Origin of the sequence: Anaeromyxobacter sp. K, from assembly GCF_000020805.1 — a bacterium.
Classification (GTDB): Bacteria; Myxococcota; Myxococcia; order Myxococcales; family Anaeromyxobacteraceae; genus Anaeromyxobacter; species Anaeromyxobacter dehalogenans.
This window is the reverse complement of the sequence record NC_011145.1, coordinates 2,522,337-2,578,861: the sequence shown is the minus strand read 5'-3', so window position 1 is coordinate 2,578,861 and position 56,525 is coordinate 2,522,337. Positions and strand designations below refer to the sequence as shown.

The window sequence follows — 56,525 nt, the reverse complement described above, 5'->3', positions numbered from 1 at the left end:
GGAGCGCCTGATCATCCCGACCACCTGGAGCGAGAACGGCGTGGGCGTGCACGGCGAGGTGGCCGGGCTCCGCTACAAGGCGTACCTGCTCACCGGGCTCGACCTGTTCCGCGGGGGCGAGGAGACGCCCGAGGCGGACTCGTGGATCCGGCAGTCGCGGAGCGGCGGCGCCGAGTCGCGCGCGGCCACCGGCGCGGGCGTGCTCGCGCTCGACTACGCCGCCGGGCCCGCCACCGTGGGCGGGTCCGTCTACCGCGGGCGCGCCGACCAGCGCGAGCGCACCGCCACCGGCGAGGCCATCCGCGCCGACGTGACCCTGGCCGAGCTGCACGCGCAGGCGGCCTGGCGCGGCGCGAGCGCCCGGGTGCTGGGCGTCGTCGGCCGGCTCGGGGACGCCGCGCAGGTGTCCGAGCAGCTCGGGCTCGCGGGCGAGGAGGTCCTCGGCTCGGGGGTGAAGGGCGGTTACGCCGAGGTCGCCTACGACGTCATGACGCAGGTCGCGCCGGGCGGCGCCGCCTCGCTGTCGCCGTTCGTCCGGGTGGAGCGCTACGACCTGCACGACCGCGTGCCGGCGGGCGGCGTCCGCAACCCCGGCCTCGATCGCACCGCCGTCACCGCGGGCCTCACGTTCAAGCCCATCCCCACGGTGGTGCTGAAGGCGGACTGGCAGCGGCGCGACCCGAAGGCCGGCTCGGCCACCGACCAGGTGAACGTCGGCGCCGGCTTCGTGTTCTAGGGGGCGGTCATGGCGCGCGCGCTGCTCATCGGGCTGGCCACCGCCGCGGCGCTCGCCGCCGGCGGGGCCGCCGCCGATGCCGCGGGATCGGCCCCGGCGAAGGACGAGGCGGTGGTCCGGTCCGCGTTCCCGGGGACCGAGCGGGTGGAGGTCCGCGACGTGCTGCTGACCGACGAGATGGTCCAGCGCATCGAGCGGCTCGCCCGGGCCCGGGTGAAGGAGCGGCTGGTGACGTTCTACACCGCCCGCCGCGGCGCCGAGGTGCTCGGCCACGCGGTGATCCACAGCCACGTGGTCCGGACCAAGCGCGAGACGCTGCTCCTCGCGTTCGAGCCGGACGGGCGCATCCGCAAGGTGACGGTGCTCGCGTTCCTCGAGCCGCAGGAGTACCGGCCGCCGGAGCGCTGGCTGCGGCAGCTCGAGGGCAAGGGCCCCGCGGACCGGCTGGCGGTGGGCGACGACCTCGCGCCCATCACCGGCGCCACGCTCTCGGCGCGCGGCATCGCCGAGCAGTCGCGCTGGCTGCTCCAGGCGCTGCGCGAGGCCGCGGGGGTGCGGCCGTGAGGTTCCTCGTCCAGCCCACCCCCGACGCGCTGGCGCGGGCCCGCCCGCCGGTGCGCGCCTTCCTGGTCTTCGCGGCGCTGGCGCTGGCCGGCGTCGCGGTCCAGCGCGCGGCCGCGGGGGGCTTCACCCCCGCGGGCGTGCTCGACCAGTACCTGGCCGGCGGCGACCCGCTCCCCGCGGCGGCGCTCTGGGAGGAGGTGCACGTCGGCGCGTTCCTCTACGGCTTCGTGCTCCTCATGGCCGGGTCGCTCCTGGCGGTGTGCCCGGTGCCGGCGCGGCTGCGCTCGGCGCTGGTCGGGCTCGCGTTCGCCGCCGCGCTCGCCGACCTGTTCGCGCCGTTCGCGGTCGTCCGGCTCGGGGGCGCCGGCGGGCTGCGGGTCGCGACGTCGGTCGCCGCGCTCGGATCCCTGGGGGCGCTCCTCGCGCTGGTCGCGGCCACCTACGGGCGGCCGGGGAGGCGCGCCGGTGCGTGACCCGCGCCTCGCGCCGTTCCGCGCGCCCGCCCTCGCGTTCGCGGCGCTCCTGCTCGTCTCGGCGGCGAGCGGGGCGGTGCTGTTCGTGCTGAAGCTCGGGACGACGGCGGCGCGGGTGCAGGAGTTCTACCTGGGCTCGGAGGCGCGCTTCGCGCCGCCGCGGACGCTCGGCGGCATCCTCGAGGTGGCGGTCCCGCACCTCGTCGCCGTCCCGCTGGTGCTGTTCGCGGTGGCGCACCTGGTCGCGTTCACCCGCGCGCTCCGCCCGCGCGCCTACGCGGCGCTGGTGCGGCTCTCCTTCGGCTGCGCGCTCGCCGGCGCGCTGGCGGGGCTGGGCGTGCGGTTCGTGGCGCCGTGGCTGGCGTGGGTGAAGATCGGCGCGTTCGTGGGGCTCGAGGCGGCGCTCGTCGCCTGGGCCGTGCTGCTCATGGGCCTGTTCCTGCCGGAGCGGGCCGAGGCGCACCAGCGCCGCGCCGCGGCCGCGGACGGCGCGAGCCCGCAGCGGGTGCCCGGGGCGCCACGGCGGGAATGAGAGCACGTCAGCGCGGCGCGCGCACCAGCCGGTCGGCGAGCGCCGGCGAGACGCGCACCTCGCCGTCGCCGCCAACCAGGATCGCCGCGGCCCCGGCCGCCTCGACGCGCGCCAGCCCGGCCTCGCCGCCCTCCAGGAACGCCGCCTTGCCCAGGATCTCGGCCTCCACCGCGGTGCGGGCCAGCACCGTGACCGCGCGGCTCGCCGGCGAGGGCCGGCAGGTGCGCGGATCGATGAGGTGGTGGTAGCGCTTCCCGCCCGCCTCGAACGCGTGCTCGTAGTCGCCGCTGGTGGAGAAGGCGCGGTCGGAGACGTCGAGCGCGGCCATCGCGTCGAGCGGGCCGCCGCGCGGGTCCCGGATCGCGACGTGCCACGGCGCGCCGCCGCGCCGCCCCGCGGCGTACAGGTCCCCGCCCGCCTGGAGCAGGAAGTTCCGGAGCCCGAGCGCGCGGAGGCGCCGGGCGGCGTGATCCACCGCCCAGCCCTTCGCCAGCCCGCCGAGGCCCACCTTCATCCCGGCGCGCACCAGGCGCGCCTCGCACCCCGCGCCGCCGCGGCGCGCGCGCAGCTCGAGCCCGCGCCAGCCGACGAGCGCACACCGCGCCCGCACCGCCTCGTCGGGCGGGGGCGCCTGCTCGGTGCCGTCGAAGCGCCAGAGGTCCGACACGGCCGCCCAGGTGGGATCGAACAGGCCACCGGTCTCGCGGGCGCCCCGCCGGGCGATCCGGAGCACCTCGCACAGGTCCGCGGGCAGGGCCACCCAGCCGCGCCCGGCGCGGGCGTTGAGCCGGGACAGCGGCGAGTCGGGCCGCCACTCGTTCATCACCCGGTCGACCCGGTCGAACACCGCGAACGCGGCGTCGATGCCGGCGCGGGCGCGCTCGGGTGGCGCCACCACCGCGACCGTGAGCAGGGTTCCCATCCCCGGGCGCGACTCGCGGAGCTCGCCCTCCGGCGGAGGCGCGAGCGCGAGGAGGGCGAGCAGGGCGGGGAGGGCGGGCACGGATGCCAGGGCATATCCGCGCGCCTGGCCGCCTGCCACCGCGCCGGCCTCCGGCCCGCGGTACTTGACCGCGTGCGGCAGGATGTCTACATCGACGTTCACCTGATGAATCGGGATTCAGGAGCATGAACACGCGTTCACAGGACGTCCCCCGCCTGCGCGAGCGGCTCCGCGAGGAGACCGCCCGGGCCATCCTCGCCGCGGCCGAGCGGGTCTTCGGGGAGGAGGGGCTGCACGCGGCGCGGATGGAGCGGATCGCCGCCGCCGCCGGCGTGGCCGTGGGCACGCTGTACAACCACTTCGCCGATCGCGAGGCGCTGGTCGAGGCGCTGTGCCGCGACGGGCGCGAGGCGCTCCTGGCGAGGGTCGACGCGGCGGTCGCGGCCGCGCAGGGCCGCCCCGCGGCCGAGCAGCTCCGCGCGTTCCTGGAGGGCGTGCGCGACCACGCCCGCGCCCGGGGCCCGTTCCTGGCGGTGCTCGCGCAGGCCGGCGAGGGGCCGGCGCGGGCCCGCCCCCCCGCGACGCTGAACGCCGAGCTGACCCGGCGCGCGGAGGCGATCGTCCGGCGCGGCGTGCGCGCGGGCGAGCTCCGCCCGGACGGGCACGGCGTCCACGCGGTCGCGTTCCTGGGGATCACCCGGGCGCTGGTGGTGCGCACGCTGGAACGGCAGGGCAGCTGGGACGGCTTCGTGGACGCGGCGCTCGACGCGTTCCTGCGCGGGGCGGGGCGGTGAGCGCCGCGCGCGCGCCCACCAACAAGTGGCTGGTGACCGTGTCGGTCACCTTCGGCACGCTCATGGGCGCCATCGACGCGTCCATCGTGAACGTGGCCCTGCCGCAGATCCGCGGCGCGGTCGGCGCGACGGTGCAGGAGATCACCTGGATCACCACCGGCTTCGCCATCGCCACCGTGATCGTGATGCCGCTGACCGCGTTCCTGGGCCGCCTGTTCGGCCAGAAGCGCGTCTACATGGCGAGCCTGCTCGTGTTCGTGGTCGGCTCGGCGCTCTGCGGCCTCGCCTCCAGCCTCGGCCAGGTGGTGGCCTTCCGCGCCATCCAGGGGCTCGGCGCCGGCGCGCTGCAGCCCACCGAGCAGGCCATCCTGCGCCAGACCTTCCCGCCCAGGGAGCAGGGCATGGCCATGGCGCTGTTCGCGATGGCGGTGATGGTGGGCCCCGCCGTCGGCCCGACCCTGGGCGGCTACATCGTGGACAACTTCCACTGGTCCTGGATCTTCTTCATCAACCTGCCGGTGGGCGCGCTGGGCCTGTTCATGGTGTGGCGCTTCGTGCACGAGCCGGAGGACATCCGCGCCGCGAACGCGGCCGCGGCGGCCGAGCAGCGCCGGAACATGGACTGGCTCGGCATCGCGCTGCTCGCGGTCGGGCTCGCGACGCTCCAGTACTTCCTCGAGGAGGGGCAGCGGGACGACTGGTTCGAGTCGCGCACCATCACCGCGGTGGCGGCGGTGGCCGCCGTCGCGCTGGCGCTGTTCGTCTGGCGCGAGCTGGTCGCGAAGGTGCCCGCGGTGAACCTGCGGCTGTTCCGCGACGCGGTGTTCACCTCCGGCACGGTCATCGGCGCCGTCATGTTCGCGATCCTGATGGCGAGCATGTTCCTGCTGCCGCTGTTCATGCAGGAGCTGCTCGGCTTCACCGCCATGCAGTCCGGCCTCGCGCTCATGCCGCGCGTGCTGGTGATGATGCTGGTCACGCCCGTCGTCGGACGGCTCTACTCGCGCGTGTCGCCGCGGCTGCTGGTCGCCATCGGCGTGGTGCTGGTGTCGCTCGGCTCGTTCGACGTCTCGCGCATCACGCTGGAGAGCACCTCCTCCGGCATCGTCCACGCCATCCTGATCCAGGGGGTGGGCTTCAGCTTCCTGTTCGTGCCGCTCACCACCGCCGCGCTCTCCAACGTGCCGCGCGCCCGGCTGGCGGACGCGACCGGGCTGAACTCGCTGCTGCGCCAGGTGGGCGCGTCGATGGGCCTCGCCATCTTCGCGACGCTGCTCGACCGCGCCGGCGTCCACGCCCGGGCCGCGGTCGCGAGCCACCTCGGGCCCGAGCGGCCGGAGGTGCAGGACCGGCTCGGACAGCTGGCGGCGTTCTTCGCGCAGCGGGGCTTCGACCCGGTCTCCGCCCGCGAGGCGGCGCTCCGGGCGCTGGACGGCATCGTGCGCAAGCAGTCGATGGTGATCGCCTTCGAGCACGTGCTGTTCGTCACCGGCGTGCTGTTCCTGTGCGTGCTCCCGCTCCTCTACTTCCTCAAGGTGAACCGGCACGGACCGCGCGAGAAGGTCCACGTCGAGATGGAGATGTGACCATGACCGCTCCCGCCGATCCCAGGCTCCACGAGGTCCCGAGCGCCCCCGCGGCGGCGGCCGCCCCGGCGCGTCCGGGCGGCCGCCGCCGCGTGCTCGTGGGCGCCGGCCTGGCCGCGCTGCTCGTCGCGATCGCGCTCGGCGCGCACGCGCTCCTCACGCGCGGCGAGGAGAGCACCGACGACGCGCAGGTGGAGGCGGACGTCGTCGCCGTCGCGCCGCGGGTGGCCGGCCCGGTGGCCGAGGTGCTGGTGGCGGACAACGCCCAGGTGCGACAGGGCCAGCCGCTCGTGCGCGTCGACCCGGCCGACTACCAGGTGCGCGTCCGCCAGGCCGAGGCCGAGCTGGCGACGGCGCAGGCCCAGGCGGCGGCCGCGGAGGCGCAGGTGTCGGTCGCGCGCGCAGGGGTGACGCGCGCCGAGGCCGAGTCGGAGAAGGCGGCGCTCGACCTGCGCCGCGCCGAGGAGCTGAAGGCCGGCGACGCCATCGCGGCCGAGCGCTACGACGCCACGCGCATCGCCGGCGCCACCGCCCGCGCCGGCGCCGGCGCGAACCGGGCGCAGTACGCGGCCGCGCTGGCCAGCGGCGAGCTGGCCACGGCCCGGGTGAAGGCGGCGCAGGCCGCGGTGGACCTGGCGCGCCTGCAGCTCTCCTACACCGAGGTGCGCGCGCCCGCCTCCGGCCGCGTCTCGCGCCTGGCCGCGCGGGTGGGGCAGATCGTGCAGCCGGGCCAGGGCCTCGGTCAGCTCGTGCCCGACCGGACCTACGTGATCGCGAACTTCAAGGAGACGCAGACCGGCGAGATCCGCCCCGGCCAGCCGGTGGACGTGGAGATCGACGCGTACGGCGGGCGCACGCTCCACGGCAAGGTGGAGAGCATCTCCGGCGGGACCGGCGCGCGCTTCGCGCTGCTGCCGCCGGACAACGCGTCCGGGAACTTCGTCAAGGTGGTCGAGCGCGTGCCGGTGCGGATCGCCTGGGACGCGGTGCCGGCCGATCTTCCCCTGCGCGCCGGCCTCTCGGCCTTCGTGACGGTGCATACGAGATAGGACGAGGGCTGCGCCGCGCGCCGCCGGCGCCCCACACCCGCCCACCCGCGCGGCGTCCAGACATCGGCCGATTTCTGGACGGGTCCCCTCCGGCTGCTACGGTCCCGGCGAGGCAGCCGAATGGCCGTGACGCGCGGACGCAGGTGGGGCGTGTACGTGGGGGTCGTCGCCTTGCTGGCGGCCCTCTCCGCCGCCGATCCGTCCGGCCTCCGGAAGCACCTGCGCCTCGCCGGCGAGGTGGACCAGATGCGCGCCGAGAACGAGCGCCTGGCGGCCGAGAACGCCCGACTCGCGCGCGAGGTCCGGGCGCTCCGCTCCGAGCCGGCCGCGCTGGAGCGCGCCGTGCGCGAGGAGCTCCGGTACATCCGCCCGGGCGAGCGGGTCTACTGGCTGGGCGCCGAGCGCGGAGGGGCCCCGTGAGCGAGCCGCTCCCCGCGCTGCCGCCGGTGCGCGCGCCGGTGGGCGCCACGCCCACGGTGCGCCGCCGCCTGGCGCTGCAGCGCTCGCGGCCCCTGCTCATCCGCGCGTACGCGCTGCTGCTCGGCGAGGCGGGGCTGGCCGGCCCCATCGCCCGCCGCCGGGCGGCGCGCTTCGTCCTGCGCAGCCTGCCGGCGCTGGTCACGGTGGCGGTGGGCGCGCTGGTGGCGCTGCGCGGCTTCGAGTCCGCCGCGGGCTGGGCGCAGGTGGGCGCGATGGCGGTGCTGGCGGTGGCGCTCGGCGCGCTGGTGTGGCGCCGGGTCGCGCGCGCGGCCGCGGGGGAGCAGGCGGGCTACCGCGAGCAGCTCGAGCTCGGCTCGCTGTTCGTGGTGGCCGCCTACGCGGTGGCGCAGAGCGCCAGCTTCGGGCACGCGGAGTCGGCGTTCCAGCCGGTGGTGTACCTGGTGATGGCGTTCCTGGTGGCGTTCCTCGCCCCCGGCGTCGGCGCCGGGCTGGTGGCGCTCGCGGTGACGCTCGAGGCGCTGCTGTGGGCCGGGCGCGGCGCGCGCGTGGTGGACCTGCCCGAGGCGGTCGTGCACGCCGGGTTCGTGACCGTGTTCGCGGTGCTCTACTACGCGGTGCTCGCGGGCCAGGTCGCCGCCAGCCGCCGCGACGAGCGTCTCGCCATCGAGCGGCGCATGAAGGAGATCGACCACCTGGCGCGCGCGTTCCGGCTGAGCGTGGCGGCGCCGGACGACGCGCAGGATCCGGCCGAGCGCGAGCGCCGCTGGAGCGAGGGCGCGGTCATCGAGATCGAGGCGGCCGTGGGCGGGGCGCTGGAGGTCGCGGTGGCCGCCCTGCGCTGCCACACCTGCGCGCTGTTCTGGCTGAGCGAGGACGAGAGGACGCTCACGCTGCTCGACTGCCGCTCGCCCAGCGAGGCGGTGGGCCGCGAGCCGCTGCCGGCCGGGGAAGGCCCGCTGGGCGGCGCGGTGCGCCGCCGCTCCCCGGTGCGGCTCCACGGCGACGTGAAGGCCGTCAGCTACTACGCGGACGGCACCCGGCCGAAGGCGCTGCTCGCCGCGCCGCTGGTGGACCCGCGCGGCGGCCACGTGCGCGGCGTGGTGCTGGTGGACCGGATGGAGCCGACGCCGTTCACCGAGGCCGAGGAGAAGCTCCTCGTCACGCTGGCCGCCGAGATCCTGCGGGCGGTCGGCGCCGAGCGGCTGATGAAGGACGTCCGCCAGACGCGCGCGGAGGTGGACCGGTTCTACCGGTCCATCGAGCGGCTGAACCGCACCCGGAAGCTCTCCGAGGTCTACGACGCGCTGGTGGGCGTGGCGTCGGAGATGGTCACCGTGGACTTCGCCGCGGTGGCGCTGCGCGACGAGGTGGATCCGTCCAGGGTGCGCGTGGTCCGCGTGGCGGGCGGGGAGGGCGATCGCACCGGCGCGGCCGGCCTCGACGACCTCGAGTTCGCCATGGGCGACGGCTGCCTGGTGTCCTCGGCCATCAAGATCGACGACGTGCTCCCGGTGAACGCGCTCGATCCCGCGAAGACCCGGGTGTTCGGCGCGGTCTGCCTGCGCGGCCTCGCCTCGCTCAAGATCTTCCCGCTCAAGGTGGGCGAGCGCTCCATCGGCGCGCTCGTGCTGGGCGCCAAGCGCGCCGGCGCCTACGGCCGCGACGCCGTCCAGCAGCTGCTCGTGATCTCGATGCACGCGGCGCAGTCGATAGACCGCGCGCGGCTGTTCGACCAGACGGAGCGGCTCGCCACCACCGACGGCCTCACCGGCCTCACCAACCACCGGACTTTCCAGGAGCGGCTGGACGCGCACCTCGGCCAGGCGCAGCGGTACGGGAAGCGGACGTCGCTGCTGCTGTGCGACATCGACCACTTCAAGTCGGTGAACGACACGTACGGCCACCCGGTGGGCGATCAGGTGCTGCGCGGGGTGGCGAGGACGCTGGCGCGGGCCGCGCGCGGGACCGACGTGGTGGCCCGCTACGGCGGCGAGGAGTTCGCCATCGTCATGCCCGAGACCGACACGGGCGGCGCGATGGTGATCGCCGAGCGCATCCGCGAGAAGGTCGGCCAGCTCGTCTTCGAGACCGAGCAGGGTCCCCTCAAGGTGACCCTGTCGCTCGGCGTCGCCACCTTCCCCGACGACGGGGCGCAGAAGCCGGCGCTGATCGAGCGCGCCGACGCCTGCCTCTACCACGCCAAGCGGCACGGCCGGAACCAGAGCGTCTCGGCGGCCAGCCTCCGCGCCCCTCGCCGCGCCGCGGTGTGAGGGGCGGTCCGCCGCGGCGGTGGCCGTCGCCGCCCGCGCCCTGCTAGACTTCGGTCCGCGCCGTTCGTCCCCCGGACGGCCTCGCCCGGAGCCGCCCAGGCTTGAAAAAGAACTTCGTCCTCGACACCAACGTCCTGCTCCACGACCCGCGCAGCATCTTCGGCTTCGGAGACAACGACGTCGTCATCCCCATCTACGTCATCGAGGAGGTCGACAATTTCAAGCGCGACCTCTCGACGCTCGGCCGCAACGCGCGCCAGGTCTCCCGCTCGCTGGACGAGTTCCGCTCCCGGGGCAAGCTGCGCGAGGGCGTGCCCATCGGCGACGCCCACGGGCACCTCCGCGTGCTGGTGGCGGAGCACAAGCTCCCGCACGGCGTCGGCAACGGCCACACCATCGACGACCAGATCCTGGCGGTGGCCCTGGAGCTCGCGCAGCGCGAGCAGGCCACCCCCACCGTCTTCGTCACCAAGGACACCAACCTCCGCATCCGCGCCGACGCGCTCGGGCTGCACGCCGAGGACTACGACGTCGAGGGCGTGGTGCTCGACGAGCTGTGGAGCGGCAGCTCCGAGCTGGAGGTCTCGCCGGACGACGTGAACGCGTTCTACGCGGGCGGCGCGCTGCCGGCGGCCGAGGGGCGCGACCCGCCGCCGCCGAACGCGTTCGTGGTGCTGCGCGACCGGACCAACCCGCAGCACTCGGCGGTGGGGAAGTACAGCGCCGCGAAGCAGGCGTACGTGCCGCTCATCAAGACGCCGAAGGAGGGCGTCTGGGGGATCCGGCCGCGCAACAAGGAGCAGTCGTTCGCGCTCGACCTGCTCCTCAACGACGAGGTGCGGCTCGTCACCATCGTCGGCAAGGCCGGCACCGGCAAGACGCTGCTCGCCATCGCCGCCGGCCTGCAGAAGACCATGGAGGACGGCGTCTACCAGAAGATGCTCGTCTCCCGGCCCATCTTCCCGCTGGGCCGCGATCTCGGCTACCTGCCGGGCTCGGTGGAGGAGAAGCTCAACCCCTGGATGCAGCCGATCTTCGACAACGTCGAGTACCTCATGAACCTGTCGCGCTCGGAGAAGAAGGCCGGGCGCGGCTACCACGAGCTGCTCGACCTGGGCATCCTCGAGATCGAGCCGCTCACCTACATCCGCGGCCGCTCCATCCCGAACCAGTTCATCATCGTGGACGAGGCGCAGAACCTGACGCCGCACGAGGTGAAGACCATCATCACGCGCGTGGGCGACGGGACGAAGATCGTCCTCACCGGCGACCCGTACCAGATCGACAATCCCTACGTGGACCAGACCAACAACGGCCTCATCCACGTGGTGAACCGCTTCATGCACGAGCGGCTGGCCGGGCACATCACGCTGGAGAAGGGCGAGCGGAGCCCGCTCGCAGAGCTCGCGGCGAATCTCTTGTGACGGGGCTGCGCCCCGCCCCACGGAGCGGAGCTCCGCGGGGCCCCACCTGGCTGCGCGGGTCCCGTGACCTCGCGCGCCCGCTGGCGCGGGTGCGCGCGAGGTCCCCGCGGGCGCGGCTGCGCCGCGCTGACGGGGCTGCGCCCCGCCCCACGGAGCGGAGCTCCGCGGGGCCCCACCTGGCTGCGCGGGTCCCGTGACCTCGCGCGCCCGCTGGCGCGGGTGCGCGCGAGGTCCCCGCGGGCGCGGCTGCGCCGCGCGGGCGTTGCCGCTAGGCTCTGACCGATGACGAACCGGGCCGATCCCACGCCGCCGGCCGCGCCGGCGCTCGACTACCCGCTCCGCTACACCTTCAAGGTGATGGGGCTCGCCGCCGACGACTTCGCCGAGCACGCGCGGCGGCTGGTGGCCCGCGGCGTGGGCGAGGCCCCCGCGATCGACGTCACGGTGCGCGCCTCGTCGGGCGGGAAGTACCACTCGGTGAGCGTGGCGGTGCGGCTGGAGTCGGAGGCGCAGCGGCGCGCCGTCTACCAGTTGCTCTGGCAGGACGAGCGCGTCGTCTACTACCTGTGATCGCGGCTCAGGCCGCGGCGCAGGGGGTGCCGAAGTCGACCAGGTCCACCGGCTGCGGCGCCATCCCGAACGTCAGCTCGTCGCGCCAGCCCTCGGCGTCACCGCCGATCTGCAGCGGCATCGGCTTCTCGAACCGCATCGCCACGCGGTCGGCGTGGAAGTCGAGCAGCCCCCGGTGCGCGAAGCGGCCGGCCCAGATGCTCGGGACGCTGGTGAGCAGGGTGCGGATCGGGATGCTGGTGGCGACCCGGACCTGCATCATGCCCGGCGCCTGCCCGGCGAACGGGAACGCGCGCAGGCCCAGGCCGTAGTAGGGCACGGTGCTCGCGGCGGCCATCATGCACGGGCCGGCGTAGAGCAGCTCGCCGTGGGCGATGGGGCGGCCGACGCGGTTGCCGCGCGCGTCGAGGCGCCAGGCCGGGCGGCCCACGTTCACGATCTCGCAGTAGGTGGGGCGGCGCTCGACCAGGCAGCGCGGGGCGGAGCGCAGCGCGATGGCGAGGCCGTAGCCGCTCGCGCCCAGGCCCAGGCGCCGGAGCGGGGTGCCGGCGAGCTGCGACTTCAGCCAGATGTAGTCGTTCAGCACCGCGGCGTCGATGCCGACGCCGGCGAACGGGGTGAGGCGGTCGCCGCAGGAGACGAGGTCGAGGCGGCGCACGCGGCCGACCTCGCCGCGCACGAAGCGGAGCAGGTCCTGCACGTGCCGCCGGGGGGTCGCGCCCACCACGCCGGCCACCGCGTTGCCGGTGCCGAGGGCGAGCACGCCGAAGCAGGGCGGCCGGGCCGCGCGCCGCTCCGCGCTCTCCAGGATCCGGTTCACCCAGGAGACGAACGTCCCGTCGCCGCCGCCGGTGAACACCGTCCGGTACCGCCGCGCCACCACCTCGTCGGCGATGGCCGCGGCCTCGTCGGCGCAGCGCGACACGAAGAGGTGCTCGTCCGGCAGCACCGAGGAGAGCGCGCGGCGGACGCCGGGCGTCACCTGCTTCGCGTTCGCGTTGAGGAGGACCGCCACGTCGGCGCCTGGCGGGGCGAACGGCTGTTCGAACCCGTGGGACCGCTCGGCGGTGGCGACCATTCGAAGCATGAAGTTCCCTTGTGAGGCCCTGACGCGGATGTCCGGGTTTCCGGAGCAAGCGAGGTGCCACGGCGCGTCACCCTGGCAAAACCGTGGGATGACGGCTGCTTATTCGCCTGTGCGGCGCCCTGTGCGGGGAGCGCGGGACGCGTCGTCCGGGTGGCGGTGCGTCGCGGGCTACGCAGCGCGCCGTCGCCCGCCGGCCGGGGCGGCGGGGGCGCGAGCGCGCCGTTTGACAGGGTTCCGCGCGGACTTACGTTGCCCCCCGTCCAGGAGGACTTTCGAACCATGGCCAAGATCATCGGCATCGACCTCGGCACCACGAACAGCGTGGTTGCGGTGATGGAGGGGAAGGACCCCGTCGTCATCACGAACGAGGAGGGCTCCCGGCTCACCCCGAGCGTGGTCGCCTATACGAAGGAAGGGGAGCGGCTCGTCGGGCAGGTGGCCAAGCGCCAGGCCATCACCAACCCAGAGAAGACCGTCTACTCGATCAAGCGCTTCATGGGCCGGCGCTTCGGCGAGGTGCAGGACGAGATGAAGCGCGTCCCGTACCACGTCGCCGAGGGCCCGAACGGCGACGCGCGCATCGAGATCGACGGCAAGCAGTACTCGCCGCCGGAGATCAGCGCGCAGGTGCTGCTCAAGCTGAAGCGCGCCGCGGAGAACTACCTCGGCGAGAAGGTCACCGACGCGGTCATCACCGTGCCGGCGTACTTCAACGACTCGCAGCGGCAGGCCACCAAGGACGCGGGCGAGATCGCCGGCCTGAACGTGCGGCGCATCGTCAACGAGCCGACCGCGGCCGCGCTCGCCTACGGCCTCGACAAGAAGAAGAACGAGAAGATCGCCGTCTACGACTTCGGCGGCGGCACGTTCGACATCTCGATCCTCGAGGTGGGCGAGAACGTCGTCGAGGTGCTCGCCACGAACGGCGACACGCACCTGGGCGGCGACAACATCGACCAGCAGGTCATCGACTGGCTGATCGCCGAGTTCAAGAAGGACACCGGCATCGACGTGTCGAGGGACAAGATGGTGCTGCAGCGCCTCAAGGAGGCGGCCGAGAAGGCGAAGATCGAGCTCTCCTCGATGATGGAGACCGAGATCAACCTGCCGTTCCTCACCGCCGACCAGACCGGCCCGAAGCACCTGTCGGTCAAGCTCTCGCGCGCCAAGCTCGAGCAGCTCGTCGAGGCGCTGATCGAGCGGTCCATCGAGCCGACCCGGCGCTGCCTGGCGGACGCCAAGCTCCAGCCGTCGCAGATCGACGAGGTGGTGCTGGTCGGCGGCCAGACCCGCATGCCGAAGATCGTCGAGACGGTGAAGCGGTTCTTCGGCAAGGAGCCGAACCGGACCGTCAACCCGGACGAGGTGGTGGCGGTGGGCGCGGCGGTGCAGGCCGGCGTCCTCTCCGGCGAGGTGAAGGACATCCTGCTGCTCGACGTGACGCCGCTCTCGCTGGGCGTCGAGACGCTGGGCGGCGTGATGACCCGGCTCATCGAGCGGAACACGACCATCCCCGCCAAGCGGTCGGAGACGTTCTCCACCGCGTCGGACAGCCAGACGTCGGTGGAGATCCACGTGCTGCAGGGCGAGCGCGAGATGGCGCGCGACAACCGCACGCTGGGGCGCTTCCACCTGGAGGGCATCCCGCCGGCGCCGCGCGGCATGCCGCAGATCGAGGTCACGTTCGACATCGACGCGAACGGCATCCTGAACGTGTCCGCGAAGGACAAGGGGACCGGCAAGGAGCAGAAGATCACCATCAGCCACTCGTCCGGCCTGGCGAAGGACGAGGTCGAGAAGATGGTGGCCGACGCCCAGTCGCACGAGACCGAGGACAAGGCGCGCCGCGAGGAGGTCGAGCAGCGGAACCGGGCGGAGAACCTCGCCTACCAGATGGAGAAGCTGCTCAAGGACAACAAGGAGAAGCTCGCCGCCGCCACCGTGAAGGAGATCGAGGAGGCGGTGCAGGAGGTCCACAAGGTCCGCGAGAAGGGCACCGCGGCCGAGGTGAAGACCGCCATGGAGCGCCTCGAGAAGGCCAGCCACAAGGCGGCCGAGGAGCTCTACAAGACCGCAGCGCCGGGCGGTCCGGGCGAGGGCGCGCCGCCTCCGGGCGGCCCCGCGGCCGAGGAGCAGCCGAAGGACAACGTGGTGGACGCGGAGTTCAAGCAGGTCTAGCGCGTTCACCCGCGTCGAGACGGGCCGCCTGGCGACGCCGGGCGGCCCGTCGTGCGTCCGGCGTCCGCGTCCGGCCCGAGGAGCGCGCCGCGCCCGGCCCCCGCGCGCCTCGCTTTTCGGCCGCCCCCGCCTTAATCTCGCGCCCGTGCACCTCACGGTCCTGTCGCGCTCGAGCGAGATCTACACCACGCGCCGCCTGGTCGAGGCGGCGCGCGCCCGCGGCGTCCGCTCGCGCGTCGTCGATCCGCTCGAGGTGGAGATGGGGCTGTTCGACCAGGCGCCGCAGGCCTACTGGCGCGGCAAGCGCTTCCCCCGCACCGACGTGGTCGTCCCGCGGATCGGCCTGTCCATCCACCAGTACGGCCTCTCGGTGGTGAACCAGCTCGAGCTGCTCGGCATCCCGGCGCTGAACGGCGCCTACGGCATCGCCGCCAGCCGCAACAAGATGCGCAGCCTGCAGATGCTCTCCGCGGCCGGGGTGCCGGTGCCGCGCACCGTGATGGCGAGCGATCCCTCCGGCCTGAAGGACATGGCGCGGCTGGTGGGCGGCGTCCCGGTGCTGGTGAAGCTGCTCTCCACCAGCGAGAAGTCGGGCGTGATGATCTGCGAGACGCTCCAGTCGCTGGAGGCGGCGCTCGAGGCCATCCTGGGGCTCGGCCAGAACATCGTGGTGCAGCAGTACCTGAAGGGCGCGAAGGGGCGGGACCTGCGCGCCCTGGTGGTGGGCGGCGAGGTCGTCGCGGCGATGCGCCGGCGGCCGCCGGTCGGGCGCTTCTCGCGCAACCTGCGGCGCGGCGCGCAGTTCGAGCAGGTGAGCCTGCCGCCCGCGTACGCGCGGGCCGCCGCGCAGGCCGCCCGGGTGCTCCAGCTCGAGGTCTGCGCCGTGGACATGCTCGACGTGAAGGGCACGCCGCGGGTCTTCGAGGTGAACTCCTCGCCCTCGATCCGCGAGGCGGAGAGCGCGTGCGGCGTGGACGCCGCGGGGCGCATCGTGGAGCGCGCCATGGCCCTGGTGCGCGGCGGGCGCGCCCCGGCGGGCGCGGGGCGGCGGCGGCGCGACGGGGCGGCCGCCGCGGCGCGTCCCTGAATGCGTGGCCGCCCCCGGCCGTCCCTGGTATAGAGCCCGACCATGCGCACCCTCGCACTCGCCCTCGCGCTCCTGCTCGCCCCCGCGGCGTCGCGCGCCGACGCGGCCGCCGACGCCGCCGCGAAGAGCTACCGGATCGACACCGACGGCACCACGCGGTCGGTGAAGGCCGGCGCGGCCGGGAAGCTGGTGATCTCGATCGTGCCGGTGGCGGGCACGCACGTGCACCCGCAGGCGCCGCTCAAGATCACGCTCTCGGCGACGCCCGGGCTCACGCTCTCCAAGGACCGGCTCGGCCACAAGGACGCGGTGGATCCGAAGGCCGAGGGACCGCGCTTCGAGGTGCCGTTCACCGCCGCCCAGGCCGGCGCGCAGGAGGCGCGGGCGAAGGTGGACTTCTTCATCTGCTCCGACCAGTGGTGCGTGAAGCAGGCGCGCGACGTGTCGGTCCCGGTCAAGGTCGAGTAGCGCGATGCGCGTCGTCTACGGCGTGAACCCGGTGCGCGAGCTGCTCCGCGCCGGGGGCGGCGACGTCGCCGAGGTGTGGCTGGCCGAGGGCGGCACCCGCGGCGCCGCGTTCGCCGAGCTGGAGCGGCTCGGGCGGGGGGCGGGCGCCAAGGTGCGCGGGGCGCCTCGCGCCAAGCTCGACCGGCTGGCGGGCACCGACCGCCACCAGGGCGTGGTCGCGGTGGTGGCCGACTTCCGCTACGCGGAGCTGGAGGACCTGCTCGCGCGCGCGCAGGCCGGCGGCCGCCCGCCGCTCCTGGTGGTGCTCGACGGCGTGGAGGACCCGCACAACCTCGGCGCCATCATCCGCTCGGCGCACGCGCTCGGCGCGCACGGCGTCGTCATCCCGCGAGACCGCGCCGTGGGCGTCACGCCCGCGGTCGCGAAGGCGTCGGCCGGCGCGGTGGAGCGCTGCCCGGTGGCGCGCGTCACCAACGTGGCGAAGACCCTCGAGCGGCTGAAGGAGGCGGGCATCTGGTCGGTCGCGCTGGCGGCGGACGGCGAACGCCCCCTCGGCGAGGCCGATCTCAAGGGGCCCACGGCGCTCGTCCTCGGCAGCGAGGGGGAGGGGATCCGGCCGCTGGTGCGCCGCACCTGCGACCTCTCCGCGCGGATCCCCATGTCGGGTGATCTCGACAGCTTGTCGGTGTCCGCGTCGGCCGCCGTCGCCCTGTACGAGGCCGCGCGGCAGCGCGCGGGGACGCCGTCGAAATCAGCGGTCGAAATGCGTCCTTGACAAGATGGGGCCACTCATTTTAAAGACCGCCCTCCACAACGGACGGCGGTGGGTTCGCCCGAGCCGTGCCCGAGGGACGACGGCGGTGGATTCGGGAAGGATTTTGCTGGCGTAGCTCAGCTGGTAGAGCAGCTGCCTTGTAAGCAGCAGGTCGCGGGTTCGAATCCCACCGCCAGCTCAGCGCGCCGTGGGGTTCACGCAGCGTCATCGAGGTGAAGACATCAGGAGGGGTTCCCGAGCGGCCAAAGGGAGCAGACTGTAAATCTGCCGGCTTACGCCTTCGGTGGTTCGAATCCACCCCCCTCCACTGCGCAGCACCGGTAGCAGCAGCTCGCTGGGCGAGAAGCGAAGAAGAGGTTCGGGAAAACTTGCGGGAATAGCTCAGTTGGTAGAGCGTCAGCCTTCCAAGCTGAATGTCGCGGGTTCGAATCCCGTTTCCCGCTCCAGTGAGGTCGGATCAAAGGAATTGCCCTCGTAGCTCAGTCGGTAGAGCGCGTCCTTGGTAAGGACGAGGTCTCCAGTTCAATCCTGGACGAGGGCTCTCAGTCACTCCGTCGCGGTAGCCGAGTCATCCGGCGCACGCGCCAACAGCAGGGAGCGTACCCAATGGCCAAGGAGAAGTTCGAGCGCAGCAAGCCGCACGTGAACGTCGGGACGATCGGGCACGTGGACCACGGCAAGACGACGCTGACGGCGGCGATCACGAAGGTGCTGGCGCAGAAGGGCGGGGCGCAGTTCCTGGCGTACGACCAGATCGACAAGGCGCCGGAGGAGCGGGAGCGCGGCATCACGATCGCGACGGCGCACGTGGAGTACCAGACGGAGAAGCGGCACTACGCGCACGTCGACTGCCCGGGCCACGCGGACTACGTGAAGAACATGATCACCGGGGCGGCGCAGATGGACGGCGCGATCCTGGTGGTGTCGGCGGCGGACGGTCCGATGCCGCAGACGCGGGAGCACATCCTGCTGGCCCGCCAGGTGGGCGTGCCGTACATCGTGGTCTTCCTGAACAAGGTGGACATGGTGGACGACAAGGAGCTGCTGGACCTGGTGGAGCTGGAGGTCCGGGAGCTGCTGAGCGAGTACGACTTCCCTGGGAACGAGATCCCGATCGTGAAGGGGTCGGCGCTGAAGGCGCTCGAGGGCGACAAGGGCGAGCTGGGCGAGCAGGCGATCTTCAAGCTGATGGACGCGGTGGACGCGTACATCCCGACGCCGCAGCGCGCGACGGACAAGCCGTTCCTGATGCCGGTCGAGGACGTGTTCTCGATCTCGGGGCGCGGGACGGTGGCGACGGGCCGCGTGGAGCGCGGGATCGTGAAGGTGGGCGAGGAGATCGAGGTCGTCGGCCTGAAGGCGACGGCGAAGACGGTGGTGACCGGCGTCGAGATGTTCCGCAAGCTGCTGGACGAGGGGCGTGCGGGCGACAACATCGGGGCGCTGCTGCGCGGCCTGAAGCGCGAGGAGGTGGAGCGCGGCCAGGTGCTGGCGAAGCCGGGGTCGATCACGCCGCACACGAAGTTCAAGGCCGAGGTGTACGTGCTGACGAAGGAGGAGGGTGGTCGCCACACCCCGTTCTTCAACGGCTACCGGCCGCAGTTCTACTTCCGGACGACGGACGTGACGGGGTCGGTGCAGCTGCCGCAGGGAGTCGAGATGGTGATGCCGGGCGACAACATCGGGATGGAGGTGGAGCTGATCACCCCCATCGCGATGGAGAAGGAGCTCCGCTTCGCCATCCGCGAGGGCGGCCGCACGGTCGGCGCGGGCGTGGTCGCCGAGGTCATCCAGTAAGGAAAGAAGGACGTCATGGCCGGCAATCGCAGCATCATCACGCTCGAGTGCAAGACCTGCAAAGAGCGGAACTACACGACCACCAAGAACAAGAAGAAGACGCAGGACAAGCTCACGCTCTCCAAGTACTGCCCGCGCTGCCGCAAGCACGTGGAGCACAAGGAGACGAAGTAGCCGCGAGCGGCACCTAGGCCAGTAGCTCCAACGGTAGAGCAGCGGTCTCCAAAACCGCGGGTTGGGGGTTCGAATCCCTCCTGGCCTGCCAGACAGAACGGGGCGGGGCCGTCCACGGGCGGTCCCGCCCTCCGAAGCCGAAGGTCGAGGGTCATGGACAACGTCGGCGGGGTCGATCAGCCGAAGCGCGTCGTGGGGATCTTCTACGTGCTCGCGGCCATCGCGCTGGGGATCTTCCTGGAGAAGGTCCTCGAGCTGGCGCTCGGGTACGCGGGCGTCAACGACTTCGCGGTGTTCAGCGACTGGACGCTGTCCACGGTGGCGGGCTTCGCGCTCGCCATCGCGACCGCGGTGGTGGTCTGGCGGATCCCGAAGACGCAGCAGGTGTCGCTGGAGGTGGCGCTCGAGCTCCGGCGAGTCACCTGGCCGAGCATGCGCGAGACGCGCGCCGCCACCGTGGCGGTGATCGTCGCGTCCGCCGTCGCGGCGGTCATCCTCGGTCTCTTCGATCTCGTCTGGAGCTGGCTGAGCTCGAAGATCTACTGAGGTCCCCGCGTTCTTCGCGGCCGGGACGGAGCCGCGGCGGTTGGGGGCCGCCAGCACGGCTCCATCGGCGTTTTCTGGAATCGACGCGCGGGCGACGGAACGGAGCGGTCATGGCGAAGAAGTGGTACGTCGTCCACACCTACTCGGGGTTCGAGAACAAGGTGAAGAAGTCGCTCGACGAGCGCATCCGGCAGCACTCGCTGCAGGACGCGTTCGGCGAGGTGCTCATCCCGATGGAGGTGGTCCAGGAGATGGTGAAGGGGGAGAAGAAGACCTCCAAGCGGAAGTTCTTCCCCGGCTACATCCTGGTGAACATGGAGATGAGCCTGCAGACCTGGCACCTCGTGAAGGGGACGCCCAAGGTCACCGGGTTCGTCGGCAACGCGAAGACGCCGGAGCAGGTCCCGGCGGTGTCCGACGTCGAGGTGCAGCGGCTCACCACGCAGATCTCCGAGGGCTCGCTCAAGCCGAAGCCCAAGGTGCAGTTCGAGGAGGGCGACTCGGTCCGCGTGACCGACGGCCCGTTCTCGAACTTCAACGGCACCGTCGAGGAGGTCAAGCCGGACAAGGGCAAGCTCCGGGTGCTGGTGTCGATCTTCGGCCGCGCCACGCCGGTCGAGCTCGACTTCATGCAGGTGGAGAAGACCTAGCCTTTGCAGGGCCCCGCGGCGTCCGCCGCGGGGGGAACGACGGCGTGGGAGAGCGATGAGCTCGCTTGCACCACGCGAGGAGCGACGATGAAGAAGGTCACGGGACAGATCAAGCTGCAGCTCCCCGCCGGAAAGGCGAACCCGGCCCCGCCCGTGGGCCCGGCGCTCGGCCAGCACGGCGTCAACATCATGGAGTTCTGCAAGCAGTTCAACGCGGCGACGCAGGCCCAGGCGAAGGAAGCCCTCATCATCCCGGTCATCATCACGGTGTACCAGGACCGGTCCTTCACCTTCGTGCTGAAGACCCCGCCCGCCGCGATCCTCCTCAAGAAGGCCGCCGGCCTCCACACGGAGAAGAAGAAGGGCTCCGGCGCGCACAAGCCCGGCAAGGAGAAGGTCGGGCAGGTGACGCGCAAGCAGGTGGAGCAGATCGCGAAGACCAAGATGCAGGACATGACGGCGGGCACCCTGGAGGCCGCGATGCGGACCGTCGAGGGGACCGCCCTGTCCATGGGCATCGAGATCGTCGGCTAGCCGGGAGGACACGCACATGGCTCACGTTGCGAAGAAGTACAAGGCGGCCGCCGAGAAGGTGGATCGCACCAAGCGCTACAAGCTCGACGAGGCGATGAGCCTCGTGAAGCAGACCGCCACCAAGAAGTTCGACGAGACGGTGGACGCGTCCATCAACCTGGGCGTGGACCCGAAGCACGCCGACCAGGTGGTCCGCGGCGCCGTCGTGCTGCCGCACGGCATGGGCAAGACCGTCCGCCTGGCGGTGTTCGCGAAGGGCGACAAGGCCAAGGAGGCCCAGGAGGCCGGCGCGGACATCGTCGGCGCCGAGGACCTGGCCGAGAAGATCCAGGGCGGCTTCATGGACTTCGACAAGCTCATCGCCACCCCGGACATGATGGGCGTGGTCGGCCGCCTCGGTAAGATCCTCGGGCCCCGCGGCCTCATGCCGAACCCGAAGGTCGGCACCGTCACGATGGACCTCGCCCGCGCCGTCAAGGAGCAGAAGGCCGGCAAGGTCGAGTTCCGCGTCGAGAAGGCGGGCATCGTCCACGTGCCGTTCGGGAAGGCCTCCTTCGATCCGGACAAGCTGAAGGCGAACTTCAGCGCGATCATGGAGGTCATCTACAAGGCGAAGCCGCAGACGGCGAAGGGCGTGTACGTCAAGAACGTCACCCTGAGCACGACCATGGGCCCCGGCATCAAGGTGGACCTGGCGGAGCTCGCCGCGCAGCACGCCTAGGCGCTTCAGGAGTTCCCGGCGGCAATCTCGCCGCCGGGGTTCTGGTCCAAGACAGCGGGCCCGCTGCCACCGCTCCGGTGCGAGCGCAGTTCGGAGCGAACAGCGGCCAAGCGGATCCTCGCGGATCCGACCCGCCGAGACGGGAACTGCGATTCACCGCAGCGTCCCCTGCTTGGCCAGGGGGTTTTCGTACCGGACGTCCGGTCCGAGACCCGAACGACGCCGAGCCCGGCGCGACGCGCCGGCCGGCCGGAGAGGTGGTGAGTCAACTTGAACCGGACGGAAAAAGAGCAGGTCATCGGTGAGCTCCACGAGAAGATGGCGAAGGCGAAGGCGGCCATCGTCGCGGAGCCGAAGGGGCTGAACGTCGCGGTGGTCACGGATCTTCGCAAGAAGCTCCGGGACGCGAAGATCGACTACCGCATCGTGAAGAACACCCTCGCCGCGCGCGCCGCCAAGGGCACGCCGGTGGAGCCGGTGGCGGATCGGTTCGTGGGGCCGACGGCCCTCGTCATGTCGTACGACGACGTCGTCACCCCGGCGAAGCTCCTCGCGGACTTCATGAAGGACCGCGAGAACTTCGTCATCAGGACCGCGATCATCGAAGGCAAGGTCATCGACGCGAAGGGCGTTCAGGCCCTCGCGAAGATGCCGGGCCTGAAGGAGCTCCGCGGCCAGATCGCCGCGATGATCGCCCAGCCCGCGACCAAGCTCGCGCGCCTCGTCGGCACCCCTGGCCAGCAGCTGGCCCGGGTGGTCGGCGCCCGCCGCGAGCAGCTCGAGAAGCAGGGTTAAACGGTACGTGAACCGCCCGCGCGCGGTTGCGCGGGCCAAAGAGACGCATCGGGCCGTCAGGGACGGCCCGGCGGAGAGAAGAGGAAAGAAGCAATGGCCGATCTGAATGCGATCGTTGAGCAGCTCTCGGGCCTGACCATCATGGAGGCCGCGGAGCTGGTGAAGCAGCTCGAGGAGAAGTGGGGCGTGTCCGCCGCCGCCGCGCCGGTGATGGTGGCCGCCGGTGGCGGGGCCGCCGCCGCGGCGCCGGTCGAGGAGAAGACCGAGTTCACGGTGGTCCTCGTGGACGCCGGCGCGAACAAGATCAACGTGATCAAGGAGGTCCGCGCGATCACGGGCCTCGGCCTCAAGGAGGCCAAGGACCTGGTGGAGGGCGCGCCGAAGGAGGTCAAGGCCGGCGTGGCCAAGGCCGAGTCCGAGGAGCTCAAGAAGAAGCTCGAGGCCGCTGGCGCCAAGGTCGAGGTCAAGTAGGACCGTTCGCCGTTGCTGGGCACGGCGGGGCGGGGTTGCAAGCCGCCCCGCCGTGGCCCACGTTGGAATCTTTGACGGGCGAGGGTCGAGCCGTTACAAACCCCCATCCCATCAACGATTCCTGGATTTCCGGCCGCTCGGCCGGGCGACGCAGGATAGCCGGCCCGGCGGCCGGCTAGACCCTTTTGTGGCGGGTCTCGTTGGGGAAAGAGGACCGAAATCGATGGCGACGACGATTCAGAACAACTTCCGGATCCGGCGGAACTTCGGGAAGATCAACAAGATCGCCGAGATCCCCAACCTCATCGCCATCCAGAAATTCTCCTACGACAAGTTCTTGCAGGCCGACGTCCCGCCGGAGAAGCGGGACGACACCGGCCTTCAGGGTGTCTTCAAGTCGGTCTTCCCCATCAAGGACTTCAACGAGACCAGCTCGCTCGAGTTCGTGAGCTACCACCTCGAGAAGCCCAAGTACGACGTCGACGAGTGCCACCAGCGCGGGATGACCTACTCCGCGCCCATCAAGGTGGTCGTCCGCCTGGTCGTCTGGGACAAGGACGAGGAGACCGGCGCGCAGTCGATCCGCGACGTCAAGGAGCAGGAGGTCTACTTCGGCGAGATCCCGCTCATGACGGAGAACGGGACCTTCATCATCAACGGCACCGAGCGCGTCGTCGTCAGCCAGCTCCACCGCTCCCCGGGCGCGTTCTTCGACCACGACAAGGGCAAGAGCCACTCGTCCGGCAAGCTGCTCTACAACGCCCGGATCATCCCGTACCGCGGCTCGTGGATCGACTTCGAGTTCGATCACAAGGACATCCTCTACGTCCGCATCGACCGGCGCCGCAAGCTGCCGGCCACGGTGCTGCTGCGCGCGCTCGGCGCGACGCCGGACACGGCCAAGAAGGACCCGGTGGAGTTCCACGGGTCGGCCGAGGAGATCCTCAAGTACTACTACGACACCGAGACGATCCGGATCGAGGGGAAGGGCAAGTACGAGAAGGACCTCGTGCCCGACCTGCTCAAGGGCCAGCGCGCCACGCGCGACATCCGCGATCCCAAGTCGAACGAGGTGATCGTCAAGAAGAACCGCAAGTACACCGAGAGCGCGATCAAGAAGCTGGTCGCGGCGAAGATGAAGTCGCTCCCGGTGGAGCCGGAGGAGGTCTACACGAAGATCTCCGCCGAGGACGTGGTCGACGAGACCACCGGCGAGGTGCTCCTCGAGGTGAACGAGGAGGTCACCGAGGCCAAGGTCGAGGAGCTGCGCAAGCGCAACATCAACGAGTTCAAGGTTCTCTTCATCGACAACCTGAACATCCTGCCCGCGCTCCGCGACACGCTCATGCAGGACAAGATCTCCACGCCCGAGGAGGCGATCATGGAGATCTACCGCCGCCTCCGCCCGGGCGATCCGCCGACGCCGGAGACCGCGACGAACCTCTTCGTGAACCTGTTCTTCAACGCCGAGCGCTACGACCTGTCGAAGGTCGGCCGCCTCAAGCTGAACTACAAGTTCGGCATCGAGGAGCCGCTCGAGAACACGGTCCTCACCAAGCGCGACATCCTCGAGGTCGTCCGCTTCCTCATCGACCTCAAGAACGGCAAGCCGAACAAGGACGTCGACGACATCGACCACCTCGGCAACCGCCGCGTCCGCGCGGTGGGCGAGCTGCTCGAGAACCAGTACCGCATCGGCCTGGTGCGCATGGAGCGGGCGATCAAGGAGCGCATGAGCCTCCAGGAGATCGAGACGCTCATGCCGCACGACCTGATCAACGCGAAGCCGGTGACCGCGGTGATCAAGGAGTTCTTCGGGTCGAGCCAGCTCTCGCAGTTCATGGACCAGACGAACCCGCTCTCCGAGGTCACGCACAAGCGGCGGCTCTCGGCCCTCGGGCCCGGCGGCCTGACCCGCGAGCGCGCCGGCTTCGAGGTGCGCGACGTCCACTCCACGCACTACGGCCGCATCTGCCCCATCGAGACGCCGGAAGGCCCGAACATCGGCCTGATCGCGTCGCTGTCCACCTACGCCCGCGTCAACGAGTACGGCTTCGTCGAGACGCCGTACCGCAAGGTGGAGAAGGGCCGGGTGACCGACGAGGTGACCTTCTACTCCGCGCTCGAGGAGGAGAAGCACATCATCGCCCAGGCGAACGCGCCGGTGGACAAGAAGGGCAACTTCACCGAGGCGAAGGTCTGGTGCCGCAAGGAGGGCGAGTACATCTACGTCCGCCCGGACGAGGTGGACCTGATGGACGTGAGCCCGAACCAGCTCGTGTCCGTGGCCGCCTCCCTGGTGCCGTTCCTCGAGAACGACGACGCGAACCGCGCGCTGATGGGCTCCAACATGCAGCGCCAGGCCGTGCCGCTGCTCCGCACGCAGGCGCCGCTGGTGGGCACCGGGATCGAGGCCATCGTGGCCCGGGACTCCGGCGTGACCACGGTCGCGAAGCGCGACGGCGTGGTCCAGTCGGTGGACGCCTCGCGCATCGTGGTGAAGGCCGACGTGCCGACCTCGGCGACCGACGTCGCCAACGAGGTCGACATCTACAACCTCATCAAGTACCAGCGCTCCAACCAGAACACCTGCATCAACCAGAAGCCCATCGTGAAGCCGGGCGAGCGGGTGAAGAAGGGCGACGTCATCGCCGACGGCCCGGCCACCGAGATGGGCGAGCTCGCGCTCGGCCAGAACGTGGTGGTCGCGTTCATGCCGTGGCAGGGCTACAACTTCGAGGACTCCATCCTCCTCTCCGAGCGCCTCATCAAGGAGGACGTGTTCACGTCGGTGCACATCGAGGAGTTCGAGTGCGTCGCGCGCGATACCAAGCTCGGCAAGGAGGAGATCACCCGGGACATCCCGAACGTCGGCGAGGAGGCCCTCAAGGACCTCGACGAGTCCGGCATCATCCGCATCGGCGCGGAGGTGAAGCCCGGTGACATCCTGGTCGGCAAGATCACGCCGAAGGGCGAGACCCAGCTCTCGCCGGAGGAGAAGCTCCTCCGCGCCATCTTCGGCGAGAAGGCCGGCGACGTCCGCGACAGCTCGCTGCGCGTGCCGCCGGGCGTCTCCGGCACGGTGATCAACGCCAAGGTCTTCAGCCGCAAGGGCGTCGAGAAGGACGAGCGCGCCAAGGCCATCGAGGAGATGGAGGAGGCGAAGCTCCTCAAGGACCAGAACGACGAGATCAAGATCATCCAGGACTCGGCGTTCCAGAAGATCCGCCGCCTGCTCCTCGGCAAGGAGGTCACGGCCCGCCTGGTGGACGACAAGGGCGAGCAGCTCCTGAAGAAGGGCGACGTCCTCGACGACGCGCTGCTCGACACCGTCCCGCAGCGCTACTGGGGCGAGATCGCCGTCGCCGGCGACGTGCAGGACCTGGCGCGGAAGATCATCGAGAACTTCGAGGAGCAGAAGGAGCTCGTGAAGCTGCTCTTCGGCGAGAAGATCGGCCGCCTGAAGAAGGGCGACGAGCTGCCGCCGGGCGTGATCAAGATGGTGAAGGTGTACGTCGCCATCAAGCGCAAGCTGGCCGTCGGCGACAAGATGGCCGGCCGCCACGGCAACAAGGGCGTGGTCTCGCGCGTGCTGCCCGAGGAGGACCTGCCGTACCTCGAGGACGGCACCCCGGTGGACATCGTGCTCAACCCGCTCGGCGTGCCGTCGCGCATGAACGTCGGGCAGATCCTCGAGACGCACCTGGGCTGGGCCGCGCGCAACGTCGGCCTCCGGCTCCAGGAGATGATCGAGAAGGAGTGGGGCGCCGACCCGCTGCGCAAGAAGCTGAAGGCGGCGTTCGCCGGGACCGAGGGCGGCCCCGTCGGCGAGCGGCTCGCCGCGCTCATCGAGGACGTGCCGGAGAAGGAGCTGCCGAAGCTCGTGCAGAAGCTCCGCCGCGGCATGCACGTCGCGACGCCGGTGTTCGACGGCGCTCGCGAGGACGAGATGAAGGCCCTCATGGAGGAGGGCTCCGCGACGCTGCAGTCCATCCTCTTCGACGGCCGCACCGGCGAGCCGTTCGACCAGGACGTCACGGTCGGCGTCATGTACATGCTGAAGCTGCACCACCTCGTGGACGAGAAGATCCACGCCCGGAGCATCGGGCCGTACTCGCTCGTCACGCAGCAGCCGCTGGGCGGCAAGGCCCAGTTCGGCGGCCAGCGCCTGGGCGAGATGGAGGTCTGGGCGATGGAGGCCTACGGCGCGGCCTACTCGCTCCAGGAGTTCCTCACGGTGAAGTCCGACGACGTGGTCGGCCGCACCCGCATGTACGAGGCGATCGTCAAGGGCGAGAACACGCTCGAGTCCGGGCTGCCCGAGTCGTTCAACGTGCTGATCAAGGAGCTCCAGAGCCTCGCGCTCGACGTGGAGCTGCTCGAGACGCCGGAGGCGCAGGCGGCGCGCGAGGCCGCCGAGCGCGACCTCGGCGGCGGCCCGCTGGGCGCGCCGCGCGGCGCGGTCGCGTCGGGGGAGAAGAGCAGCGCGTAGCGCGCGCGTCCGGGGCCGCGCCCTCCCTCTCCCCGCCAGGGCGGGGAGGGGGCCGGCGCGAGGGTGCTGATCAGGTTTCCCAGCTTTCCAGGGAGTCGACGTGAAGGACATCTTCAATTTCTTCGAGAAGCCGAAGGACCCGCTCTCGTTCTCGGCCATCCGGATCTCGCTCGCGAGCCCGGACAAGATCCGGCAGTGGTCGCACGGCGAGGTGAAGAAGCCGGAGACCATCAACTACCGGACGTTCAAGCCGGAGCGGGACGGCCTCTTCTGCGCGAAGATCTTCGGCCCGGTGAAGGACTACGAGTGCAACTGCGGCAAGTACAAGCGCATGAAGCACCGGGGCGTGGTCTGCGAGAAGTGCGGCGTCGAGGTGATCCAGTCCAAGGTGCGCCGTGAGCGGCTCGGCCACATCACGCTGGCCACCCCGGTCGCGCACATCTGGTTCCTCAAGTCGCTGCCCAGCCGCATCGGCAACCTGCTCGACATCACGCTGAAGGACCTGGAGAAGGTCCTCTACTGCGAGTCGTACATCGTCATCGACCCGAAGGAGACGACGTTCCAGCGCGGCGAGCTCCTCTCCGAGGACCGCTACCAGAAGGCGCTCGACGAGTTCGGCGACGACGCGTTCTCCGCCGGCATGGGCGGCGAGGCGGTGCTCGGCCTGCTCCGCGGCGTCGGCCCGGCGAGCAAGGAGCACGGCGAGGGCATCCCCGGCCTCGCGAACGAGCTGCGCGCCGAGATGAAGGAGGCCACCAGCGACGCGAAGCGGAAGAAGATCGCCAAGCGCCTGAAGGTGGTGGAGGCGTTCGTCGCGTCCGGCAACAAGCCGGAGTGGATGATGCTGGAGGTCATCCCGGTGATCCCGCCGGACCTCCGCCCGCTGGTCCCGCTCGACGGCGGCCGCTTCGCGACCTCCGACCTGAACGACCTCTACCGGCGCGTCATCAACCGCAACAACCGCCTGAAGCGGCTCCAGGAGCTGAACGCCCCCGACATCATCATCCGCAACGAGAAGCGGATGCTGCAGGAGGCGGTGGACGCGCTGTTCGACAACGGCCGGCGCGGCAAGACCATCACCGGCCCGAACAAGCGGCCGCTGAAGTCGCTCTCCGACATGCTGAAGGGCAAGCAGGGCCGGTTCCGCCAGAACCTGCTCGGCAAGCGCGTGGACTACTCCGGCCGCTCGGTGATCGTGGTCGGCCCGGAGCTCAAGCTCCACCAGTGCGGCCTGCCCAAGATCATGGCGCTCGAGCTGTTCAAGCCGTTCATCTACAACAAGCTCGAGGAGAAGGGGTACGTCACCACCATCAAGAGCGCGAAGAAGATGGTGGAGAAGGAGCGCCCCGAGGTCTGGGACATCCTCGACGAGGTGATCCGCGAGCACCCGGTGCTCCTGAACCGCGCCCCCACGCTCCACCGCCTGGGCATCCAGGCGTTCGAGCCGGTGCTGATCGAGGGCAAGGCGATCCAGCTCCACCCGCTGGTCTGCACCGCCTTCAACGCCGACTTCGACGGCGACCAGATGGCCGTGCACGTGCCGCTCTCCATCGAGGCGCAGATGGAGGCCCGCGTGCTCATGATGAGCACGAACAACATCCTGTCCCCGGCGCACGGCAAGCCGATCATCGTGCCGTCGCAGGACATCGTGCTCGGCATCTACTACATGACCCGCGAGCGCGCGTTCGCGCGCGGCGAGGGCAAGGTGTTCGCGAGCCCGGAGGAGGTCCGCGCCGCGTACGACCAGGGCGAGGTGGACCTGCAGGCGAAGGTCTGGGTCCGCATGGACGGCAAGCGGGTCGAGACCACCGTCGGCCGCGTGCTGCTCTACGACATCGTCCCGCGCCGGCTGTCCTTCGAGTCCATCAACAAGGTGATGGACAAGAAGCAGCTGCAGGGCCTCATCGACCTGACCTACCGCCTCTGCGGCGAGAAGGAGACCGTCCTCCTCGCCGACCGCGTGCGGTCGATGGGCTACGGGAACGCCACCCGGGCCGGCATCTCGATCGCGCTCGACAACATGGTGATCCCGCGGAAGAAGGTCGATCTGCTCGAGCGCGCCACGCGCGAGGTGGACGACATCCAGGCCCAGTACACCGAGGGCCTCATCACCATCGGCGAGCGGTACAACAAGGTCATCGACATCTGGGCCCAGGTCACCGAGGAGGTGGCGCAGGAGATGATGGGCGAGATCGGGACCGAGACCGCGGTGGGGACGGGCAAGGACGGCAAGCGCGAGGAGCGCCGGCAGCCGTCGTTCAACCCGATCTACATCATGGCCGACTCGGGCGCCCGCGGCTCCGCGCAGCAGATCCGGCAGCTGGCCGGCATGCGCGGCCTGATGGCCAAGCCGTCGGGCGAGATCATCGAGACCCCGATCACGGCGAACTTCCGCGAGGGCCTCAACGTCCTCCAGTACTTCATCTCGACGCACGGCGCCCGCAAGGGCCTCGCCGACACCGCGCTCAAGACCGCGAACTCCGGCTACCTGACCCGCCGCCTGGTGGACGTGGCCCAGGACGCGATCATCACCGAGTACGACTGCGGCGCGATGGACGGCATCACGCTCGGCGCGCTGGTCGAGGGCGGCGAGATCATCGAGCCGATGGGCGAGCGCATCCTCGGCCGCGTCGCGCTCGACGACATGCTCGATCCGTTCTCCGGCAACGTGCTCGTGAAGGCGAACGAGGAGATCGACGAGGGCAAGGTCAAGCTCATCGAGAACGCCGGCATCGACAAGGTGAAGATCCGCTCGGTGCTCACCTGCCAGGCGCGGCGCGGCATCTGCGTCGAGTGCTACGGGCGCGATCTCGCCCGCGGCCGCAAGGTGAACATCGGCGAGGCGGTCGGCGTCATCGCCGCCCAGTCGATCGGCGAGCCGGGCACCCAGCTGACGATGCGGACGTTCCACATCGGCGGCGCGGCGTCGCGGCGGGCCGAGCAGTCCACCATCGAGAACCGCAACGCCGGCCTGATCAAGTTCAACAACGTGAGCGTGGCCAAGAAGCGCGACGGCACGCTCATCGTGATGAACCGGAACGGCGAGATCATCGTCACCGACGACCAGGGCCGCGAGCGCGAGCGCTACGGCGTGGTGTACGGCGCGAAGCTGCTGGTCCGAGAGGGCCAGAAGGTCGAGGCGAACCAGCTGCTGGCCGAGTGGGATCCCTACTCGATGCCGATCATCACCGAGGTGGCCGGCCGCGTGAAGTACGGCGACCTCGTCGACGGCGTCACCATCAGCGAGCAGGTGGACGAGATCACCGGCCTGGCCCGCAAGGCGGTCATCGCCTCCAAGGACCCCGACGCCCGCCCGCGCATCTCGATCAAGGACGAGGAGGGCAGGACCAAGAAGCTCGCCAACTCCGACGCGGACGCCCGCTACATGCTGCCGGAGGGCGCGAACCTGGTGGTGAACGACGGCGACGAGGTCGACGCCGGCGACGTCATCGCCAAGATGCCCCGCGAGACCACCAAGACCAAGGACATCACCGGCGGTCTCCCGCGCGTCGCCGAGCTCTTCGAGGCCCGCAAGCCCAAGGAGCACGCGGTCATCTCCGAGATCGACGGCGTGGTGGCGTTCGGCAAGGACACCAAGGGCAAGCGCAAGGTGGTCATCACGCCCGAGGTGGACAGCAAGCTCCGGCCCGATCTCGCGAAGGAGTACCTGATCGGCAAGGGCAAGCACATCTCCGTCCACACCGGCGACCGCGTCCGCGCGGGCGAGGCGCTCATGGACGGCGCCGCGAACCCGCACGACATCCTGCGGGTGCTCGGTGAGAAGGAGCTCGCGCGCTGGCTGGTGGACGAGGTGCAGGAGGTCTACCGGCTCCAGGGCGTGAAGATCAACGACAAGCACATCGAGACGATCGTGCGGCAGATGCTGCGCCGCGTGCGGATCGTGGACGTGGGCGACACCGAGTTCCTGGCGGACGAGCAGGTCGAGAAGTTCGCGTTCGAGGAGGAGAACGAGCGCGTGCTGAAGGCCGGCGGCCGCGCCGCCCAGGGCGAGCCGCTGCTGCTCGGCATCACCAAGGCGTCGCTCTCGACCGAGTCCTTCATCTCGGCCTCGTCGTTCCAGGAGACCACGAAGGTGCTGACCGAGGCCGCCATCAGCGGCAAGGTCGACTACCTGCGCGGCCTCAAGGAGAACGTCATCATGGGCCGCCTGGTGCCGGCCGGCACCGGCCTCGGGGCGTACAAGCACCTCGACATCGAGGTGGAGACCCCGGTGGACGCGGTCGAGGAGGCGGAGGAGGCCCTGGCCGTCGGGGCGGAGGAGTAGCGAGCCGCCCGGCGAACGCCTCGCCGCGACCAAGGGTCCGGTCCCAGAAGGGGCCGGGCCCTTTCCTTTTTGATCGGGCGCATGAAGTTGTCCGGACCGGTAAGCACCCGCTTATCGGCTGTGGTGGGGTGTCGCGCCTGGGCCGCCCCGATCGGAGTTCGGTTTCGACTTGATCTGCCGCAAGTCCAGTGGTTTGACGTGGGACAGGCGGGCGCTCGCATGGGACCGGAATGCGGATTCCGGGCTCATGTTCATATTGGCGGAATCCGGAGGCGGTGGCGGGTCGGCAGAGGAGTGGACGGCGAAGAAGTCCGTCCTGTCGGTCGGTTCCGGGCTACTTGACTGGTTCGGTCCATTATTTTAACCTGACGTTACGTAACCTCCCCGAGATGGATTGACGCAGGACAGGACAGGTAGAGAGGCAACGGAATGAGGACGGCGAGCACGCAGAGAGGCAGCAAGGAGTTCGATGAGCTGGCCCCCTACCTCAAGGCGGTCCGCGACTTCCCGCCGCTCACCCGCGAGGATGAGCACGCGCTGGCCATCCGGGCGCGCAAGGGCGAGGTGTCGGCGAAGCAGAAGCTGGTTCGCCACAACCTCGCGTTCGTGGTCGCCATCGCGCGCAAGCAGCGCCGCGGCACGGTCCGGCTCGACGATCTGATCCAGGAGGGCAACGTCGGCCTGATGCGCGCCGTCGAGAAGTTCGACCCGCACGCCGGGACGCGCTTCTCGACGTACGCGGTGTGGTGGATCCGCGCCTACATCGGGAAGTACCTCAAGGAGGCGCGCTCCACGGTGCGGCCGCAGAGCGGCACCGTCGCGCAGCCGGACCTGTCGCTCGACAGCGCCATCGACGAGGAGGGGGACGCCACCCACCTCGAGCGCATCGAGGACGATGGTCCCGGGCCGGAGGACACCTACCTCTCCGGCGAGGGCGACCGCGAGGTCCGCGACGCGCTCGGCAAGGTGCGCAAGCGGATCGGCGAGCTGGGCTGGGACATCGTCCACAACCGGCTCGAGCAGGACCAGCCGCGCACGCTGGAGGAGATCGGCAAGCGCTGGGGCGTGTCGCGCGAGCGCGTCCGCCAGGTCGAGCTGAAGACCAAGCAGTTCCTGCACCGCTACCTCCAGCCGGTCGAGCGCGACGCCGCGTAGTCGCGCGAGCGCAACGCACCGCGCCGCCTCCGTCGGCGCACCCCGAGGCCCGCCCCCGCACCGGAGGCGGGCCTCGTCATATCCAGGCGGGGCGGCGGCCCGGCCGTGTGCCGCGGGCGACGGGGCCGCTTCGCGGAGCGTGCGGGTCCGGGCCTTACCCGTAGTAGAATCGCGCCCGGCGCGGAGGGCGCATGTCCAGGGTGCTGAAGGACGGGCCGGGGAGCCGTCGCATCGAGGGCGCGGTCTACGAGGCGGGCGCCCGGGCGCGCGCGCTCCTGGAGGACGCGCGCGCCGAGGCCGCGCGCCTGCTCGAGTCGGCCGCCGCGGAGCGGGAGGCGATCCACGCCGGGGCGGCTCGGGCCGGCCGCGAGGAGGGGCTGGCCCGGGCCGCGGCGGCGCTCGCGACCGCGGGGGAGGCCCGCGCGGCGCGGCTCGCCGGGCTGGAGCGCGAGGTGGCGCGCCTGGCGCTCGACGTGGCCCGCCAGCTGCTCGGGCGCGAGCTGGCGGCGGCCCCGGAGGCCGTGGCCGACCTCGCGGCGCAGGCGCTGGCGCGCGCGCGGGATCGCCGCGAGGTGATCCTGCGGGCGAGCCCGGCGGACGCGGCGCTGCTGCGCGCCGAGCCGGCCCGCTCGCGCCTCGCCGCGCTCCTGGCGCGGCCGGAGGGGCCGGCGCTGCGCGAGGACCCGGCGCTCGCGCGCGGCGCGGTGGTGGTCGAGACCGAGGCCGGGCGCATCGACGCGCGCGTGGAGGCCCAGCTCGCCGCGCTGGAGCGCGCGCTGGAGGAGGCGCCGTGACCGTGGACCTGGGGCGGGTGCGCGCCGCGCTCGGGGAGGCCGCGCCGCTGCCGCTGCGCGGGCGGGTGACCCGCCTGACCGGCCTGGTGCTGGAGGCGGCGGTGGGCGGCGTCCGGCAGGGCGAGGCGGTGGAGATCCGCGCGCCCGGGCGCGAGCCGCTGCAGGCGGAGGTGGTCGGCCTGCGCGACGACCGGGCGGTGCTGGTGCCGTTCGGCGACCTCGGCGGCGTCGGCCTCGACGCGGAGGTCGTCCCGACCGGCCGCCCGCACACCATCCGCGCCGGGCCCGGGCTGCTGGGGCGGGTGCTGGACGGCCTGGGCCGGCCGCTCGACGGCGCGCCGCTGCCGGCCGGGCTGGAGGAGTGGGCGGTGGATCGGCCCGCGCCGAACCCGCTCACGCGCCGCGCCGTGGCCGCGCCGCTCCCGCTCGGCGTCCGGGTGCTGGACGGGCTCCTCACCGCCGGCGAGGGGCAGCGGATCGGGCTGTTCGCCGGCTCCGGCGTGGGGAAGTCCACGCTGCTCGGCCAGCTCGCCCGCGGCGCGCGCGCCGACCTGTGCGTCGTGTGCCTGGTGGGCGAGCGCGGGCGCGAGGTGCGCGAGTTCCTGGAGGGCCCGCTGGGCGCGGAGGGCCTGGCCCGCAGCGTGGTGGTGGCGGCCACCAGCGACGCGCCGGCGCTGGTGCGCCTGAAGGCGGCGCACGTGGCCACCGCGGTGGCGGAGTGGTTCGCGGAGCGCGGCGACCGGGTGCTGCTCCTGGTGGACTCGGTGACCCGCTACGCCCGCGCGCTCCGCGAGGTCGGGCTCGCGGCGGGCGAGCCGCCCGCGCGCCAGGGCTACCCGCCCTCGGTGTTCGCGGCGCTGCCGCGGCTGCTGGAGCGGGCCGGCAACCGCGCCCGCGGCGGGATCACCGCCGTGTACACGGTGCTCGTGGCGGGCGGCGACCTCGAGGAGCCCATCGCCGACGAGGTCCGCGGCATCCTCGACGGCCACGTGGTGCTCGACCGCGCCGTGGCGGCCGGCGGCCGCTTCCCGGCGGTGGACCCGCTGCAGAGCCTCTCGCGCGTCATGCCGGCGGTGGCGGCCCCGGCGCACCTGGCGGCGGCGGGCCGCGTGCGGGCGCTGCTCGCGGCGCACGCCCGGGTGCGCGACCTGGTGGCGCTCGGCGCCTACCGGGCCGGCGCCGATCCCGAGGCGGACCTGGCCCTGGCCCGGCTGCCGGCGATCGAGGCGTTCCTCCGGCAGCCGCTCGGCGAGGCGGCGCCGCTCGAGGAGACGCTCGGGCGGCTCGAGGCGCTGGCCGGGTGAGCGGCGACGCCTTCCCGCTCGCGGCGCTGGAGGCGCTCCGCCGCCGCGAGGAGGACGCGGCGGGCGCGGCGGTCGCCGCGGCGCAGCGGGAGCTCGAGGCGGCGCAGGCGGAGCGCGCGCGGCGCGCGGCCGCGCTCCAGGTGGCGCGGGGTGAGGCGGCGGCGCGCGGGCGGGAGCTGCCGGCCCGCGCCTCCGCGGCCGCGCTCGCCGCCACGGTCCGTCACGCCGCGCGGCTGCGGGACGAGGCGGAGGCGCTCGCGGCCGCGCTCCGCGGCGCGGAGGTGGAGGTGGCCGCCCGGGGCGAGGCGCTCGACGGCGCGCTCGCCGCGCTGAGGGCGGCGTCGCGCGCCCGCGAGGTGCTCGGGCGGCGCCGCGCCGAGTGGGAGTCCGAGCGCCGGCGCCGGGCCGACCGGGCCGCGGAGGCCGAGCAGGACGACCGCGGCGGCGCCGGGCCGCCCGACCGCGAGCCGTGACGCGCGCGGCTCAGGCGGCGGCGAGCAGGCCGCGCAGGCAGGCGATCAGCTCGGCGTTGTCGAACGGCTTGCGGACGAAGCCGCTCGCGCCCGCCTCGACCGCCTTGCGCGGCAGGTCCGGGCCGGGCCGCGCCGAGACGACCAGGATCGGCCCGCCGAAGCCGGCCGCGCGCATGCGCCGGCACAGCTCCAGGCCGTCCATCCCCGGCATGGCCACGTCGAGGAGCACCGCGTCCGCGTCGGCGAGCGCGCCGAGCGCCTCCTGCGCACCCGGCGCGACGCGCGGCGCGAGCCCCTCCAGCTCGAGCAGCGTGGCGAGGAACTCGCAGATGGCGGCGTCGTCGTCGACGAGCAGGACGCGGGGCGTGGGCACGCGCGTCACCTCTGCGCCAGGGGGGCGTCCAGCCTGCCCTCGCTGCACTCCACCCGGAGCGACCGCGGCTTCAGGTGCGCCGGGGCGGGCGCGCCGTCCTTCTCGAACCGGCTGGTGGCGAGGACCAGCTTCTGCCCGTCGCGCACCGTGGGCGTGCGGAAGCTCCAGCCGCCCTCCAGCGTGAGCACCACGTCGGTCCAGATCCGGTCCGACGCGTTCCACACCATGATCTGCGTGCCGATGACCTCGTCGCTCATCCGCACCTCGGCGCCGAGCGCGTTGCGCGGACCGGAGGACGGGCACGCCACCCACACCGTGCCGAGCGACAGGAGCGCCCAGGAGGCGACCACCGCGGCGCGCAGCCTGAAGCCGCGCGTGGACTTCCGGTAGCCGTCGGCGACGTCCTGGGCCAGGTCGCGCGCGAGGTGCGTCACCCGCTGCGCGGCGGCCACCGCGTCGGGACGGAGCGTCTCCTTCATGGCGGCCGAGCCTACCGCCCGCCGGCGCGGCGGGACAAGCGGGTAGGCCCGCGTCCGCCCTGTCTCACACGCCCTCCATGCCCACCGTGGCGACCGCCGAGGCCTCGTCGCCGCCCGCGCCGCCGATCCGCCGGTGCAGCGCGATCACCCGCCGGCGCACCTCGGTGAGCAGCGCGGTCTTGTCGGGGAAGTCGGCCGGGCTCACCGGCTCGCCCACCGCGACGCGGATCGGGCCGGGCCAGATGGCGATGATCCGCTTGGGCGTCACCTTCCCGCTGCCCGAGATGGCGACCGGCACCACCGGCACGCCCGCCTCCATCGCGACCACGAACGGGCCCTTCTTGAACGGGTGGACGCGGCCGTCCAGCGAGCGCGTGCCCTCGGGGAACACGATGAGCGAGGTCCCGGCGCGCACCACCTGGCCGGCCTGCCGCAGCGACTGGACCGCCTGGACGTGGTTGCTGCGGTCCACCGGCACGTGGCCGCCGAGCCGCATGTACGCGCCGAACACCGGGAGGCGGAACAGCTCGGCCTTGGCGATGAACCGCACGCTGCGCGGCAGGACCTTGAACAGCACCCAGATGTCGAGCGCGCTCTCGTGGTTCGACGCGAAGATGAGCGGCCCGTCCGGCAGCGACGGCATGGGCTCGAGGTGCACGCGGGAGCCGGCGAGCCACAGGCTCGAGGGGGACCAGGCGAACCGCGCGAACCAGATCGGCAGGTCGCCCGAGCCGGTGAGGAGCATCACCGGCAGGCTCACGAAGAAGAAGAACGCCATCGAGATGGCGCAGTAGACGAGGACGACGAAGCCGCGGGCGCGCGCCAGCATGAGTGCCTCTCGGACCGGGCCGGCCGGGCAGGGCGGCCCGGGGCGGGGCGTATATAGCACGCGCCCGGGCGGCGCCCGGGGCGCTAGACTGTTCCGGTGAACCCTCCCGTCAGGCTGGCCGAGGAGGTCCGCGCGGCGCTCGCCGCCGGCGGTCCGGTGGTGGCGCTGGAGACGAGCGTGGTGGCCCAGGGCCTCCCGCCCCCGCACAACCTGGAGGCGGCGCGCCGCTGCGCCGCCGCGGTGCGGGCCGCCGGGGCGGTGCCGGCGGCGGTGGCGGTGGTCGCGGGGGCGGTCGTGGTCGGCGCCGACGACGCGGCGCTGGAGCGCCTCGCGGATCCGGCGCGGCGGCCGGCCAAGGCGTCGCCGCGGGACCTCGCCGCGCTCTGCGCCGCCGGCCGGGACGCCGGCACCACCGTGGCCGCGACCGCCGCGGTGGCCGCGCTCGCCGGGATCCGCGTCTTCGCCACCGGCGGCATCGGCGGCGTGCACCGCCTCGCGCCCGGGGAGCCCGCGGCGGGCGCCGCCGACGTGTCCGCCGACCTGGCCGAGCTGGCGCGGGCGCCGGTCTGCGTGGTCTCGGCCGGGCCGAAGGCCATCCTGGACCTGGCCGCCACCGCCGAGGCGCTGGAGACGCTCGGCGTGCCGGTGCTGGGCTGGCGCACCTCGGAGCTGCCCGCGTTCTACTCGGACGGGAGCGGCATCGCGCTCGAGCACCGGGTGGAGGACGCCGCCGCGGCCGCGCGGGTGCTGCGGCTGCACTGGGACGCGCTGGGCCGGCGCGAGGGCGTGCTGCTCGCGGTCCCGCCGCCCGAGGCGGTGCCGCGCGAGGTGGTGGAGGCGGCCATCGCCGCGGCGCTGGAGGACGCGCGCGGGCGCGGGATCCGCGGCAAGGCGGTGACCCCGTTCCTGCTGGAGGCCGTCTCCCGGGCCACCCGCGGGCGCGCCCGCACCGCGAACCTGGCGCTGCTGGAGCGGAACGCCTCGGTCGCCGGCGAGGTGGCGGTGGCGCTCGCCGCCGCGGCGCGCTGAGAGCACGTGAAACAATCCCCTCCCGTCGCCGCGGCGGCCGATCCGCGTCGCATCGCGTCGTTGCTCCTCCCTCACATGCCGACGGGCATGCTCGGTCGTCGCGCCTCGCGCTGCTCGCGTCTCGACCGCCTGGCTCGGTCCGGGGATTGATTCACGCGCTCTGAGCGCCGGGGCGGGCGCGCGGCGGATTCCGGGGCGAATCGTGAGCCGCGCGGCGCGGTCTCCTCTAGAATGCCGCGTCCGATGTCCGCCGCTCCGCGCCCCAGCCCCGTCTTCGTCTCCGATCCCGACGCGCTCTCCCGGCTGCTCGACGCGCTGGCGGGCGAGCGCGTCCTGGCGCTCGACACCGAGTCCAACAGCTTCCACGTCTACCGCGAGCGGGTGTGCCTGCTGCAGCTCTCCACCCGGGCGCAGGACTTCGTGGTGGACCCCATCTCGGTGGACGTCCGCCCGCTCGGGGAGATCCTGTGCGACGGGCGTGAGGTGGTGCTGCACGGCGCGGACTACGACGTCCGCTGCCTGCACCGCGAGTACGGCTGGCGCATCCCCCGCCTGTTCGACACGATGATCGCGGCGCGGCGGCTGGGGCGGCCCGGCCTCGGCCTCTCGGCGCTGGTGGAGGCGCACTTCGGCGTGCGGCTCTCGAAGGCATTCCAGCGATCCGACTGGGGCCGGCGCCCGCTCACCCCCGATCAGCTCGCCTACGCCGCGCTCGACACGCACTTCCTGCTGCCGCTGTTCGACCTGCTCACCGGCGAGCTGGCCACCCGCGGCGCGCTCGAGGAGGCGTGGAAGGAGTCGCAGCGCATCGCCTCGGTCGTGGCGCGCGAGCGCGTGTTCGACCCGGAGGGCTGGCGGCGCATCAAGGGGTCCCGCGAGCTCGACGCGCCCGGCAAGGCGGTGCTGCGCGCGCTGTGGATCGCCCGCGAGGACCGGGCCCGCGCGTCGGACCGGCCGCCGTTCAAGGTGCTGGGCGAGCCGGCGATGCTCGAGATCGCGCGCCGGCGCCCGGCCACGCGCGAGGCGCTCGCCGCCATCCCGGGCGTCACGCCGTCGGTGCTCGGGCGCATGGGGGAGACGATCGCCGCCGCCCTGAAGGCGGCGGGGTAGGGCGGTCCGCTAGAACCCGACGCCGGGGGCCGGCGCCGCCACCGGCCGCGCGGGGTCGATGGGCGCCGCCGAGCCGCCGGAGAGCCGGCGGTAGACGTCCCAGTCCGACAGCACGACCTTCACGTACTGGCGCGTCTCGCGGTACGGGATGCACTCCACCCAGGCGTCGAGCGGCATGCCGGCCCGCGACCGGGCCCACTCCGAGGCCGGCCCCGGGCCGGCGTTGTAGGCGGCGAGCACCACCGCCGGGTCCGCGAAGCGCGCGCCGAGCAGGCCGAGGTAGTGCGCCCCGAGCGCCACGTTCACCTCGGGCCGATCGAGCCGGTCGCCGACGCCGCCGGGGACGCCCAGCAGCGCCGCCAGCCGCTCGGCCGTGACCGGCCGGAGCTGCAGCAGCCCCTCGGCCCCGGCGCCGCTCCGCACCGCGCGACGGAAGCTCGACTCGCGCCGCATCACCGCCAGCACCAGCGCCGGGTCCACGCCGAACGCGCGCGCGCGGGCCGGGAGCAGCTCCGGGTACGGCTCGGGGTGGGACCAGCGCAGCGTGCGCGCGCTCTGCCCGAGGAAGTCGCGCGCCATGCGGAAGGGCAGCTCCGCGTCGCCGGCGTGGGCCGCGAGCTGCGCCACGAGCGGCGCGGCGGCGCGGGCGGCGCCGCCGCGGGCGAGCTGCCGGAGCTCGTCCAGCCCCTCGTCCTCGAGCCCGAGCCCCATCAGCTCGACCGCGACGGCGAGCTGCCCGGCGGCGGCGGCCGGCGCGGCGTCGGGCAGCGGCCGCGGGGGCGACGCCGCAGGCGGCGCCGCGGCGATCCCGGCCGCCTCGAGCCGGGCGCGCGCCAGCAGCGCGTACCAGGGATCGGCGCCGGCCGCGGCGGCGCGCAGGAACCTGGCGCCGCGGCGCGCGTCCCTCGCCAGGCGGCCCTGCCAGTAGGCGGCGGCGTCGGCGAACGGGCCGCGCGACAGGCGGGCGAACGCGCGCGCGGCGTCGGCGGTGCGGCCGAGCCGGTAGCGCGACCAGGCGGCGAACCAGAGCGCCTCGTCCACGCGCCGCGAGGTGCGGCGGTACGCGCGCGCGAACGCGTCCAGCTCCGCCGCCGCGCGGCGGTAGTCCCCCGCGTCGTAGTGGAGCCAGGCCGCGAGGTACGCCGCCTCGTCGCCCAGGTCGCGCTGGCGCCACTCGGGCAGGCCGGCGATGGGCGCGTCGGAGGCGGCCACCTCTCGGTAGCGCCGGCTGGCCTCGTCCACGCGGCCGGCCCGCGCCGCGGCCCGCGCCAGCGCGAGGCGCGCCGAGCGCTGCACCCCCGGGTCGGGATCGTCCGCGAACGGCGCCGCGACCCGCGCCGCCTCGGCGTGCCGCCCGAGGCCGACCAGCGCCGCGGCGCGCAGCACCTCGACGCGGCCCGCCACCACCTCGGGGTCGGCCTCGCGTGCCGCGGCGAGCTCCTGGAGCGCGTCGTCGGGCCGGGCGGTCGCGACCAGCCGCTCGGCCCTCGCCAGGTGATCGTCGGCGGTGGCGAGCGGCACCGGGCCGCCCGCGGCGCGCCAGGCCGCGAGCAGCTCGCCCGCGCTCCGCGCCTCCGGCAGGTCCGCCTCGAGCCAGAGCGCGCGCCAGGTCTCCGCCGCCCGCGCCTCGTCGCCGGCGGCGCGCAGCGCGCGGCCGAGGGCGAGCCGCGCCGCCGGCGCGGCGGGATCGGAGGGCCAGGCGCGCAGCGCCGCGTCGAGCGTGGCCACCGCCTCGGCGGCGAGCCCCGCCTCGACCAGCGCCTCGCCGGCGAGGAAGCGGGCGCGCCGCGCGACCGCGAGGCGCGGGTCGGCGCCGGCCTGCTCCAGCAGCCGCGCCGCCGCGTGCGGCTCGCCCGACGCGAGCAGCGCCTGGCCGCGCAGGAACGCGAGGTGCGGCCGCGCCGGCGCGATCGCCGGGGCGAGCGCCACCTCCAGCGCCTCGGCCGCCTCGGAGGGCCGGCCGGCCTCCGCGAGCGCGAGGCCCAGCGCCGCCTGCGCGCGCGCGCCCGCCGCCCCCCGCGGCCGCGCCGAGAACGCGCGGCGCGCCGCCGCGGCGGACGCGTCCGCCTGCCCGCCGGCCAGCGCCTGGGCCGCGTCACCGAGGCCGGCGAGCCAGTCGGTGAGCGGCTCCGGGACGGACCGGGCCGCGCACGCGGGCCGGGCCGCCAGCAGCAGGGCGCAGGCGAGGAGCGCGCGGCGGCCGCGCACGCGGGCGAGGTAAGCCCCGGGCCTACGGATGCTTTCCGCCCAGGTGGGAAGGGGGACCCCTAGGGGGGATGTGGGGGCCTTGACGGGCTGCATGCGGGAGCGCGATATAGCGCGCGCAGCCTGGCCGCCTGTCGGCCGGGCGAGAGCTTCGAGTCTTTCAACTTCGGAAGGCGGCGCGCCATGCCTCGGGGAGGGGTCGTGGCGCTGGACGGGCGGCGGCGTCGGCGCCCCGTCGCGCCGCCGAGGGCCGGCCGCCGGGCCGGTCAGAGGAGTCCACGTGCTCGCCAAGCCTTGTCCCACCGAGCTCACCACACCCATCAACCCCGATCGCGGCGTCGAAGGCCACCGGAACCTGTTCTGCAACTTCTACGACAGCTGCCTCGACGAGGCGGTGAAGCGCGGCTGGAACAGCTGGACCTGCACGCGCTGCCAGCTCCACGCCGCCGAGCCGGAGGTCGAGGGCGGCATCGAGAGCTACGCCACCCAGCGTCGCCTCGTCTGATCCGTCAGTCCGTGTAGATCACCGCGACGAACAGCCGCCCCGGCCCGAACCGGCGGCTGTCCCCCTGCACCGCGCCCACGCCCACCCGCGCGAAGCGTCCGTCGCCCACGTTCGCGGAGCGGGCCGCCTCGCCCGGACCGCTCACCACGAACACGTCCACCGCGGCGATCCGGCGCCGGAGCTTCAGCGCGCGCACCTCGACGTCGCCCGGGTCGGTCTCGTCGCGCGCCCGCATGCCCACCGCGGCCTCGCGCGCGAGCGCGTCGAGGCGCAGGTCGGCGGTGAGCGGCGCCCGCCCCAGGCGCGCGCGCTCGGCCCAGATCGCCTCCCGCACCCGCGCGTCGGGCGTGAGCCGCGAGCCGCCGCCGTCGTCCGGCGGCTCGATCAGGATCTCGGTCAGGTAGACGGTGGGGTCGCCGGACGACAGCCGGCCCCGCGCGATCCCGACGCCCACGCTCGACACGCCGGGCTGGAGCAGGTTGCCGAGGTGCGCCGGGCTCTCCTCCGCGGCCTGGTGCGCCTCGAGCGCCGTCGAGGCGCGGGCCACGTTCTCGTAGGCGCGCCGGTAGGCGATGCGCGCGCGGGCGAGGCGCTCGACCAGCTCGCCCGTGCCCGGGAGCACGTGCGCCACCTTGCCCTGCGCGAGCATGTTCGCGCTGTGCGCGCGGGCGGCCTCGGTGAGCCGGGGCGCGGCCGTCACGGCCTGGAGCCCGCGCGCGGCGCGGAGCGCGTTGATGGCGCGCACCACGCCGGCCTCCGCGGCCGCGGCGTCGCCGGGCTCCGGCGCGGGCCGCCGCGCGGGCACCGGCTGCGCCGCGGGGGCCGCGGGCGCGCCGGACTGCACCTCGAGCAGGGCCGCGACCTCGGGCCCGCCGCGGCCGTGCGCGAGCACCTCGACCACGTGCCGCCCGGCGGCGGCGAACGCGACGCGCGCCCGGAAGCCGTCCGGGCCGCCCGAGACCGCCTCCTCGTGGACGGCGCCCGCGGGCGAGGTGACGAAGACGCGCGGGCGCGTGAGGCCGCCGAGCAGCGCGCCGGCGATCGTCGCCGTGGCGCCCTCGGCCACGCGGCGGGGGACCGGCTCGAGGCGGACCTTGCGGTCCGACGCCAGGACCACCACGAACGCCGACCCGTCCGCCTGCGCCGCGCCGGCGCCCACGTGCGTGGCGGTGCCGCGCGGGATGACGTCGGCGAGGGCCGCGGCCGCGCGGTCGGGCGCGGTGCGCACCAGGTAGGCCGCCGGCGCGGGGTCGTAGGCGCCCGCGCGCGCCAGCGCGCCGCGGAGGTGCTCGCGGGCGAGCGGCTCCTCCGCGCCGGTCGCGGCGAGGGCGGCGAGCTCGCGCGCGGCGAGCGAGAGGGCCGCCGAGGTGCGCGGGGCGCCGCGCGCGGCGAGGCGGCCCGCGGCGGCGCCGAGCGCCTCGGTCTCCACCCGGGTGGCCTGGACCGCGGGCTCGCGGCCGTAGGCCGTGCCGGGCGGCTCGGCCGCGGAGGGCGCGGGCGCGGCCGACGAAGGGGCCGGGTGAGGGGACGCGCTCGTCGGCGCGGCCGGCGGCACGGCGGGGGAGGGCGCGCGCGCCGGCCCCGCGCAGGCGCCGGCCACCACCGCCAGCGCGGCCGCGAGCGCGGTGCGCGCGGCGGACCGGCGGGCGGGACGGGATCGCCGCATCCCGATCAGCGCTCCGGCCCGATCCGGATCTCGAGGCCGAGCGCCACCGCCCGCCCCATGCGCGCGTTCACGCGCTCGCACAGCAGCTGGGCCAGCTCGGTCACCTGGGTCGCCCATTCGGGGGAGCTTACCAGCACCAGGAGCCGGCCGTCGCGGAGACGTCCGCGCATCGACACCTCGCGGGAGAGCCGCGGGCCGCAGGCCTCGGCGAAGGCCGCCGCGAGCGCGGCGGACTGCGCCTCCGGGCGCCGCGCGAGCGCTTCGGCCAGGGCGGCGGCGACGGTGCGGCGGCGGCCACGCATCGCCGCGACGTTAGGGGGATGCTTGGGCGCCGTCAAGCCGTGGTGCGACACCGGGCCGCGCCGTGCTCCGGCGGGGCCCCCCTGTGCTAACCTCTCGTCGTTCTCGGGGGATTGCCGTGGCGCAAGGAGAGATGGCAGCGGGGGACCTGGCGGCGGCGGCCGGGACGGCGCCGCACCCGAACCGGTCCCCTGCGCGCAGCGCCGCCGGCGACGAGCGCGGCCGCCTGAACCTGTCGTGGCTCGTCCAGCTTCACTGGTGGGCGATCCTCGGCCAGGCCACCATCGTGGTGGGCGCGCAGTCGTGGACGCACATCGGCCTGCCCATGGGCACGCTGGTGGCGGTGATGGTCCTGGAGGTCATCGGGAACGTCGTGCTGGGCGCCTGGGCGCGCCGCGCGCAGGTGACCGACCGGGACATCGCGCTGGTGATGCTGATCGACGCGGCGGTCCTGACGGTGCTGCTCGACCTGACCGGGGGCGCGTCCAACCCGTTCTCGACGCTCTACCTCGTCAACGTAGCGCTGGCCGCGGTGCTGCTGCCGTCCGCCTGGTCGTGGCTGCTCATGGCGGCCAGCCTGGCGGGCTTCGCGTCGCTGTTCGTGCACGAGCACTTCGCCGGCGTGAGCCACCACATCCGCACCCACATGGACCACGCGCAGACCATGGCCGCGCACCTGCGCGGCATGTGGGTCGCGTTCGCGCTCGCCGCGGTGTTCGTGGTGTTCTTCGTCCAGCGGGTCACGCGCGCGCTCGCCGCACGCGAGGGTGAGCTCCAGGCCGCGCGCTCCCAGGCGCAGCGGCGCGAGAAGCTCGCCTCCCTGGCGACGCTCGCCGCGAGTGCGGCGCACGAGCTCTCCACCCCGCTCTCCACCATCGCGGTGGTCGCGAAGGAGCTGCAGCGCGCCATCCCGGCCGACGCCTCGAGCGAGCTCCACGACGACCTGCAGCTCGTGCGCGACCAGGTGGCGCGCTGCCGCGAGATCCTCGACCGCATGGCGGCGCACGCGGGCGAGAACGTGGGCGAGCCGTTCGCGCAGATGCGCGCGCGCGACTGGGTGGACGCCGCGCTGGACGGGTTCCGCTGGCCGCAGCGCGTGGAGGTGCGGATCGACCCGAGCGCCGAGGCCGCCTCGCTGGTGGGGCCTCAGCGCGGGCTCGCCGAGGCGCTGCGCGGCCTGCTCAAGAACGCGGTCCAGGCGTCGCCCGCCGAGGCGCAGGTCACGCTGCTCGTCACCGCGCCGCCCGGCCGGATCCAGATCACGGTGCGCGACCGGGGCCGCGGCATGACGCCCGAGGTGCTGTCGCGCGTGGGTGAGCCGTTCTTCACGACGAAGGTCCCCGGGGAGGGGATGGGGCTGGGCCTCTTCCTCACCCGGGCGCTCGCCGAGCAGCTCGGCGGCGAGTTCAACATCACCTCCACCCCGGGGGACGGGACGGAGGCGCGTTTCGAGCTGCCGGTGTCGACCGCCGGCGAGAGGAGCAGTCCATGAACACGATGACGCCCGAAGTGACCCGCGAGTCGTTGCCGAGCATCCTGCTGGTGGACGACGACGAGGTGCTGCGCGAGCGGCTCGCCACCGCCATCCGCGCCCGCGGGTACGAGGTCCGGACCGCCGGCTCCGCCGAGGAGGCGATGCGCGAGGCGACCCGCGACTCGCCGGAGATGGCGGTGCTCGACCTGCGCATGCCCGGCGGCTCGGGCCTGGAGATCCTGCGCGAGCTGCGCCGCCAGGATCCCTCCACCCGCGTGCTCATGCTCACCGGCTACGGGAGCATCGCGACGGCGGTCGAGGCGGTGCGCGAGGGCGCGGTGGGCTACCTGCCCAAGCCCGCCGACGCGGACGAGATCCTGGCCGCGCTGAACGGCACCAACACCGCCAAGGAGAAGGGCATCGAGACGCCCTCGCTCGCCCGGGCGGAGTGGGAGCACATCCAGCGCGTGCTCACCGACTGCGGCGGCAACATCTCCGAGGCGGCGCGGCGGCTCGGCATCCACCGCCGCTCGCTGCAGCGGAAGCTGCACAAGTACCCGCCGGCGAGGTAGCGCCCCGCCCGCCGACGCCGGCCCGCCGCGCGCCCTCCCGCCAGGGCGGGGGCGCGCGGCGAACCCTTTTCCCCGCGCCGGGGTCGAACTCCGTGTCAGCGCCCCGGAGGCCGATGGACGGCGGGCGCGGAGAGGCACGGAGACATGGCGCACGCGACGGTCGAGATCACCTCGCAGAACTTCAAGGACGTGGTCGAGAAGGACGGCATCGTCCTCATCGACTGGTGGGCCACCTGGTGCGGCCCGTGCCGGTCGTTCGGCCCCACGTACGAGAAGGTCGCGGGCAAGCACCCGGACCTCACCTTCGGGAAGGTGAACACCGAGGAGCAGCAGGAGCTCGCGGCGGCGTTCGACATCCGGTCGATCCCCACGCTGATGATCCTGCGCGACAAGGTGCTGCTCTTCTCGCAGGCCGGCGCGCTGCCCGAGGCCGCGCTGGAGGACCTCATCCGCCAGGTGCGCGCGCTCGACATGGACAAGGTCCGCGCCGACGTCGCCGCGCAGGAGGCGGAGGCGGCGAAGCGCAGCAGCGCCTCGGCCTGATCCCGTCCCCCGCGGCCGGCGCAAAGAGGAAGGGCGGATGGCCGCGAGGCCACCCGCCCTTCGAGTCTCCGGGCCTCGCGGGGCTACTTCGTCCCGCCGGTGCTCGGAGTGCTGGTGCCCGAGGTCCCGCCGCCGGAGCCGGCCGCGCCGGTGCCGGAGGTGTCGGTCGACGAGCCCGAGCCGGTCGAGCTGCCGGAGCCGCTCGTGCTGCCCGTGTCCGTGCTCGAGCCGGAGCCGCCCATGCTGCCCGACCCGCTGCTGCTGCCGGAGCCGCTCGTGCTGCCGGAGCCGCTGCGGCCCGATGACCCGGCGCTCATCACCTCGAGCGTCTTCACGGTGACGGTGTCACCCGATCCCGAGAAGCTGGCGCGGACCTGATCGCCCTCCTGGATGTCGGTCAGCGTGGCCATCTGGCCGTCCTTCGTGACCGTGGTGTCGTCGCTGATCCGGAGCTTCCTGTCGGAGTTCGCGAGCGTCAGCTCCTTGGTGTCCTTGTCGAACTTCTGGACCGTCCCGGTGAGCTGGTGGGTGCGCATCGTGCTGCCCGTGCTCGACGCCGACGAGCCGGTGCCCATGTCGCTCGAGGACCCGGTGCCGTAGCTCGAGCTGCCGGTGCTGCCCGAGCCGGTGCTGCCCGAGGTGGAGGTGTCGCTCGAGCCGCTGCCGGTGGTGCTCGAGCTGCCCGTCCCCATGCTGCCGCTGCCGGTCGTCGTGCCGGTCCGATCGTCGCGATCCGTCGTCGACGAGCCCGACGTCGTCGAGCCGCCCGTGGCCCCCTGCGCGCTCGCCGGCTGCGCCGCGACGAGCAGCCCGGCCATGCCCAGGCCGGCCACCGTACCCCATCCGAAATACCTCATTGGATCTCCCTCTCTGCTCTGGTTCGGAGCCCGGCGCCTGCCGTGGCTCTCGTGTTGGCTTTCGATAGGGTAGTGCCGGGGCACCTGTGCGGAAGGGTTCCGCCCCGGGGAGAAAGGCGCAGGAAGTGCCGTGCGCACGGGCAGTTGCGCAGGGCTGAGGCCCTCGCTCGCCGCGCCGCGGGCCGCCCGCCGGCCCCCGTGTCAGACCGCCTTGCTACCTGAACATGCGAGCAGCTAAGTTGCGGGCAGGAGCCTCCGGCCATGTCGCAGCCCAGGGAACGTCACCTCGTCCTCGCGCACCTGCGCGACGAGATCCGCCGCATCGAGCGCCGCCCGGCGCGTCGGGAGGGCTGCGTCCCGAGCGGCCTGCCGGAGGTGGACGCGGCGCTGCCGGGCGGCGGGTTCCCGCGCGGTGCCCTGTGCGAGCTCGCGGGCGGGCCGGCCAGCGGCAAGACGGCGGTCGCCCTCTCGCTGGTCGCGGGGCTCGGCCCGGAAGACCTGTCCGCGTGGGTGGACGTCCGGGGGGACCTCTACCCGCCCGCCGCGGCGGCGCGCGGGGTGGATCTCGCGCGGCTGCTCGTGGTGCGGCCCGCGGCCGGCTCGGCGCCGGGCGCAGGGTCGTCGCCGGCGCGCGACGGCGACGCGGCGCGCGCGCCGGCGGTCACGGCCCTGTGGGCCGCCGAGGCGCTGCTCGCCTCGGGCGCGTTCGCGGCGGTGGTGGTGGACGTGCCGGCGGCGCGGCTGGCGCACGGCGCGGACGCGATGGCGCGGCGGCTCCAGGCCGCGGCGGAGAAGGGCGGATCGGTGGGGCTGTGGCTCGCGCCCCGCCGTGCCGCCCTGCGGGTGCCCGCGACGCTCCGGCTCGAGCTCTCGTGCGAGGGCGGGCGCGTGGTGGCCCGCCGGGCGATGGGCGGCGCGGTGGCGGGGAGGGCGAGCCATGCCGCGTGAGCCGGTCGCCCCGCGGGTGGTGGCGCTGCAGCTCCCCGATCTCCCGCTCCAGCGCGTCCTGCGCGGGCGCGAGCGCTCCGCCCGCGGGCTCGCGGCGCTCCTCGCGGTCCTCGAGGAAGGGCGGGTGGTGTGCTGTACCCCGGCCGCACGCGCCGCCGGCGTGCGGCCGGGCCAGTCCGCGGCCGAGGCGCTCGCCGCCTGCGGACGGCTCGAGACGGTGGTGCGCGACGCCGCCGCCGACCTCGCCGCGCTGCGGGCGCTCGCCGAGGTCCTGCTCGGGATCGCCCCCGCCGTCGAGGTGGTGGCGCCCGACGCGCTGCTGCTGGATGCGGGCGCCGCGCGCCTGCTCGCGGCCGGCCCCGGCGCGGGCGCGCCGTCGGCGGCGTTCGGGCCGGGCGAGGAGCGGCTGGCGCGCCGGGCGGTGCAGGCCGCCGTGGACATGGGCTACGCCGCGCGCGCGGTGGTGGCGACCGGGCGAGGGCCGGCGACGGCCCTGGCGCGGCACGGGCGCTTCGACGGCGCGGTCCACGGGGTCGCGCCCGGGGGCGTTGCGGCGGCGGCCGCGCTGGCGGGCCTCCCGCTCGCGGCGCTCGGGCTGGCGCCGGCGGTCGCCGGCCGGCTGGCGGCGGTGGGGGTGGGGGACGCGGGCGCGCTGGCGCGGCTGCCGGAGGGCACGCTCGCGCACCGGTTCGGGCCGGAGGGCGTGCGCGCGGCGCGGCTGGCCCGCGGCGAGGACGTGTCGCCGCTCGTGCCGCACGTGCCGGAGACGCTCCCCCAGGAGTCGCTGGAGCTGGAGGCGCCGGCGGAGAGCGCCGAGCCGCTGCTGTTCGGGCTGAAGCGGCTCGCGGATCGGGTGGCGGCGCGGCTGGCCGGGCGCGGGCTCGGCGCGACGCGCCTGCGCCTCGTGCTCGCGCTCGACCCGCGCGGCGAGGAGCGGATCCAGGTGCCGCTCTCGCAGCCCAGCGCGTCGGCGGCGCGCTGGCTCGTCCCGGTGAAGGAGCACCTGTTCGCGCTGCGGCTGCCCGGCGCGGTGACGGCGCTGCGCCTCGTGGCCGCCGAGGTCGCGCCGGTGGCCGCCGAGCAGCTCGCGTTCGGCGACCGGCCGGAGGCGGTCGCCGCGCTGGAGGGCGTGCTGGCGCGTCTCGCGGTGCGGCTCGGCGACGGCGCGCTGTTCGCGGCCGAGCCGGTGGCGCGCTACCGCCCGGAGGGCGCCTACCGGCCGGTGCCGTTCCGGCCGCGTTCCCCTGCGGGCTCGGGGCAGGCTCGTTCGACGGGTGCGGGGCGGGCTCGCTCGACGGGCGCGGGGGGCGTTCGCCCCTCGACGGGCATGGGGCGATCCTTCGACGGGCTCGGGGAGCGCGGGACCGCGGATCCGCTCGGCGTGAGCCCGTCGAACCCCGAGCGAGGGAGCGACGCGAGCGGACAGGACCCTGCCGGCGCGTTCCGGCCCACCCGCCTGCTCGCCGCGCCGGAGCAGGTGGTCGCCGAGGGCGAGGGCGGCCGGCTCACCGCGCTGCGGGTGGGCGGGCGCGACCGCGCGGTGCTCGCGCTGGAGGGCCCGGAGCGACTGCGCGGCGAGTGGTGGGCCGGCGGGTTCGACCGCGACTACTACCGCGTCCGGCTGGACGGGCTCGGCGACTGCTGGGTGTACCGCGACGGCGCCGACGGGCGGCTGTGGCTGCACGGGTTCTTCGACTGATCGCCGAGGCGCGCCATGTCCCACGCTCCCCGCTACGCCGAGCTCCGCTGCAAGTCCTGCTTCTCCTTCCTGGAGGGCGCGAGCCACCCCGAGGAGCTGGTGGGGCGCGCGGCCGAGCTCGGGCTGTCGGCCCTCGCGCTCGCCGACGTGAACGGGCTGTACGGCATCGTCCGGGCGCACGCCGAGGCGAAGCGCCAGGGGCTCCCGCTCATCGTGGGCGCGGAGCTGGTGGTCGCCGGCCTCGCGCCGGGGCGGCCGGCGCGGCTGGTGCTGCTCGCCCAGGATCGCGAGGGCTACGCGGGGCTGTGCCGGCTGGTGACGCGGGCGCACTGCGGCGAGGGCTGGACCGGCGCGCCGGAGCGCCGCGAGCGGGACGCGGTCGCGGTGCCGTTCGAGGCGGTCGCGGCCGGCGCGCGAGGGCTGTTCGCGCTGTACCCGGGGGCCGACGGCGACGCGGTCGCGCGGCTGAAGGACGCGTTCGGTCGCCGGGCGGCGCTCGCGGTGGCGCGGCACCGGGTGGCCGGCGAGGAGGCGCGCGTGCTCGCCGCCCGGTCCGCGGGGCGGCGGCTCGGGGTGCCGGTGGCGGTGACGAACGACGTCCACACCCACGCGCGCGCCCGGCAGGTGCTGCAGGACGTGCTCACCTGCGTGCGCCACGGCACCACCGTGGACCGGGCCGGGCGGCGGCTGTTCCCGAACGCCGAGCGGACGCTGAAGGGTCCCGAGGAGCTGGCGCGGCTGTGGAGCGACTTCCCCGAGGGGCTCGCGGCCGCGGCCGACATCGCCGACCAGTGCCGCTTCCGCATGGAGGCGATCCGCGGCGAGCACCCGCTGCCGCCGGTGGTGGTGGAGCGCGGCGCGCTCGCCGGCGGCGTCGAGGTCGCGACCTCCAGCCCGGCGCAGGCGGCGCGGGAGGGCGCGCGGACCGCCACGCCGAGCCTCTCGCTCCGGGCCTCGCTCCCGGCGGAGCGCCCGGCCGCGCCCGCGATCGAGGGGTGCGCCGCCTCCGGGCCCGGCCTCCCTGCTGCGGGCGCGGGCGGTGGCGCGGCCGCGGCCGCGGCCACCGACCGGGACGGCGCGCTCGCCGGGATGTCGCTGCTTCGCGAGCTGGTGCGCGAGGGCGCGCGCTGGCGCTACGGCGGCGAGCCGCCGGAGGACGTGGCCCGGCAGCTCGCCCGGGAGCTCGAGCTCGTCGAGTCGCTCGGGTACGCGAGCTACTTCCTCACGGTGTGGGACGTGGTCCGGTTCGCGCGCTCGCGCGGCATCCTCTGCCAGGGGCGCGGCAGCGCGGCCAACTCCGCGGTCTGCTACGTGCTCGGCATCACCTCGATCGACCCGGTGCGCATGGGGCTCCTGTTCGAGCGGTTCATCTCCGCCGAGCGCGGCGAGCCGCCCGACATCGACGTGGACTTCGAGCACGAGCGGCGCGAGGAGGTGCTCCAGTACGTGTACCAGCGCTACGGCCGCGACCGGGCCGGCATGGTGTGCGAGGTGATCACCTACCGCGGCAAGTCGGCGCTCCGCGACGTGGGGAAGGCGCTCGGGCTCTCGCTCGGCCAGGTGGACCGGCTCGCGAAGCTCATCGGCACCTACGAGGACCTGGGGCAGGTGGGGCCCGAGCTCCTCGCCCAGGCCGGCCTCGACGCGGCGGACTCGGAGCGGGTGCGGATGACGCTCGCGCTCGCGCGCGAGCTGCAGGGCTTCCCGCGCCACCTCTCCATCCACGTGGGCGGCTTCGTCATCACGCGGCGGCCGCTCTGCGAGACGGTGCCCATCGAGCCCGCCGCCATGCCCGGCCGCACCATCGTCCAGTGGGACAAGGACGACCTCGCCGAGCTGGACCTGCTCAAGGTGGACCTGCTCGGCCTGGGCATGCTCACCGCGCTCTCCCGGGCGCTGGCGCTGCTCGCGCGCCACCGGCCAGCGCCGGCCTCGCCCACCGCGGTGCCGCACCCCGACGCGCTCGCCACCATCCCGGCCGAGGACCCCGAGGTGTACGAGATGCTCGGGCGCGCCGACTCCATCGGCGTGTTCCAGGTCGAGTCGCGGGCGCAGATGTCGCTCGCCCCCCGCCTGCGCCCGCGCAACTTCTACGACCTCGTCATCTCGGTCGCGATCATCCGGCCCGGGCCGATCCAGGGCGGCATGATCCACCCCTACCTGCGCCGCCGCGACGGCAAGGAGCAGGTCCGCTACCCATACGCGCCGCTCGAGCCGGTGCTGGCCCGCACCCTCGGCGTCCCGCTGTTCCAGGAGCAGGCCATGCGCCTCGCGGTGATCGCGGCGGGGTTCACGCCGGGCGAGGCGGACGAGCTGCGCCGGGTGATGACGCACCGCCGCTCGCACGAGAAGCTCGCCGCCATGAAGGCGCGCCTCGTGGCCGGGATGGCGGAGCGGGGCATCTCCGGCGCGGACGCGGAGGAGATCTTCAAGCAGCTGCTCGGGTTCGCCGGGTACGGCTTCCCGGAGTCGCACGCGGCCTCGTTCGCGCTGCTGGTCTACGCCTCGGCCTGGCTGAAGCGCTACCACCCGGCCGCGTTCGCCTGCGCGCTCCTGAACAGCCAGCCCATGGGGTTCTACGCGCCGCACACGCTGGTGGAGGACGCGAAGCGGCACGGGGTGGAGGTGCGCGGGGTGGACGTCGGCTGCAGCGGCTGGGAGAGCAGCCTGGAGGGCGCGGCGCCGGGGCGGCCGGCCGCGCCGGGGGAGACGGCGGTGCTGCGCGTGGGGCTGCACGCCGTCCGCGGCCTCCCGCGCGCGGTGGGCGAGGCCATCCTCGAGGCGCGGGCGGCCGGGCCGTTCGGCTCGGTGGCGGAGCTGGTCCGCCGCGCCCGGCTCTCCCGCGCCTGGCTGGTGCGGCTGGCGGAGGCGGGCGCGCTCGGCGCGCTCGCGCCCGATCGGCGGGACGCGGTGTGGCGCAGCCTGGCGGTGGAGGCCGACGGCGGCGACCTGTTCGCGGGCCTGGCGCCGCCGGAGCCCGAGGTGGCGCTCCCCGCCGCCTCGGCCGCCGACGAGGTCTCGGCCGACTTCGCCACCACCGGCCTGTCGGTGCGCGGCCACCCCATGGCGCTGGTGCGGCCCGGGCTGGGCGGCGACCGGATCCGCACCGCCCGCGAGCTGGGGCGGCTCCCGGATCGCGCGCCGGTCGAGGTGGCGGGGCTGGTCATCGTCCGGCAGCGGCCGGAGACCGCCCGCGGCATCGTCTTCGTGAGCCTGGAGGACGAGACCGGGATCGCGAACCTGGTGGTGATGCCCGACGTGTACGAGCGCTTCCGGCCGGTGGTCCGCGGGGCGCCGTTCCTGCTGGCGCGCGGGCGGGTGGAGCGGAGCGGGAAGGTGGTGAACGTGCGGGTGGACTCGGTGGCCCCGCTCGCGCTCGCCCCCGCCACGGGCGCGCGCGCCCGGGACTTCCACTGACGCGCCCGACCTCGATCTCGTCCTTCGACGGGCTCGGGACGAGCGGGGGTGACCGAGCGACGCGCAAAAGAGAAGCGCCCGGGACCGAGGTCCCGGGCGCCGTTCAGCGGCAGTGAGGGCAGCCGGCTGGCCCGCATCCGCGCTCATCCCTCGACCCCGCGCCACCACCGCGGCGCGGCGCTCGGGAGGAGCGGGCCGGGAGTCGACGCGCTAGCTGCAGCCCGTGGTCGAGCCGCAGTTCACGCACTTGTAGCAGGCGCCGTTCCGCACCGTGATCGACCCGCAGGTCGGGCAGGGCGGGGCGTCGGTGTCGGTGACGTGGGCGCCGTTCACGCCGTTCGCCCCGTTCATCGCGCCGTTCGTCGCGGGCAGCGACTTCACCACCACGGTCTGCTCCGACGAGCCGTGGCGCGCCGGCGCCTGGCCGGGCGTCATCAGCGGCGGCGGCGACACCACCGAGCCCTCCTCGCTGGGCAGGAACTTCAGCGCCAGCCAGCGGAAGATGTAGTCGGTGACCGACTTCGCGATGGGGATGTCCGGGTTGCCGGTGAAGCCGGACGGCTCGTACCGCGTGTGGCTGAACTTGTCGCAGAGCACCTTCAGCGGCACGCCGTACTGCAGCGCCATCGAGATGCCGGTGGCGAAGCTGTCCATCAGGCCCGAGACCACCGAGCCCTCCTTCGCCATGGTGATGAACACCTCGCCGGGCGCCCCGTCGTCGTACATGCCGACGGTCATGTAGCCCTCGTGGCCGCCGATCGAGAACTTGTGCGTGATCGAGCGGCGCTCGTCCGGCAGGCGCCGGCGGGCGAGGCGCGGCTCCACCGCGTCCTTCTTCTCCTCCTGCTCCTTGCCGGTGTTGAGCGGCTGGCTCCGCTTGCAGCCGTCGCGGTAGATGGCGACCGCCTTCAGCCCCAGCTTCCAGGACTCGAGGTACGCGTTCTCGATGTCCTGCGGCGTCGCGGACGTCGGCATGTTGACCGTCTTCGAGATCGCGCCGGACAGGAACGGCTGGACCGCGCCCATCATGCGGATGTGGCCCATGTAGTGGATGGAGCGGGTGCCGTTGCGCGCCTTGAACGCGCAGTCGAACACCGCCGCGTGCTCGGGGCGGAGCCCGGGGGCGCCCTCGATGGTCTCCACCTCGTCGATGAACTGCAGGACCGAGGTGATCTCCTCGGAGGAGTAGCCGAGCCGCTGCAGCGCGAGCGGGACCGTGTTGTTCACGATCTTCAGCATGCCGCCGCCCACCAGCTTCTTGTACTTCACGAGCGCGATGTCGGGCTCGATGCCGGTGGTGTCGCAGTCCATCATGAAGCCGATGGTGCCGGTGGGCGCGAGCACGGTCACCTGGCCGTTGCGGTAGCCGCTCTCCATGCCCTGGCGGAGCGCGTCGCCCCAGGCGTCGCGCGCGGCCGCGAGCAGGCCGGGCTCGACCAGCGTCGGGTCGACGAGGTCGACGTGCTGCGCGTGCTTGCGGATCACGCCGAGGAACGGGTCGCGGTTCTTCTCGTACCCGGCGAACGGGCCCATCCGGTCGGCGATGCGGGCGCTCATCGCGTACGCCTCGCCGGTCATGAGCGCGGTGATGGCCGCGGCGCAGGCCCGGCCCCCGTCGGAGTCGTAGGGCAGGCCGCTCGCCATGAGGAGCGCGCCGAGGTTCGCGTAGCCGAGCCCGAGCGGCCGGTACTCCTCGCTGTTCTTGCCGATGGCGGGGGTGGGGTACTTGGCGTTCGAGACCAGGATCTCCTGCGCCAGGATGGTGAGGTCCACCGCCCGCTTGAACGACTCGACGTCGAAGCCGCCCTCGATCGAGCGGAAGTGCATCAGGTTCAGCGACGCCAGGTTGCAGGCCGAGTCGTCGAGGAACATGTACTCCGAGCACGGGTTGGACGCGTTGATGCGGTCCGTGTTCGGGCAGGGGTGCCAGGCGTTGATGGTGGTGTCGAACTGCATGCCCGGATCGCCGCACAGCCAGGCGGCCTCGGTGATCTGGCGCATCAGGTCGCGGGCGCGGATCGTCTCGAGCGCCTGCCCGTCGGTGCGGGCGGTGAGCTTCCACTCGCGATCCTCGAGCACCGCGCGCATGAACGCGTCGGTGACGCGGACCGAGTGGTTGGCGTTCTGGAAGAAGACCGAGTCGTAGGCGCCGCCGCGCACGTTGAAGCCGCCGTCGTAGCCGGCCTCGATGAGCGCCCAGGCCTTCTTCTCCTCGTCGGCCTTGCAGTTCACGAACTCGACCACGTCCGGGTGATCGACGTCGAGGATCACCATCTTCGCGGCGCGGCGGGTCTTGCCGCCCGACTTGATGACGCCGGCGAACGCGTCGAAGCCGCGCATGAACGAGACCGGGCCGGACGCCTCGCCGCCGCCGGACAGCCGCTCCTTGGAGGAGCGGATCTTGGACAGGTTGGAGCCGGTGCCGGACCCGTACTTGAAGAGCATGCCCTCGGTGTGGGCGAGCTTCAGGATCGAGTCCATCGAGTCGCCGACGGCGTTGATGAAGCAGGCGGAGCACTGCGGGTGCTCCTCCACGCCGACGTTGAACCAGACCGGCGAGTTGAAGCTCATCTTCTGCCGGTAGATGAGGTGCGCGAGCTCGGCCTCGAACGCGACGGCGTCGCCCTCGGTCGCGAAGTAGCCGTCCTTGCGGCCCCAGGCGCCGATGGTCTCGACGACGCGGGACACCAGCTGGCGGACCGAGCGCTCGCGCGCCGGGGTCCCGAGCTGGCCGCGGAAGTACTTGGAGGCGACGACGTTCGTCGCGAGGAGGGACCAGCTCTTCGGGACCTCCACGTCCTTCTGCTCGAAGATGGTCGCGCCGCCCTCGCCGGTGATCGCGGCTGTCCGCGTCTCCCACGCGAGCTCCTCGGCCGGATCGACGCCCGGGGTGGTGAAGTACCGCTCCACCGAGAGACCCTTCTTCACGACCTTCTTCGCGGACTTGGACGCCCGCGGCCTGTGACCCGTCACTTCGCGCTCCATCATCGCTTTCCACCTCCGCTCGAGACCGTCCCCCGGTCCGAGGCAAACAGCGTCCCCTAACGGGTGCCGATATCGGCACCCGTTCAGCCCTCTTCCTCCGGCCGGCCCGCGTCAGTGAACCGGAGGTCTACCTAATCGCGATGGTCTGACATGAACGCCGGCTTCGCCCCCAAGCCGGCAGAAGGACTGCTCAATCGTCGCACCCACCCCGCCGCCATCCCGCCCGTCCTCCCCGTCCCGCGCCCCCGCGGAACCAGGAGACATGCTAGCAAGCGCCCGCCGAGAGTCAACGGCTGACCACAACATATGGTGGGGTACATGTATATCAACACAAGATACGGATATTTCTGAGCCGTGGTCCCAGTA

The 56,525-nt window shown here is 73.5% G+C and carries 50 protein-coding genes and 5 tRNA genes (1 of these 55 only partly in view); 46 read left to right on the top strand and 9 right to left on the bottom strand.

Annotation, left to right across the window (positions count from 1 at the left end; translation table 11 throughout):
- The 4 genes in view from ANAEK_RS11535 to ANAEK_RS11520 are tightly spaced (at most 9 nt apart) and all read left to right on the top strand, a layout consistent with a single transcriptional unit that may run on beyond the window.
- Positions 1–736, top strand: the 3' portion of a protein-coding gene (locus tag ANAEK_RS11535) for a hypothetical protein (RefSeq protein ID WP_012526317.1). Its footprint begins 611 nt before the window's first position; only the last 736 of its 1,347 coding nucleotides appear in the window; its start codon lies off the left edge, out of view; the stop codon is at positions 734–736.
- Between the two features lie 9 nt (positions 737–745).
- Positions 746–1,300, top strand: coding sequence for an FMN-binding protein (locus ANAEK_RS11530; RefSeq protein ID WP_012526316.1), 555 nt, complete (start codon positions 746–748; stop codon positions 1,298–1,300).
- Positions 1,297–1,773 (top strand): hypothetical protein, encoded by a 477-nt coding sequence (locus ANAEK_RS11525; protein ID WP_012526315.1) that lies wholly within the window; start codon positions 1,297–1,299, stop codon positions 1,771–1,773. Before ANAEK_RS11530 ends, ANAEK_RS11525 begins: the two co-directional genes overlap by 4 nt.
- Positions 1,766–2,305, top strand: coding sequence for a hypothetical protein (locus ANAEK_RS11520; protein ID WP_012526314.1), 540 nt, complete (start codon positions 1,766–1,768; stop codon positions 2,303–2,305). The genes ANAEK_RS11525 and ANAEK_RS11520 overlap by 8 nt, the downstream gene beginning before the upstream one ends.
- Before the next feature lie 7 nt (positions 2,306–2,312).
- Here the strand turns inward: ANAEK_RS11520 and ANAEK_RS11515 are convergent, their stop codons facing one another.
- Entirely contained in the window at positions 2,313–3,308 is a 996-nt protein-coding gene (locus tag ANAEK_RS11515) for an FAD:protein FMN transferase (RefSeq protein WP_232288189.1), read from the bottom strand.
- Between the two features lie 125 nt (positions 3,309–3,433).
- Here ANAEK_RS11515 and ANAEK_RS11510 point away from each other — a divergent pair, with 125 nt between their 5' ends.
- From ANAEK_RS11510 to ANAEK_RS11480, 7 genes are all read left to right on the top strand, one after another.
- On the top strand, positions 3,434–4,042 hold the full coding sequence (locus ANAEK_RS11510; protein WP_012526312.1) for a TetR/AcrR family transcriptional regulator: 609 nt from the start codon (positions 3,434–3,436) through the stop codon (positions 4,040–4,042).
- Positions 4,039–5,628: a DHA2 family efflux MFS transporter permease subunit gene (locus tag ANAEK_RS11505; RefSeq protein WP_012526311.1), complete on the top strand. Its 1,590-nt coding sequence runs from the start codon at positions 4,039–4,041 to the stop codon at positions 5,626–5,628. The genes ANAEK_RS11510 and ANAEK_RS11505 overlap by 4 nt, the downstream gene beginning before the upstream one ends.
- A 2-nt stretch (positions 5,629–5,630) precedes the next feature.
- Positions 5,631–6,677: an HlyD family secretion protein gene (locus tag ANAEK_RS11500; protein ID WP_012526310.1), complete on the top strand. Its 1,047-nt coding sequence runs from the start codon at positions 5,631–5,633 to the stop codon at positions 6,675–6,677.
- A 120-nt stretch (positions 6,678–6,797) separates the two neighbouring features.
- Complete coding sequence (locus ANAEK_RS11495) at positions 6,798–7,097, top strand: septum formation initiator family protein (protein WP_012526309.1); 300 nt, start codon at positions 6,798–6,800, stop codon at positions 7,095–7,097.
- On the top strand, positions 7,094–9,388 hold the full coding sequence (locus ANAEK_RS11490; protein WP_012526308.1) for a sensor domain-containing diguanylate cyclase: 2,295 nt from the start codon (positions 7,094–7,096) through the stop codon (positions 9,386–9,388). Before ANAEK_RS11495 ends, ANAEK_RS11490 begins: the two co-directional genes overlap by 4 nt.
- A 101-nt stretch (positions 9,389–9,489) precedes the next feature.
- Positions 9,490–10,812, top strand: coding sequence for a PhoH family protein (locus ANAEK_RS11485; protein ID WP_012526307.1), 1,323 nt, complete (start codon positions 9,490–9,492; stop codon positions 10,810–10,812).
- 282 nt (positions 10,813–11,094) lie between these two features.
- Complete coding sequence (locus ANAEK_RS11480) at positions 11,095–11,382, top strand: DUF493 domain-containing protein (RefSeq protein ID WP_012526306.1); 288 nt, start codon at positions 11,095–11,097, stop codon at positions 11,380–11,382.
- A gap of 7 nt (positions 11,383–11,389) precedes the next feature.
- On the opposite strand, the gene ANAEK_RS11475 is transcribed toward ANAEK_RS11480, so the two are convergent.
- On the bottom strand, positions 11,390–12,469 hold the full coding sequence (locus tag ANAEK_RS11475) for a diacylglycerol kinase family protein (protein ID WP_012526305.1): 1,080 nt from the start codon (positions 12,467–12,469) through the stop codon (positions 11,390–11,392).
- A 279-nt stretch (positions 12,470–12,748) separates the two neighbouring features.
- Here ANAEK_RS11475 and dnaK point away from each other — a divergent pair, with 279 nt between their 5' ends.
- The 23 genes from dnaK (at position 12,749) to ANAEK_RS11360 (ending at position 35,168) form a co-directional block, all read left to right on the top strand.
- Positions 12,749–14,647 (top strand): molecular chaperone DnaK, encoded by a 1,899-nt coding sequence (dnaK, locus tag ANAEK_RS11470; RefSeq protein ID WP_012526304.1) that lies wholly within the window; start codon positions 12,749–12,751, stop codon positions 14,645–14,647.
- A gap of 145 nt (positions 14,648–14,792) precedes the next feature.
- Positions 14,793–15,734 (top strand): RimK family alpha-L-glutamate ligase, encoded by a 942-nt coding sequence (locus ANAEK_RS11465; protein WP_012526303.1) that lies wholly within the window; start codon positions 14,793–14,795, stop codon positions 15,732–15,734.
- 42 nt (positions 15,735–15,776) lie between these two features.
- Positions 15,777–16,202: a hypothetical protein gene (locus tag ANAEK_RS11460; protein ID WP_012526302.1), complete on the top strand. Its 426-nt coding sequence runs from the start codon at positions 15,777–15,779 to the stop codon at positions 16,200–16,202.
- Between the two features lie 4 nt (positions 16,203–16,206).
- Positions 16,207–16,977 carry a 23S rRNA (guanosine(2251)-2'-O)-methyltransferase RlmB gene (rlmB, locus tag ANAEK_RS11455; protein ID WP_012526301.1) on the top strand — a complete coding sequence of 257 codons (771 nt, stop codon included), beginning with the start codon at positions 16,207–16,209 and terminating at the stop codon, positions 16,975–16,977.
- A gap of 105 nt (positions 16,978–17,082) precedes the next feature.
- A tRNA-Thr gene (locus tag ANAEK_RS11450) sits at positions 17,083–17,155 on the top strand.
- A gap of 46 nt (positions 17,156–17,201) precedes the next feature.
- Positions 17,202–17,284, top strand: a tRNA-Tyr gene (locus ANAEK_RS11445).
- A 63-nt stretch (positions 17,285–17,347) separates the two neighbouring features.
- A tRNA-Gly gene (locus ANAEK_RS11440) sits at positions 17,348–17,423 on the top strand.
- 22 nt (positions 17,424–17,445) lie between these two features.
- Positions 17,446–17,518, top strand: a tRNA-Thr gene (locus ANAEK_RS11435).
- A gap of 65 nt (positions 17,519–17,583) precedes the next feature.
- Positions 17,584–18,774, top strand: coding sequence for an elongation factor Tu (tuf, locus tag ANAEK_RS11430; protein WP_012525973.1), 1,191 nt, complete (start codon positions 17,584–17,586; stop codon positions 18,772–18,774).
- A 15-nt stretch (positions 18,775–18,789) separates the two neighbouring features.
- The gene (gene rpmG, locus ANAEK_RS11425; protein WP_011420641.1) at positions 18,790–18,948 is read left to right on the top strand and encodes a 50S ribosomal protein L33; all 159 of its coding nucleotides are present in this window, start codon (positions 18,790–18,792) and stop codon (positions 18,946–18,948) included.
- A gap of 15 nt (positions 18,949–18,963) precedes the next feature.
- Positions 18,964–19,039, top strand: a tRNA-Trp gene (locus ANAEK_RS11420).
- Positions 19,040–19,101: 62 nt separating this feature from the next.
- Complete coding sequence (gene secE, locus ANAEK_RS11415; protein ID WP_012526300.1) at positions 19,102–19,494, top strand: preprotein translocase subunit SecE; 393 nt, start codon at positions 19,102–19,104, stop codon at positions 19,492–19,494.
- A 110-nt stretch (positions 19,495–19,604) separates the two neighbouring features.
- Positions 19,605–20,144 carry a transcription termination/antitermination protein NusG gene (nusG, locus tag ANAEK_RS11410; RefSeq protein WP_012526299.1) on the top strand — a complete coding sequence of 180 codons (540 nt, stop codon included), beginning with the start codon at positions 19,605–19,607 and terminating at the stop codon, positions 20,142–20,144.
- Positions 20,145–20,231: 87 nt separating this feature from the next.
- Positions 20,232–20,678, top strand: coding sequence for a 50S ribosomal protein L11 (rplK, locus tag ANAEK_RS11405; RefSeq protein WP_011420644.1), 447 nt, complete (start codon positions 20,232–20,234; stop codon positions 20,676–20,678).
- Positions 20,679–20,694: 16 nt separating this feature from the next.
- The gene (gene rplA / locus ANAEK_RS11400; RefSeq protein WP_012526298.1) at positions 20,695–21,399 is read left to right on the top strand and encodes a 50S ribosomal protein L1; all 705 of its coding nucleotides are present in this window, start codon (positions 20,695–20,697) and stop codon (positions 21,397–21,399) included.
- A gap of 270 nt (positions 21,400–21,669) precedes the next feature.
- Positions 21,670–22,194 (top strand): 50S ribosomal protein L10, encoded by a 525-nt coding sequence (gene rplJ / locus ANAEK_RS11395; protein ID WP_012526297.1) that lies wholly within the window; start codon positions 21,670–21,672, stop codon positions 22,192–22,194.
- Positions 22,195–22,287: 93 nt separating this feature from the next.
- Positions 22,288–22,665: a 50S ribosomal protein L7/L12 gene (gene rplL, locus ANAEK_RS11390; protein ID WP_012526296.1), complete on the top strand. Its 378-nt coding sequence runs from the start codon at positions 22,288–22,290 to the stop codon at positions 22,663–22,665.
- A 223-nt stretch (positions 22,666–22,888) separates the two neighbouring features.
- Entirely contained in the window at positions 22,889–27,157 is a 4,269-nt protein-coding gene (rpoB, locus tag ANAEK_RS11385) for a DNA-directed RNA polymerase subunit beta (RefSeq protein ID WP_012526295.1), read from the top strand.
- Between the two features lie 100 nt (positions 27,158–27,257).
- Positions 27,258–31,442 carry a DNA-directed RNA polymerase subunit beta' gene (gene rpoC / locus ANAEK_RS11380; protein WP_012526294.1) on the top strand — a complete coding sequence of 1,395 codons (4,185 nt, stop codon included), beginning with the start codon at positions 27,258–27,260 and terminating at the stop codon, positions 31,440–31,442.
- Between the two features lie 429 nt (positions 31,443–31,871).
- A complete protein-coding gene (locus tag ANAEK_RS11375) occupies positions 31,872–32,597 on the top strand; it encodes an RNA polymerase sigma factor RpoD/SigA (RefSeq protein ID WP_011420650.1) in 726 nt (241 codons plus the stop codon).
- A gap of 191 nt (positions 32,598–32,788) precedes the next feature.
- On the top strand, positions 32,789–33,391 hold the full coding sequence (locus tag ANAEK_RS11370; protein WP_012526293.1) for a FliH/SctL family protein: 603 nt from the start codon (positions 32,789–32,791) through the stop codon (positions 33,389–33,391).
- Positions 33,388–34,695: a FliI/YscN family ATPase gene (locus ANAEK_RS11365; protein ID WP_012526292.1), complete on the top strand. Its 1,308-nt coding sequence runs from the start codon at positions 33,388–33,390 to the stop codon at positions 34,693–34,695. The genes ANAEK_RS11370 and ANAEK_RS11365 overlap by 4 nt, the downstream gene beginning before the upstream one ends.
- Positions 34,692–35,168, top strand: a complete 477-nt coding sequence (locus ANAEK_RS11360; RefSeq protein WP_012526291.1) for a hypothetical protein — start codon at positions 34,692–34,694, stop codon at positions 35,166–35,168. The genes ANAEK_RS11365 and ANAEK_RS11360 overlap by 4 nt, the downstream gene beginning before the upstream one ends.
- A 10-nt stretch (positions 35,169–35,178) precedes the next feature.
- On the opposite strand, the gene ANAEK_RS11355 is transcribed toward ANAEK_RS11360, so the two are convergent.
- From ANAEK_RS11355 to ANAEK_RS11345, 3 genes are all read right to left on the bottom strand, one after another.
- Positions 35,179–35,541, bottom strand: a complete 363-nt coding sequence (locus ANAEK_RS11355) for a response regulator transcription factor (protein WP_012526290.1) — start codon at positions 35,539–35,541, stop codon at positions 35,179–35,181.
- Positions 35,542–35,546: 5 nt separating this feature from the next.
- The gene (locus ANAEK_RS11350; RefSeq protein ID WP_012526289.1) at positions 35,547–36,020 is read right to left on the bottom strand and encodes a hypothetical protein; all 474 of its coding nucleotides are present in this window, start codon (positions 36,018–36,020) and stop codon (positions 35,547–35,549) included.
- Between the two features lie 64 nt (positions 36,021–36,084).
- Complete coding sequence (locus ANAEK_RS11345; protein WP_012526288.1) at positions 36,085–36,849, bottom strand: lysophospholipid acyltransferase family protein; 765 nt, start codon at positions 36,847–36,849, stop codon at positions 36,085–36,087.
- A gap of 96 nt (positions 36,850–36,945) precedes the next feature.
- Between ANAEK_RS11345 and ANAEK_RS11340 the strand changes: the two genes are divergently transcribed.
- Complete coding sequence (locus tag ANAEK_RS11340) at positions 36,946–37,878, top strand: pseudouridine-5'-phosphate glycosidase (protein ID WP_012526287.1); 933 nt, start codon at positions 36,946–36,948, stop codon at positions 37,876–37,878.
- Positions 37,879–38,121: 243 nt separating this feature from the next.
- Positions 38,122–38,988, top strand: coding sequence for a ribonuclease D (locus tag ANAEK_RS11335; protein ID WP_012526286.1), 867 nt, complete (start codon positions 38,122–38,124; stop codon positions 38,986–38,988).
- 9 nt (positions 38,989–38,997) lie between these two features.
- Here the strand turns inward: ANAEK_RS11335 and ANAEK_RS11330 are convergent, their stop codons facing one another.
- Complete coding sequence (locus tag ANAEK_RS11330; protein ID WP_232288188.1) at positions 38,998–41,196, bottom strand: lytic transglycosylase domain-containing protein; 2,199 nt, start codon at positions 41,194–41,196, stop codon at positions 38,998–39,000.
- A gap of 277 nt (positions 41,197–41,473) precedes the next feature.
- On the opposite strand from ANAEK_RS11330, the gene ANAEK_RS11325 reads away from it, so the two are divergent.
- On the top strand, positions 41,474–41,698 hold the full coding sequence (locus tag ANAEK_RS11325) for a hypothetical protein (RefSeq protein WP_012526284.1): 225 nt from the start codon (positions 41,474–41,476) through the stop codon (positions 41,696–41,698).
- A gap of 4 nt (positions 41,699–41,702) precedes the next feature.
- On the opposite strand, the gene ANAEK_RS11320 is transcribed toward ANAEK_RS11325, so the two are convergent.
- Positions 41,703–43,364 (bottom strand): CAP domain-containing protein, encoded by a 1,662-nt coding sequence (locus tag ANAEK_RS11320; protein WP_012526283.1) that lies wholly within the window; start codon positions 43,362–43,364, stop codon positions 41,703–41,705.
- Between the two features lie 5 nt (positions 43,365–43,369).
- Positions 43,370–43,666: a DciA family protein gene (locus ANAEK_RS11315; RefSeq protein ID WP_012526282.1), complete on the bottom strand. Its 297-nt coding sequence runs from the start codon at positions 43,664–43,666 to the stop codon at positions 43,370–43,372.
- Between the two features lie 131 nt (positions 43,667–43,797).
- On the opposite strand from ANAEK_RS11315, the gene ANAEK_RS11310 reads away from it, so the two are divergent.
- The 9 genes from ANAEK_RS11310 to ANAEK_RS11270 all read left to right on the top strand — a co-directional run bounded on the left by ANAEK_RS11310 (position 43,798) and on the right by ANAEK_RS11270 (position 53,174).
- The gene (locus ANAEK_RS11310; RefSeq protein ID WP_012526281.1) at positions 43,798–45,156 is read left to right on the top strand and encodes an ATP-binding protein; all 1,359 of its coding nucleotides are present in this window, start codon (positions 43,798–43,800) and stop codon (positions 45,154–45,156) included.
- The gene (locus tag ANAEK_RS11305) at positions 45,153–45,710 is read left to right on the top strand and encodes a response regulator transcription factor (protein WP_011420663.1); all 558 of its coding nucleotides are present in this window, start codon (positions 45,153–45,155) and stop codon (positions 45,708–45,710) included. The genes ANAEK_RS11310 and ANAEK_RS11305 overlap by 4 nt, the downstream gene beginning before the upstream one ends.
- 144 nt (positions 45,711–45,854) lie before the next feature.
- Positions 45,855–46,253: a thioredoxin gene (gene trxA, locus ANAEK_RS11300; protein ID WP_012526280.1), complete on the top strand. Its 399-nt coding sequence runs from the start codon at positions 45,855–45,857 to the stop codon at positions 46,251–46,253.
- 114 nt (positions 46,254–46,367) lie between these two features.
- Positions 46,368–46,631, top strand: coding sequence for a hypothetical protein (locus ANAEK_RS11295; protein WP_012526279.1), 264 nt, complete (start codon positions 46,368–46,370; stop codon positions 46,629–46,631).
- A gap of 12 nt (positions 46,632–46,643) precedes the next feature.
- Complete coding sequence (locus tag ANAEK_RS11290; RefSeq protein ID WP_012526278.1) at positions 46,644–46,853, top strand: hypothetical protein; 210 nt, start codon at positions 46,644–46,646, stop codon at positions 46,851–46,853.
- A 12-nt stretch (positions 46,854–46,865) separates the two neighbouring features.
- A complete protein-coding gene (locus ANAEK_RS11285; protein ID WP_012526277.1) occupies positions 46,866–47,183 on the top strand; it encodes a hypothetical protein in 318 nt (105 codons plus the stop codon).
- A 188-nt stretch (positions 47,184–47,371) separates the two neighbouring features.
- Entirely contained in the window at positions 47,372–48,058 is a 687-nt protein-coding gene (locus tag ANAEK_RS11280) for a hypothetical protein (RefSeq protein ID WP_012526276.1), read from the top strand.
- The gene (locus tag ANAEK_RS11275) at positions 48,048–49,757 is read left to right on the top strand and encodes a DNA polymerase Y family protein (RefSeq protein WP_012526275.1); all 1,710 of its coding nucleotides are present in this window, start codon (positions 48,048–48,050) and stop codon (positions 49,755–49,757) included. Before ANAEK_RS11280 ends, ANAEK_RS11275 begins: the two co-directional genes overlap by 11 nt.
- A gap of 15 nt (positions 49,758–49,772) precedes the next feature.
- Positions 49,773–53,174 (top strand): error-prone DNA polymerase, encoded by a 3,402-nt coding sequence (locus ANAEK_RS11270; protein WP_012526274.1) that lies wholly within the window; start codon positions 49,773–49,775, stop codon positions 53,172–53,174.
- 210 nt (positions 53,175–53,384) lie between these two features.
- On the opposite strand, the gene ANAEK_RS11265 is transcribed toward ANAEK_RS11270, so the two are convergent.
- On the bottom strand, positions 53,385–56,162 hold the full coding sequence (locus ANAEK_RS11265; RefSeq protein WP_012526273.1) for a vitamin B12-dependent ribonucleotide reductase: 2,778 nt from the start codon (positions 56,160–56,162) through the stop codon (positions 53,385–53,387).
- Positions 56,163–56,525: the final 363 nt, after the last annotated feature.

What these genes read in the sequence shown, in the direction of transcription:
- rplL (WP_012526296.1), top strand. Translation starts at nt 22,288, where the DNA reads ATGGCCGATCTGAATGCGATCGTTGAGCAGCTCTCGGGCCTGACCATC.
- ANAEK_RS11320 (WP_012526283.1), bottom strand. Translation starts at nt 43,364, where the DNA reads ATGCGGCGATCCCGTCCCGCCCGCCGGTCCGCCGCGCGCACCGCGCTC.
- ANAEK_RS11350 (WP_012526289.1), bottom strand. Translation starts at nt 36,020, where the DNA reads ATGAAGGAGACGCTCCGTCCCGACGCGGTGGCCGCCGCGCAGCGGGTG.
- rlmB (WP_012526301.1), top strand. Translation starts at nt 16,207, where the DNA reads ATGCGCGTCGTCTACGGCGTGAACCCGGTGCGCGAGCTGCTCCGCGCC.
- tuf (WP_012525973.1), top strand. Translation starts at nt 17,584, where the DNA reads ATGGCCAAGGAGAAGTTCGAGCGCAGCAAGCCGCACGTGAACGTCGGG.
- ANAEK_RS11290 (WP_012526278.1), top strand. Translation starts at nt 46,644, where the DNA reads ATGTCGGTCAGCGTGGCCATCTGGCCGTCCTTCGTGACCGTGGTGTCG.
- ANAEK_RS11265 (WP_012526273.1), bottom strand. Translation starts at nt 56,162, where the DNA reads ATGATGGAGCGCGAAGTGACGGGTCACAGGCCGCGGGCGTCCAAGTCC.
- ANAEK_RS11530 (WP_012526316.1), top strand. Translation starts at nt 746, where the DNA reads ATGGCGCGCGCGCTGCTCATCGGGCTGGCCACCGCCGCGGCGCTCGCC.
- dnaK (WP_012526304.1), top strand. Translation starts at nt 12,749, where the DNA reads ATGGCCAAGATCATCGGCATCGACCTCGGCACCACGAACAGCGTGGTT.
- rplA (WP_012526298.1), top strand. Translation starts at nt 20,695, where the DNA reads ATGGCTCACGTTGCGAAGAAGTACAAGGCGGCCGCCGAGAAGGTGGAT.
- nusG (WP_012526299.1), top strand. Translation starts at nt 19,605, where the DNA reads ATGGCGAAGAAGTGGTACGTCGTCCACACCTACTCGGGGTTCGAGAAC.
- ANAEK_RS11500 (WP_012526310.1), top strand. Translation starts at nt 5,631, where the DNA reads ATGACCGCTCCCGCCGATCCCAGGCTCCACGAGGTCCCGAGCGCCCCC.
- ANAEK_RS11335 (WP_012526286.1), top strand. Translation starts at nt 38,122, where the DNA reads ATGTCCGCCGCTCCGCGCCCCAGCCCCGTCTTCGTCTCCGATCCCGAC.
- ANAEK_RS11275 (WP_012526275.1), top strand. Translation starts at nt 48,048, where the DNA reads ATGCCGCGTGAGCCGGTCGCCCCGCGGGTGGTGGCGCTGCAGCTCCCC.
- ANAEK_RS11315 (WP_012526282.1), bottom strand. Translation starts at nt 43,666, where the DNA reads ATGCGTGGCCGCCGCCGCACCGTCGCCGCCGCCCTGGCCGAAGCGCTC.
- ANAEK_RS11345 (WP_012526288.1), bottom strand. Translation starts at nt 36,849, where the DNA reads ATGCTGGCGCGCGCCCGCGGCTTCGTCGTCCTCGTCTACTGCGCCATC.
- ANAEK_RS11475 (WP_012526305.1), bottom strand. Translation starts at nt 12,469, where the DNA reads ATGCTTCGAATGGTCGCCACCGCCGAGCGGTCCCACGGGTTCGAACAG.
- rpmG (WP_011420641.1), top strand. Translation starts at nt 18,790, where the DNA reads ATGGCCGGCAATCGCAGCATCATCACGCTCGAGTGCAAGACCTGCAAA.
- ANAEK_RS11370 (WP_012526293.1), top strand. Translation starts at nt 32,789, where the DNA reads ATGTCCAGGGTGCTGAAGGACGGGCCGGGGAGCCGTCGCATCGAGGGC.
- rplK (WP_011420644.1), top strand. Translation starts at nt 20,232, where the DNA reads ATGAAGAAGGTCACGGGACAGATCAAGCTGCAGCTCCCCGCCGGAAAG.
- ANAEK_RS11375 (WP_011420650.1), top strand. Translation starts at nt 31,872, where the DNA reads ATGAGGACGGCGAGCACGCAGAGAGGCAGCAAGGAGTTCGATGAGCTG.
- secE (WP_012526300.1), top strand. Translation starts at nt 19,102, where the DNA reads ATGGACAACGTCGGCGGGGTCGATCAGCCGAAGCGCGTCGTGGGGATC.
- ANAEK_RS11310 (WP_012526281.1), top strand. Translation starts at nt 43,798, where the DNA reads ATGGCAGCGGGGGACCTGGCGGCGGCGGCCGGGACGGCGCCGCACCCG.
- ANAEK_RS11305 (WP_011420663.1), top strand. Translation starts at nt 45,153, where the DNA reads ATGAACACGATGACGCCCGAAGTGACCCGCGAGTCGTTGCCGAGCATC.
- ANAEK_RS11495 (WP_012526309.1), top strand. Translation starts at nt 6,798, where the DNA reads ATGGCCGTGACGCGCGGACGCAGGTGGGGCGTGTACGTGGGGGTCGTC.
- rpoB (WP_012526295.1), top strand. Translation starts at nt 22,889, where the DNA reads ATGGCGACGACGATTCAGAACAACTTCCGGATCCGGCGGAACTTCGGG.
- ANAEK_RS11510 (WP_012526312.1), top strand. Translation starts at nt 3,434, where the DNA reads ATGAACACGCGTTCACAGGACGTCCCCCGCCTGCGCGAGCGGCTCCGC.
- ANAEK_RS11480 (WP_012526306.1), top strand. Translation starts at nt 11,095, where the DNA reads ATGACGAACCGGGCCGATCCCACGCCGCCGGCCGCGCCGGCGCTCGAC.
- ANAEK_RS11460 (WP_012526302.1), top strand. Translation starts at nt 15,777, where the DNA reads ATGCGCACCCTCGCACTCGCCCTCGCGCTCCTGCTCGCCCCCGCGGCG.
- ANAEK_RS11270 (WP_012526274.1), top strand. Translation starts at nt 49,773, where the DNA reads ATGTCCCACGCTCCCCGCTACGCCGAGCTCCGCTGCAAGTCCTGCTTC.
- trxA (WP_012526280.1), top strand. Translation starts at nt 45,855, where the DNA reads ATGGCGCACGCGACGGTCGAGATCACCTCGCAGAACTTCAAGGACGTG.
- ANAEK_RS11280 (WP_012526276.1), top strand. Translation starts at nt 47,372, where the DNA reads ATGTCGCAGCCCAGGGAACGTCACCTCGTCCTCGCGCACCTGCGCGAC.